The organism is Pantoea sp. X-Soil-TKNS-1279 (assembly GCF_059730565.1).
The window spans coordinates 460,027-517,469 of record NZ_AP035948.1 but is presented as its reverse complement, the minus strand read 5'-3'; the positions used below and the strand labels follow the sequence as shown (position 1 = coordinate 517,469).

At 56.3% G+C, this 57,443-nt stretch carries 53 protein-coding genes (2 of these 53 only partly in view); 28 read left to right on the top strand and 25 right to left on the bottom strand.

What is annotated here, in order from left to right:
• The 3 genes from bglF to AC6I8N_RS02295 form a co-directional block, all read left to right on the top strand.
• On the top strand, positions 1–347 hold the end of the coding sequence (gene bglF / locus AC6I8N_RS02305) for a PTS beta-glucoside transporter subunit IIABC (protein ID WP_208724671.1). It extends 1,519 nt beyond the left edge of the window; 347 of the gene's 1,866 nt are visible here — the last part of the coding sequence; the start codon falls outside the window, past its left edge; it ends in the stop codon at positions 345–347.
• 15 nt (positions 348–362) lie between these two features.
• Positions 363–1,757, top strand: coding sequence for a glycoside hydrolase family 1 protein (locus AC6I8N_RS02300; protein WP_021184193.1), 1,395 nt, complete (start codon positions 363–365; stop codon positions 1,755–1,757).
• Positions 1,758–2,000: 243 nt separating this feature from the next.
• A complete protein-coding gene (locus tag AC6I8N_RS02295; RefSeq protein WP_497829959.1) occupies positions 2,001–2,984 on the top strand; it encodes an IS110 family RNA-guided transposase in 984 nt (327 codons plus the stop codon).
• Positions 2,985–3,006: 22 nt separating this feature from the next.
• Here AC6I8N_RS02295 and licT read toward each other — a convergent pair whose 3' ends face one another.
• Complete coding sequence (licT, locus tag AC6I8N_RS02290; RefSeq protein WP_021184192.1) at positions 3,007–3,870, bottom strand: BglG family transcription antiterminator LicT; 864 nt, start codon at positions 3,868–3,870, stop codon at positions 3,007–3,009.
• 409 nt (positions 3,871–4,279) lie between these two features.
• Here licT and AC6I8N_RS02285 point away from each other — a divergent pair, with 409 nt between their 5' ends.
• Entirely contained in the window at positions 4,280–5,791 is a 1,512-nt protein-coding gene (locus tag AC6I8N_RS02285; protein WP_021184191.1) for a sialate:H+ symport family MFS transporter, read from the top strand.
• Positions 5,792–5,802: 11 nt separating this feature from the next.
• Positions 5,803–6,498, top strand: coding sequence for an RraA family protein (locus tag AC6I8N_RS02280; protein WP_021184190.1), 696 nt, complete (start codon positions 5,803–5,805; stop codon positions 6,496–6,498).
• Between the two features lie 32 nt (positions 6,499–6,530).
• Here AC6I8N_RS02280 and AC6I8N_RS02275 read toward each other — a convergent pair whose 3' ends face one another.
• On the bottom strand, positions 6,531–7,427 hold the full coding sequence (locus AC6I8N_RS02275) for a DMT family transporter (RefSeq protein ID WP_497829958.1): 897 nt from the start codon (positions 7,425–7,427) through the stop codon (positions 6,531–6,533).
• A 247-nt stretch (positions 7,428–7,674) separates the two neighbouring features.
• Between AC6I8N_RS02275 and AC6I8N_RS02270 the strand changes: the two genes are divergently transcribed.
• From AC6I8N_RS02270 to AC6I8N_RS02255, 4 genes are read left to right on the top strand one after another with little or no spacing between them, the layout of a single operon-like run.
• Positions 7,675–8,514, top strand: a complete 840-nt coding sequence (locus tag AC6I8N_RS02270; protein WP_021184188.1) for a transporter substrate-binding domain-containing protein — start codon at positions 7,675–7,677, stop codon at positions 8,512–8,514.
• An 11-nt stretch (positions 8,515–8,525) separates the two neighbouring features.
• Positions 8,526–9,227, top strand: a complete 702-nt coding sequence (pxpB, locus tag AC6I8N_RS02265) for a 5-oxoprolinase subunit PxpB (protein WP_497830657.1) — start codon at positions 8,526–8,528, stop codon at positions 9,225–9,227.
• On the top strand, positions 9,224–10,210 hold the full coding sequence (locus AC6I8N_RS02260; RefSeq protein WP_497829957.1) for a 5-oxoprolinase subunit C family protein: 987 nt from the start codon (positions 9,224–9,226) through the stop codon (positions 10,208–10,210). Before pxpB ends, AC6I8N_RS02260 begins: the two co-directional genes overlap by 4 nt.
• A 21-nt stretch (positions 10,211–10,231) precedes the next feature.
• Complete coding sequence (locus tag AC6I8N_RS02255) at positions 10,232–10,999, top strand: 5-oxoprolinase subunit PxpA (RefSeq protein WP_021184185.1); 768 nt, start codon at positions 10,232–10,234, stop codon at positions 10,997–10,999.
• A 164-nt stretch (positions 11,000–11,163) separates the two neighbouring features.
• On the opposite strand, the gene AC6I8N_RS02250 is transcribed toward AC6I8N_RS02255, so the two are convergent.
• Complete coding sequence (locus AC6I8N_RS02250) at positions 11,164–12,366, bottom strand: pyridoxal phosphate-dependent aminotransferase (RefSeq protein ID WP_208724667.1); 1,203 nt, start codon at positions 12,364–12,366, stop codon at positions 11,164–11,166.
• 493 nt (positions 12,367–12,859) lie between these two features.
• Between AC6I8N_RS02250 and nac the strand changes: the two genes are divergently transcribed.
• From nac to AC6I8N_RS02220, 6 genes are all read left to right on the top strand, one after another.
• Positions 12,860–13,783 carry a nitrogen assimilation transcriptional regulator NAC gene (nac, locus tag AC6I8N_RS02245; protein ID WP_013507594.1) on the top strand — a complete coding sequence of 308 codons (924 nt, stop codon included), beginning with the start codon at positions 12,860–12,862 and terminating at the stop codon, positions 13,781–13,783.
• Positions 13,784–13,892: 109 nt separating this feature from the next.
• Positions 13,893–14,309 carry an acetyl-CoA carboxylase biotin carboxyl carrier protein gene (locus AC6I8N_RS02240; protein ID WP_497829956.1) on the top strand — a complete coding sequence of 139 codons (417 nt, stop codon included), beginning with the start codon at positions 13,893–13,895 and terminating at the stop codon, positions 14,307–14,309.
• A gap of 130 nt (positions 14,310–14,439) precedes the next feature.
• On the top strand, positions 14,440–15,192 hold the full coding sequence (locus AC6I8N_RS02235; protein WP_013507592.1) for an SDR family oxidoreductase: 753 nt from the start codon (positions 14,440–14,442) through the stop codon (positions 15,190–15,192).
• 12 nt (positions 15,193–15,204) lie between these two features.
• Positions 15,205–15,900: an amino acid ABC transporter permease gene (locus tag AC6I8N_RS02230; protein WP_021184181.1), complete on the top strand. Its 696-nt coding sequence runs from the start codon at positions 15,205–15,207 to the stop codon at positions 15,898–15,900.
• A gap of 5 nt (positions 15,901–15,905) precedes the next feature.
• Positions 15,906–16,661 (top strand): amino acid ABC transporter permease, encoded by a 756-nt coding sequence (locus AC6I8N_RS02225; protein ID WP_497829955.1) that lies wholly within the window; start codon positions 15,906–15,908, stop codon positions 16,659–16,661.
• Between the two features lie 9 nt (positions 16,662–16,670).
• A complete protein-coding gene (locus AC6I8N_RS02220; protein WP_021184179.1) occupies positions 16,671–17,408 on the top strand; it encodes an amino acid ABC transporter ATP-binding protein in 738 nt (245 codons plus the stop codon).
• 35 nt (positions 17,409–17,443) lie between these two features.
• Here AC6I8N_RS02220 and AC6I8N_RS02215 read toward each other — a convergent pair whose 3' ends face one another.
• The 3 genes from AC6I8N_RS02215 to AC6I8N_RS02205 all read right to left on the bottom strand — a co-directional run bounded on the left by AC6I8N_RS02215 (position 17,444) and on the right by AC6I8N_RS02205 (position 20,756).
• A complete protein-coding gene (locus tag AC6I8N_RS02215) occupies positions 17,444–18,613 on the bottom strand; it encodes a Gfo/Idh/MocA family protein (protein WP_497829954.1) in 1,170 nt (389 codons plus the stop codon).
• A 10-nt stretch (positions 18,614–18,623) separates the two neighbouring features.
• Entirely contained in the window at positions 18,624–19,547 is a 924-nt protein-coding gene (locus AC6I8N_RS02210; protein WP_497829953.1) for a TIM barrel protein, read from the bottom strand.
• Positions 19,548–19,727: 180 nt separating this feature from the next.
• On the bottom strand, positions 19,728–20,756 hold the full coding sequence (locus tag AC6I8N_RS02205) for a LacI family DNA-binding transcriptional regulator (RefSeq protein ID WP_208724663.1): 1,029 nt from the start codon (positions 20,754–20,756) through the stop codon (positions 19,728–19,730).
• A gap of 277 nt (positions 20,757–21,033) precedes the next feature.
• Here AC6I8N_RS02205 and AC6I8N_RS02200 point away from each other — a divergent pair, with 277 nt between their 5' ends.
• The 3 genes from AC6I8N_RS02200 (at position 21,034) to AC6I8N_RS02190 (ending at position 23,399) form a co-directional block, all read left to right on the top strand.
• Positions 21,034–21,912 (top strand): sugar phosphate isomerase/epimerase family protein, encoded by an 879-nt coding sequence (locus AC6I8N_RS02200; RefSeq protein ID WP_497829952.1) that lies wholly within the window; start codon positions 21,034–21,036, stop codon positions 21,910–21,912.
• Between the two features lie 312 nt (positions 21,913–22,224).
• Positions 22,225–23,103, top strand: coding sequence for a glutathione-dependent disulfide-bond oxidoreductase (gene yghU / locus AC6I8N_RS02195; protein WP_497830656.1), 879 nt, complete (start codon positions 22,225–22,227; stop codon positions 23,101–23,103).
• Between the two features lie 2 nt (positions 23,104–23,105).
• Positions 23,106–23,399 carry a DUF1330 domain-containing protein gene (locus AC6I8N_RS02190; RefSeq protein ID WP_208724661.1) on the top strand — a complete coding sequence of 98 codons (294 nt, stop codon included), beginning with the start codon at positions 23,106–23,108 and terminating at the stop codon, positions 23,397–23,399.
• A 57-nt stretch (positions 23,400–23,456) separates the two neighbouring features.
• Here AC6I8N_RS02190 and AC6I8N_RS02185 read toward each other — a convergent pair whose 3' ends face one another.
• From AC6I8N_RS02185 to AC6I8N_RS02170, 4 genes are all read right to left on the bottom strand, one after another.
• On the bottom strand, positions 23,457–24,545 hold the full coding sequence (locus AC6I8N_RS02185; RefSeq protein ID WP_021184172.1) for a YncE family protein: 1,089 nt from the start codon (positions 24,543–24,545) through the stop codon (positions 23,457–23,459).
• A gap of 150 nt (positions 24,546–24,695) precedes the next feature.
• Entirely contained in the window at positions 24,696–25,613 is a 918-nt protein-coding gene (locus AC6I8N_RS02180) for a substrate-binding domain-containing protein (RefSeq protein WP_497829951.1), read from the bottom strand.
• 78 nt (positions 25,614–25,691) lie between these two features.
• The gene (locus AC6I8N_RS02175; RefSeq protein WP_497829950.1) at positions 25,692–26,471 is read right to left on the bottom strand and encodes a TIM barrel protein; all 780 of its coding nucleotides are present in this window, start codon (positions 26,469–26,471) and stop codon (positions 25,692–25,694) included.
• Positions 26,471–27,490, bottom strand: coding sequence for a Gfo/Idh/MocA family oxidoreductase (locus tag AC6I8N_RS02170; RefSeq protein ID WP_497829949.1), 1,020 nt, complete (start codon positions 27,488–27,490; stop codon positions 26,471–26,473). Before AC6I8N_RS02170 ends, AC6I8N_RS02175 begins: the two co-directional genes overlap by 1 nt.
• Positions 27,491–27,687: 197 nt before the next feature.
• Between AC6I8N_RS02170 and AC6I8N_RS02165 the strand changes: the two genes are divergently transcribed.
• On the top strand, positions 27,688–29,646 hold the full coding sequence (locus AC6I8N_RS02165; protein WP_497829948.1) for a sigma-54-dependent Fis family transcriptional regulator: 1,959 nt from the start codon (positions 27,688–27,690) through the stop codon (positions 29,644–29,646).
• A 31-nt stretch (positions 29,647–29,677) separates the two neighbouring features.
• Here AC6I8N_RS02165 and AC6I8N_RS02160 read toward each other — a convergent pair whose 3' ends face one another.
• From AC6I8N_RS02160 to AC6I8N_RS02145, 4 genes are all read right to left on the bottom strand, one after another.
• Positions 29,678–30,358, bottom strand: coding sequence for an SDR family NAD(P)-dependent oxidoreductase (locus AC6I8N_RS02160; RefSeq protein WP_497829947.1), 681 nt, complete (start codon positions 30,356–30,358; stop codon positions 29,678–29,680).
• Complete coding sequence (locus AC6I8N_RS02155) at positions 30,355–31,539, bottom strand: sialidase family protein (RefSeq protein ID WP_497829946.1); 1,185 nt, start codon at positions 31,537–31,539, stop codon at positions 30,355–30,357. Before AC6I8N_RS02155 ends, AC6I8N_RS02160 begins: the two co-directional genes overlap by 4 nt.
• A gap of 1 nt (position 31,540) precedes the next feature.
• Positions 31,541–32,962: a sodium:solute symporter family protein gene (locus AC6I8N_RS02150; RefSeq protein ID WP_036626386.1), complete on the bottom strand. Its 1,422-nt coding sequence runs from the start codon at positions 32,960–32,962 to the stop codon at positions 31,541–31,543.
• Positions 32,963–33,267: 305 nt separating this feature from the next.
• Positions 33,268–34,173: a LysR family transcriptional regulator gene (locus tag AC6I8N_RS02145; RefSeq protein WP_497829945.1), complete on the bottom strand. Its 906-nt coding sequence runs from the start codon at positions 34,171–34,173 to the stop codon at positions 33,268–33,270.
• Between the two features lie 85 nt (positions 34,174–34,258).
• On the opposite strand from AC6I8N_RS02145, the gene AC6I8N_RS02140 reads away from it, so the two are divergent.
• Positions 34,259–35,329 (top strand): tartrate dehydrogenase, encoded by a 1,071-nt coding sequence (locus tag AC6I8N_RS02140; protein WP_021184163.1) that lies wholly within the window; start codon positions 34,259–34,261, stop codon positions 35,327–35,329.
• A 100-nt stretch (positions 35,330–35,429) separates the two neighbouring features.
• Here AC6I8N_RS02140 and AC6I8N_RS02135 read toward each other — a convergent pair whose 3' ends face one another.
• The 4 genes from AC6I8N_RS02135 to AC6I8N_RS02120 form a co-directional block, all read right to left on the bottom strand.
• A complete protein-coding gene (locus tag AC6I8N_RS02135) occupies positions 35,430–36,755 on the bottom strand; it encodes a glycoside hydrolase family 28 protein (protein WP_497829944.1) in 1,326 nt (441 codons plus the stop codon).
• A 78-nt stretch (positions 36,756–36,833) separates the two neighbouring features.
• A complete protein-coding gene (locus tag AC6I8N_RS02130) occupies positions 36,834–37,649 on the bottom strand; it encodes a carbohydrate ABC transporter permease (protein WP_021184161.1) in 816 nt (271 codons plus the stop codon).
• Complete coding sequence (locus AC6I8N_RS02125; RefSeq protein ID WP_013507566.1) at positions 37,649–38,521, bottom strand: carbohydrate ABC transporter permease; 873 nt, start codon at positions 38,519–38,521, stop codon at positions 37,649–37,651. Before AC6I8N_RS02125 ends, AC6I8N_RS02130 begins: the two co-directional genes overlap by 1 nt.
• Positions 38,522–38,578: 57 nt before the next feature.
• Entirely contained in the window at positions 38,579–39,919 is a 1,341-nt protein-coding gene (locus tag AC6I8N_RS02120) for an ABC transporter substrate-binding protein (RefSeq protein WP_021184160.1), read from the bottom strand.
• 528 nt (positions 39,920–40,447) lie between these two features.
• On the opposite strand from AC6I8N_RS02120, the gene AC6I8N_RS02115 reads away from it, so the two are divergent.
• The gene (locus AC6I8N_RS02115; protein WP_497829943.1) at positions 40,448–41,047 is read left to right on the top strand and encodes a GNAT family N-acetyltransferase; all 600 of its coding nucleotides are present in this window, start codon (positions 40,448–40,450) and stop codon (positions 41,045–41,047) included.
• Between the two features lie 12 nt (positions 41,048–41,059).
• The gene (locus AC6I8N_RS02110) at positions 41,060–42,151 is read left to right on the top strand and encodes an ABC transporter ATP-binding protein (RefSeq protein WP_497829942.1); all 1,092 of its coding nucleotides are present in this window, start codon (positions 41,060–41,062) and stop codon (positions 42,149–42,151) included.
• A 219-nt stretch (positions 42,152–42,370) separates the two neighbouring features.
• Here AC6I8N_RS02110 and AC6I8N_RS02105 read toward each other — a convergent pair whose 3' ends face one another.
• Positions 42,371–43,492 (bottom strand): ROK family transcriptional regulator, encoded by a 1,122-nt coding sequence (locus AC6I8N_RS02105; protein ID WP_021184155.1) that lies wholly within the window; start codon positions 43,490–43,492, stop codon positions 42,371–42,373.
• A gap of 28 nt (positions 43,493–43,520) precedes the next feature.
• The gene (locus AC6I8N_RS02100) at positions 43,521–44,387 is read right to left on the bottom strand and encodes a glucosamine kinase nucleotide-binding domain-containing protein (RefSeq protein ID WP_497830655.1); all 867 of its coding nucleotides are present in this window, start codon (positions 44,385–44,387) and stop codon (positions 43,521–43,523) included.
• 281 nt (positions 44,388–44,668) lie between these two features.
• Between AC6I8N_RS02100 and AC6I8N_RS02095 the strand changes: the two genes are divergently transcribed.
• Entirely contained in the window at positions 44,669–45,829 is a 1,161-nt protein-coding gene (locus tag AC6I8N_RS02095; RefSeq protein WP_415173109.1) for a Gfo/Idh/MocA family protein, read from the top strand.
• A 69-nt stretch (positions 45,830–45,898) separates the two neighbouring features.
• On the opposite strand, the gene AC6I8N_RS02090 is transcribed toward AC6I8N_RS02095, so the two are convergent.
• The gene (locus AC6I8N_RS02090; protein ID WP_208724650.1) at positions 45,899–47,170 is read right to left on the bottom strand and encodes an MFS transporter; all 1,272 of its coding nucleotides are present in this window, start codon (positions 47,168–47,170) and stop codon (positions 45,899–45,901) included.
• A 417-nt stretch (positions 47,171–47,587) separates the two neighbouring features.
• Here AC6I8N_RS02090 and AC6I8N_RS02085 point away from each other — a divergent pair, with 417 nt between their 5' ends.
• Together AC6I8N_RS02085 and AC6I8N_RS02080 are read left to right on the top strand one after the other, a co-directional pair.
• On the top strand, positions 47,588–48,187 hold the full coding sequence (locus AC6I8N_RS02085; protein ID WP_497829941.1) for a hypothetical protein: 600 nt from the start codon (positions 47,588–47,590) through the stop codon (positions 48,185–48,187).
• A 284-nt stretch (positions 48,188–48,471) separates the two neighbouring features.
• A complete protein-coding gene (locus AC6I8N_RS02080) occupies positions 48,472–50,862 on the top strand; it encodes a glucose/quinate/shikimate family membrane-bound PQQ-dependent dehydrogenase (protein WP_497829940.1) in 2,391 nt (796 codons plus the stop codon).
• 81 nt (positions 50,863–50,943) lie between these two features.
• Here the strand turns inward: AC6I8N_RS02080 and AC6I8N_RS02075 are convergent, their stop codons facing one another.
• From AC6I8N_RS02075 to AC6I8N_RS02065, 3 genes are all read right to left on the bottom strand, one after another.
• Complete coding sequence (locus tag AC6I8N_RS02075; protein ID WP_208724648.1) at positions 50,944–52,152, bottom strand: MFS transporter; 1,209 nt, start codon at positions 52,150–52,152, stop codon at positions 50,944–50,946.
• 111 nt (positions 52,153–52,263) lie between these two features.
• Positions 52,264–53,160 (bottom strand): LysR family transcriptional regulator, encoded by an 897-nt coding sequence (locus AC6I8N_RS02070; protein ID WP_497829939.1) that lies wholly within the window; start codon positions 53,158–53,160, stop codon positions 52,264–52,266.
• Positions 53,161–53,266: 106 nt separating this feature from the next.
• Complete coding sequence (locus tag AC6I8N_RS02065) at positions 53,267–53,635, bottom strand: helix-turn-helix domain-containing protein (protein ID WP_013507554.1); 369 nt, start codon at positions 53,633–53,635, stop codon at positions 53,267–53,269.
• 163 nt (positions 53,636–53,798) lie between these two features.
• On the opposite strand from AC6I8N_RS02065, the gene AC6I8N_RS02060 reads away from it, so the two are divergent.
• The 3 genes from AC6I8N_RS02060 to AC6I8N_RS02050 all read left to right on the top strand — a co-directional run bounded on the left by AC6I8N_RS02060 (position 53,799) and on the right by AC6I8N_RS02050 (position 57,067).
• Positions 53,799–54,458: a response regulator gene (locus tag AC6I8N_RS02060; RefSeq protein WP_021184146.1), complete on the top strand. Its 660-nt coding sequence runs from the start codon at positions 53,799–53,801 to the stop codon at positions 54,456–54,458.
• On the top strand, positions 54,455–55,810 hold the full coding sequence (locus tag AC6I8N_RS02055) for a sensor histidine kinase (RefSeq protein WP_497829938.1): 1,356 nt from the start codon (positions 54,455–54,457) through the stop codon (positions 55,808–55,810). Before AC6I8N_RS02060 ends, AC6I8N_RS02055 begins: the two co-directional genes overlap by 4 nt.
• 390 nt (positions 55,811–56,200) lie before the next feature.
• On the top strand, positions 56,201–57,067 hold the full coding sequence (locus AC6I8N_RS02050) for a nucleoside-specific channel-forming protein Tsx (RefSeq protein WP_036626344.1): 867 nt from the start codon (positions 56,201–56,203) through the stop codon (positions 57,065–57,067).
• A 67-nt stretch (positions 57,068–57,134) separates the two neighbouring features.
• Here AC6I8N_RS02050 and yjdN read toward each other — a convergent pair whose 3' ends face one another.
• Positions 57,135–57,443, bottom strand: partial view of a VOC family metalloprotein YjdN gene (gene yjdN, locus AC6I8N_RS02045; RefSeq protein WP_021184142.1) — the 3' portion only. It continues 117 nt past the right edge of the window; the window shows 309 of its 426 coding nt (coding positions 118–426); its start codon lies off the right edge, out of view; its stop codon occupies positions 57,135–57,137.

Genomic DNA, 57,443 nt, shown 5'->3' with positions numbered 1-57,443 from the left:
CGGATAATGGCCGCGTGGTGTCGCCGATTGATGGTGTGGTGTCATCATTTTTCCGCACCCACCACGCCATTGGATTGACCGCAGACGACGGTGCGGAAGTCTTGATTCATGTCGGTCTCGACACCGTCAAACTGGACGGCAAATTTTTCACTCCACATGTCGCCGTCGATGATGTGGTGAAAGTGGGCGATCTGTTGCTGGAGTTCGACCTGAGCGCCATTCAGGCGGCCGGATACGATCTCACCACCCCGGTGGTGGTCAGCAACAGCGATGAATTTATTGATGTTTTATCCCTGCAACCGTCAACGGTAACGGCCTGTGCGCCGTTGCTCAGTGCGGTGAAATAATTGAGGAGTTACAAGATGACCTTACGTTTCCCGGATGGATTTTTATGGGGCGGTGCCGTAGCCGCCAACCAGGTAGAAGGCGCGTATCAGACCGGTGGCAAAGGCTTATCCACCTCCGATCTGCAACCGAAAGGCATTTTTGGCGATCGCGTTGAACGCCACGCCGGTGATTTCGGTATCAAAGACACTGCGATTGATTTCTACCACCGCTTCCCGGAAGACATCAAACTGTTCGCCGAAATGGGCTTCACCGTGCTGCGTACTTCAATTGCCTGGACGCGCATCTTTCCACAGGGCGACGAAGCCGAGCCAAACGAAGAAGGGCTGGCCTTTTACGATCGCCTGTTCGACGAGATGGCGAAATACAACATTCAGCCGCTGGTCACGCTGTCGCATTATGAAATGCCGTACGGGCTGATCAAAAAATACGGCGGCTGGGGCAGTCGCACCACTATCGACTGCTTCGAGCGTTACGCACGCGCGGTATTCACCCGTTTCCAGCACAAGGTGAAACTGTGGCTGACGTTCAATGAAATCAATATGTCGCTGCACGCGCCCTTTACCGGCGTCGGTCTGCCGGAAGAGAGTGACCAGCAGGCGATTTATCAGGCCATCCATCATCAACTGGTCGCCAGTGGCCGTGCGGTCAAAGCCTGCCATGAAATCGTTAAAGACGGCAAAATCGGTAACATGCTGCTCGGCGCACTGCTCTACCCGCTCAGCTGCCGCCCGGCGGATGTGATGGAAACCATGCAGCAGAACCGTGAATGGCTGTTCTTCGGTGATGTGCAGGTACGTGGCTACTACCCGGCCTATATGAAACGCTTCTTTGCCGACCGTCAGATCCAGATCAACATTACCGATCAGGACAAACGCGACCTGCAAAACACCATCGATTACATCTCCTTCAGCTACTACATGACCGGTTGCGTCACCACCAATGAAGAAGAGAATCAGAAAGCGCGCGGCAACATTCTGTCGATGGTGCCAAACCCGCATCTCGCCAGTTCCGACTGGGGATGGCAGATTGACCCGGAAGGGCTGCGTATCCTGATGAACCTGCTGTACGACCGCTACCAGAAACCCCTGTTTATCGTGGAGAACGGTCTTGGCGCGAAAGACAAGGTCGAAGCCGATGGCAGCATCAACGACGACTACCGCATTCAGTATCTCAATGACCATCTGGTGCAGGTGCGTGAAGCGATTGAGGACGGCGTGGAAGTGATGGGCTACACCTGTTGGGGACCGATCGATCTGGTCAGCGCTTCAAAAGCAGAGTTCTCCAAACGCTACGGCTTTATCTACGTCGATCGCGATGATAACGGCAACGGTACGCTGGTGCGCTCACGTAAGAAAAGTTTCTTCTGGTATCAGGAAGTGATTGGCAGCCACGGTGCCTCACTGAAGTAACACAAACACGTAGCGGTGCGATTTATCGCGCCGCTTGTATCTTGAAGTTGTAACTGGTTAGCTACCCGTTACACGAAACGGAGGCAGCTTGTCGCGCCGCTTAAGACCCGATCTTGTGCCGTAGCTTAAAGCCCTCCGTTTCTCCTTTCACGCCAGCATCTACTCTGAACGGTAACCAGAAGCTCTGACTTCGTATGTACAAGGCAAGATGGCGTGATGGTTCATGTGAAAGGGAGCTGTCTTATGATTTATCTCGGTATTGATGTCAGTAAAAACAAACTCGACCTCTGCCTGTTGCCCGGCAACGGGAAAAAGAAAACCAAAACCCTCAAAAATCATCCCGACGCTGACCGGGAGATAAATGACTGGTTAATCAGGCAAAAATGCCATCCTGAACAGGTGATGGTGGTGCTCGAAGCGACCGGCATTTATCACGAAAACGTCGCCTTCGGTCTTCATGAAAATACTCCCGTCACGGTCTGCATCAGCAATCCTCAGCGGGTCAGGGAGTTCGCCCGTGGAATGGCTATCCTGACTAAAAACGACTCCGTTGATGCTTACGTCCTGGCCCGTTATGGCGAACTGAAACAGCCTGATGCCTGGGTGCCTCCCTCCCCGGAGGTCCGTAAACTTCGGGAGCTGACGCGTCTGCGGGACTCACTTCAGGCTGATGTCCAGCGGGCGGAGAACCGACTGGAAAAAGCCCATTCAACCCGCACAGCGCCTGAAATCATTGACTCGCTGGAGAGAACCCTGAAAGCCCACAGGGACGAGCTGAAGCGTATTGAAGCGCTCATCTCAGACCACACAGATAATCATCCGGGTCTGAAGGAAGACCGTGAGCTGCTGGAATCGATAAAAGGAATAGGCAGCGTGGTGGGCACGACAATGCTGTCGGTGCTGCGCTCGTGTCCGTTCCGGAGTGCTTCACAGGTCGCTGCGTGGCTGGGTGTGGTACCGGTGGAGAAAACGTCCGGGAGCTCAGTCAGGGGGCGTGCGCGGATGTCAAAAACAGGCCCGGGAGACGTAAGGGCGAAACTGTATATGGCGGCGATCGTAGCGATCAGGTGGAATGCCCCGGCGAAGGCGCTGTACCAGAGGCTAATCGCGAAGGGCAAAGCCAGCAAGGCCGCGCTTGGAGCGGTGATGCGCAAGCTGGTTCATCAGTGCTTCGGGGTGCTGAAAACGCGGATAAAGTGGGATGAAAATTACGCAGCTACCGCTTGACGTCCAAGACGGTAGCTACGGATCAGGCTTCATCGTCCCCGATTTGCAACGCCCGCGTCTCTTTACGCACCCGCTCGATATGGATGGTGAGAAACATCCGCTCCTCATTCGACAAGGCATAGTGGTATTTCTGCTGAATATGCTGATCAACCTTGATGGTGCACTGGTACGCTTCCGGGTACTTGTCGCGCACCACATCATGGAGCGATTCATCCTCGCTGCACACGCCGCGTTTACCCAGCATACGTTGCGCGAAAAATTTCAGATGGTTAACAAAGCGGTTATAGCTCAGGCTTTCAACGCGATAATCGAGTTGCAGGCGATACTTCACAATCTGCAAAATATCCTGCATAAACCGCGTGATATGCGCGACATCTGACATATCGTTATCAAGCTGGGCATTCACCAGATGCATGGCGATAAAACCGGCCTCATCCTCTGGCAGACGTTCACCGAGGCGTTTCTCAATGATCGCCAGTGCCTCCAGCCCCAGCGCGTACTCGTTGGGATAGAGCGTTTTAATCTCCCAGATCAACACATTGCGGATCGGCAAATTTTGCCGATGTCGTTCAATCGCGAAGTTGCAGTGATCGCATAGCGCGATCGACAGACTTTCATGCAATTTCGATCCCAGTTGCTCCCTGGCACGCGCGATGATCAATTCGGTGGTGGTGATCACCTCGATCGGGATCTCCGACAGCAGTTCGCTCAGGCGATTGGTCAGCGTATGGTTTTGCAACGCAAACACTTTTTCGATCAACTGCGCATCCAACGGATCGCCAATGCGCTTGTTGAACGCTAACCCGCGTCCCATCACCACCTGTTCCTGGCCCTGCTCGCCCAGCACGATGGCCACATTATTATTAAGTATTTTCGCAATCTTCATTTGGCACCCTGAAAACGAAAAAACCTGACCTCCCGCGAAGCGAGCTGTCAGGTTTTGCCTGTGTGGAGGAACACAGTAACAATCCGCTCCATCATAAATGCCTGGCATCACACGGCAAGCTGAAATCGGGATAAATGTGACCCGGCTCCGTTTCTTTTCACTGATGATAGCAGAGGTCCATACAATAAATTTATTCCCCCATAATAAAATTCAATAAATTTATTTATCATTGAGTTAAATAAACCCTGATTTTTATTTCGTGATCACTCCACCGTTAGCCGTAACACAACATCCGTAACACGCTATTTATCCGGTAGGCTTCATCAAACAGAAAAATAAACACCCTGAACCGGACGTGCCCGCACGCCCCTTATTTCCCTTACCCTATAAATAACATCAGGAGTCAGCCATGCCTGAAGAAACGACGCTATTACCCTGGTATAAACGGCTGAATCGCCAGCAATGGAAGGCATTCTGGGCCGCATGGATGGGTTATATGCTGGACGGTTTTGACTTCGTCATTATTACCTTAGTCCTGACCGAAATAATGGCGGAATTTAATGTCACCACGGCGGAAGCGGCGGCGTTAATTTCTGCCGCATTTATTTTGCGTTGGTTTGGTGGATTGGCACTCGGTGCTATGGGCGATAAATATGGCCGTAAAAGTGCGATGATCACCAGCATTATATTATTTGCCGGTGGCACGTTCGCCTGCGGTATCGCACCCAATTATACCTGGATGTTTATTGCACGCGTGTTGGTCGGAATCGGCATGGCCGGTGAATATGGCACCAGTTCTGCCTATGCCATCGAAACCTGGCCGAAAGATATGCGCAATAAAGCCAGCGCCTTCCTCAATTCCGGCTTTTCTGCCGGGGCTATTTTGTCGGTGCTGGCGTATAGCTGGGTGGTTCCGCTGTGGGGTTGGCGCTCGCTGTTTTACCTCGGCATTATCCCGGTGTTTTATGCCCTGTGGCTGCGCCGCGCCATTCCGGAAGCCGAAGAGTGGGCGGCGGCCAAAGCCAAAGCTGCCAAACCCGCGGAAACCATGATCGACACGCTGTTTCGTGGGCCAAACCGCTTACGTAACACCCTCAACCTGCTGCTGGGATTGGCCGCCGCCGTGTCGCTTTACTTCTGCTTCGACCACCAGACCTCCGGGGTGGTGACCGGCGTGCTGGCGGTGATCATCGCGGCAATCTTTATCCGTTTTCTGGTGCAGAGCGGCGGCGAGCGCTGGCCCACCAGCCTGATGCTCACCGTCACTATCGTCTGCGTGTTTCTTTACGGCTGGCCGATCCACGCGCTGCTGCCCACTTACCTGAAAACTGAGTTGCACTACTCGCCAGAAGTGGTCGCGCTGGTGTTCTCCTTTAGCCGCTTCGGCATGGGCCTTGGCTGCTGCGTGGCGGGGATCGCCGCCGATCGCATCGGTACGCGCAAAACCTATGTACTGAGTCTGCTGATCGCCCAGATGATCATCATCCCGGTATTTATGCTCAACGGCTCCAGCGTCTGGTTACTGTGCCTGCTGATCTTCCTGCAACAACTGTTCAGCCAGGGCGTCGGCGGCCTGCTGGCGAAGATGATCAGTGGCTACTTCGATACCGAGCAGCGCGCAGCCAACCTCAGCTTTATCTACAACATCGGCTCACTCGGCGGTGCACTCGCGCCGGTGCTGGGCGCGCTCATCGCGCAGCATGCCTCACTGGGTAGCGCGCTTGGCGGCCTGTCGTTTGGCCTGACCTTCGTCGTGATGTTGTTGATTGGCTTTGATATGCCGTCGCGCGTGCAGCGCTGGTTAAAACCGCAGGCGCTGCGTCACTACGACACCGTCGATGGCACCCCACTTGCTGGCGCGTTCACCCGTGAAGAACGTGCCGCCCAACATCTTACCCCGCTTAACTCAGGCAAACCCTGAAAGGAGAGAACATGACCGCAGGAAACCGCATTTATTTACGTCGCCCGGCTGATGCTGAACCGCTGCTGGAAACCTTCCGCACCCTGCCAGCTGCCGTGGTCGCAGATTGTATGAGCCGCTTGCCCGCCCTGTCAGCGGAGATCAGCCTGAAAACGGCCCCACAACAACCGATTATGTGTGGTCTGGCAGTGACGGTAAAAGCCCGTTCAGGCGACAACCTGATGCTACACAAAGCGCTGGATATCGCCGGGCGCAACGATGTGATTATTCTGTCGAACGAAGGCGATCGCAGCCAGTCGCTGATGGGTGAAGTCATGGCGACCTATGCAAAGCAGCGCGGCATGGAAGGGATTGTGCTGGATGGGCCGGTGCGCGACATCGACGGATTATCACGCATGGATTTCCCGATCTACGCAGCCGGAGTCACGCCGGGTGGCCCCTTTAAAGACGGACCGGGTGAGATCAACGTGCCGATCGCCTGCGGCAAAATCCATGTCTCTCCTGGCGATATCATCCTCGGTGATGCCGATGGCGTGATTGTGATCCCGCGCCAGGATGCAGCACGTATCCTGGAAGATGCGCTGGCGTATTTACAGGTGGATGAACGTAACTTCGAGCTGGCGAAAACCGGCTCACTGGAGCGCGGTTGGCTGGATGAGACGCTGCGCAGTAAGAAGGTGGAGATTATTGACGATATTTATCGTTAACAGGCATCGCGCCGCAAGGATGCGGCGCGTTTTTACACCAGCGCCAACTTCCGCTGCCGTTGCTCACGCCACACGGCAAAAATCCCGGCCAGCGCCACAATCGATGCGCCAAACAGCGTGGTGGGACCTGGCAGGCTATTAAGGAACAGGTAACCTACCACCATCGACCATACCAGGGTGGTGTAATCAAACGGGGCCAGCAGCGAAGCATCCGCGTAACGCAGGCTGAGCGTGACCAGAATTTGTGCCAGACCGCCAAACAGCCCGCAACCAACCAGCAGCAGCAGTTGCATGCCACTGGGTATGGTCCAGCCAAACACGATAGTGGCAAGGCCGATCACCGTGGTCATCAGTGAAAAATAGAACACAATCGCGCCGGGTTTTTCGATGCCATTCAGAAAACGAATTTGCACATTGGAGGTGGCGGTGCAAACCGCAGCCACCAGCGCGCACAGCACACCGATACCCGCGCTGGCATGAGCGGCACTGGCAGAGAACAGCGTCAGTTTGGACGACAGCATGATCAAAATGCCGGACAGGCCGACCATCACCGCCAGCCAGCGCGATGCCCTGACCCGCTCTTTCAGCAGCACCGCCGCCATGATCACGGTAAACAGCGGCGCGGCGTAGCTCAGTGCAGTGGCATCCGCCAGCGAGATATACACCAGCGCCAGATAGTTAAAGTACATGCCACCGGTGCCGGAAAAGCCCCGAATCAGATGACCGAACAGATTGCGGGTTTTCAGGTTTTCCAGCACGTTCCCCTGAATTTTCAACCATATCAGCAGTGGAAACAGCGCGACAAAACTGCGGAAAAAAATCACTTCCCCGGTGGGTATGGTGCCGTTCAACCCTTTGACACACGCCAACATCAGCGTTGAACACAACGCCGCCATTATCTTCAGAACTACGCCTAATCTGGCATTCATTGCTTTGACCCTATTCTCTCTCTACCACTCGCAACCGGCTTGATTGCCGAGAGGACAACGCGCATACCTTATGGAGAGACAGAGGGCCGCGATAACACTATTTTGCTCTGCCTGAATAGCAATAACTTATCGTCCACCGTCATAGCATTTCGCTATCGCGCGACAGGGTTTCCCTCTTATTCGCCGCAAAACAAAGCCGATATAGTCCAGGAAACGCGAATATTGACGGATTACCGAGGGGAATCACATGACCATGAAAAGACGTACCACCATCGGGCTGGCGCTGCTGCCGCTGCTGGCTATCTCTTCCGCCCATGCTGACCTGATGGCAAACATTAAGTCGAGCGGCGAACTTAAATGCGCAGTCTATTCCGACGTGCCACCCTTCTCCTCGCCGGATCCGCAAACTCGCCAGTTGGCTGGCATGGACGTTGACCTGTGCAACGCGCTGGCAAAACAGATGGGGGTCAAAGTCACCCTGGTGCCGACTTCCGTGGAAGCGCGTATCGCAGTGATCGCTACTGGTCGCGCCGACGTCCTGATCGCTAACCTTGCCTACACCAAAACCCGTGGCAACCAGATCCAGTTCAGCGACCCGTACTATGTCGCCAAAGAGATGCTGCTGGTGAAAGCGCCGCTGGCCGACAAGCCGCTGAGTTACTTTAAAGGTAAGCGCATCAGCGCCACCAAAGGCACCACCTCAGAACAATCCATCCACCTGAAAGGCGCACGAGCAGTGACCTTCCAGGACACCGCCTCGGCTTTCCTCGCGGTGGAACAGAACAAAGCATTGGGCTTTGTTACCAACACCATGACCGGTATCAAGATGATCACCCAGGCGAAAAAAGACGGTATCGATCTGGCGATGATCAAAGAACCGATGGCGCTGGAACCGATTGGTGTCGGCATGAAACGTGACGAGCCAGCGTTGTTAGCCAGCGTCAACAGCGGCCTGAAAGCGATGGACGATGACGGCACCATCGACAAAATCTGGGACACCTGGATTGGGCCAAAGACTGAATACAAAATGGTGCGTGAGGAGCGCGTTCAGCCGCTCTCCAGTCTGAAATTTGAACCGCTGGAATAACCATGCCCGTGATGTCGCCATCTGATATCAAGCCCGCCAGCGCACCCGCGCTGGCTTGCTCCTCTACCATTACCCTCTCCACCATTGGCGCACGCGCCTGGCTGGTGGAAGCACCGGGCGGTTTTGATTTGCCCTCACAACGTCGCGTCTGGTCGCTGGCACGATTGCTCGCCAGTGGCGAAGACGTTGAATCACTGATCCCTGGAGTCACTAATCTGCTGGTGCTGTTTCGCCAGATTCCCCCCGACGAGACTGCGGTGCGCGTCCGACTGCATGCCGCCTGGGAACAGGCGCAGGCCATCCATCCGCAGGGCAAACTGATTGAGATTCCGGTGGATTACGGTGGCGAACACGCGATCGATCTCGATGCGGTTTGCCGACATACCGGTTTCAGCGCGCGCGAAGTGGTACGTCGTCATCATCAAAGCGAATACACAGTATTCGCCCTCGGCAGCGCGCCGGGCTTTGGGTATCTGCATGGACTGGACCCGCAGCTGGCAACGCCACGCAAAAAAGTACCGTCGCTCAGCATGCTGAAAGGCACCGTCACCATTGGCGGCGCGCAGGCAGGCGTCTCGGCGCTGACCGGCCCGAATGGCTGGAACGCGATTGGCTATGCCGAACTGGAGGTGTTTGATCCCCTGGCGGACTCACCGGCGTTGATGGCCCCTGGCGATCGCATTCGCTTTCTGCCGCAGAGGATTGAACTGTGATTGAGATTGAACAAAGCGGTGCGCTCAATACGGTGCAGGACTTAGGCCGTTTCAACTATCGCCATATGGGCGTGTCGGTGAGCGGCGTGATGGACCCACTGGCGTTGCGGGCAGGCAACCTGCTGCTCGGTAACGAGGAAAATGCCGCCGCGATTGAAGTGCAACTGTTTCCATTTCGCGTGCGCTTTTTGCAGGATACCAGCATCGCCGTGACCGGCGCTGACTGTCGCGCCACGCTGGATGGCAGTCCTCTGCCGCCCTGGTGGGGTTGCGGCGTTCGCGCCGGTCAGGTGCTGGAGCTACGCTACCCGCGCAGCGGCGCCCGTGGTTATCTGTGCATTGCCGGTGGTATCGATGTACCCGTGGTGCTGGATTCGCGCAGTACCGCGCTGCGCGGTGCCTTCGGCGGTCATCATGGCCGGGCATTGCAGCGTGGCGACCAGCTACCCCTTGGCCCGACAACCGGCCCGACATTACCGCAGGCGGGTATCGGTATCGAACCTCCGGAAAGCGCGCTGGGTACCTGGTTCCCGCGTAATAACGCCGGTGAGATCCAGCTACGCGCCATTCCCTCCGGCGAGTACGCATTGTTTGCTGAAGACGCCGTGCGTTTCTGGCAGCAATCCTGGCAAGTTTCCAACCAAAGCAACCGCACCGGTTACCGGCTGGCAGGGGATCCGATCTTCCCGTCACACACAGTGGAGATGCGATCCTATGGCCTGATCCCCGGAATCGTACAGGTGCCCCCGGCCGGTGAGCCGATCATCCAGTTAAGCGATGCCAATACCGCCGGTGGTTATCCCAAGATCGCCGGGGTGATCGAGCAGGATCTGTGGCGACTCGGTCAGGTACTGCCCGGCCAGTCCATTCAGTTGGTAAAAAGTGATGCGCGTGAAGCCATCGCCATCGAACAAGAAGTGACGCGCTGGCTCACCCGGCTGCGTCTGAGCTGCCTGCCGCTGCGCAAGGCCGTGGGCGTTTAACCCTGGCAAGGAACCAAAACGATGAAGATTGATGTCAATTCCGATATGGGAGAAGGCTTCGGCGTTTATCAACTGTGTGATGACGCCGCACTGATGCAGGTGGTGTCATCCGCCAATATTGCCTGCGGTTTTCATGCCGGTGATCCCACGATCATGACCAACATGGTCCGTCTGGCGAAGCAGCATGGCGTGGGGATCGGTGCACATCCGGGCCTGCCGGATCGCCAGGGGTTTGGCCGCCGTGAACTGCCTTTTTCCGCTGACGAAATTTGCCAGCAGGTGGCGTATCAGCTGGGTGCATTGATGGCGATTGCGCGTGCCGAAGGCACTCAGGTTGCCCATTTCAGCTTCCACGCAGCAATGGGCAATATCGTTAACCGTGACGCCGCGCTGGCGCAGCAAGTGATGGAGCTGGTGGCGCGTATTGATAGCTCGCTGATTATCTTCGCCCAGCCGGATACCATTATTGAACGCGCTGCACAGGCCGCCGGTCTGAAAACCCTGACGCTGTTCCTCGCCGACCGCGCTTACGATGCCCAGGGGCGTCTGGTGCCGCGTGGTATCGCCGGCTCGGTGATTAAAGAAGAAAGCGCGCTGCGCGCCCGTGTGCGCCAGTTTCTGCAACGCGGCACCGTCACCACTCTTGAAGGTGAAGAGATCGCGGTACGCGCCCGCTCAATTCTGGTCCACAGCGATACGCCCGGTTCACTGGCGCTCGCCACCATCGTGCGCAGCGAGATCGAAGCCAGTGGTCATCAGGTGGCTCCGGCGACTGAAGTGCTGGCCTGATACCCTCACCCCGGCCCTCTCCCGCAAGCGGGAGAGGGAGAAGGGAGAAGGGAGAGAGTGCTATATGTCCCCCCTCCCGCAAGCGGGAGAGAGATGCAAGATTTGCTCGGTCGGTCCCCTCTCCCGCTTGCGGGAGAGGGTTAGGGTGAGGGTTAAGGCAATCCTTACCGGCAACCGGCACAAAACGCCGCAATACGATCACAGCCAGTCTGCAAACGTTCCATGCTGGTGGCGTAGGACAGACGGATAAACGGACTCATGCCGTAAGCCGCCCCCTGCACCGTCACCACATGTTGCTCCTCAATCAATGCCAGTACGAAATCGGCATCGTTGTTGATCTGACGGCCACCCGCGCTGACTTTACCGATATAACCCGCGATATTAACGAACAGATAAAACGCGCCTTGTGGCTTATGGCAACGCAGACCATCAATTGAGGTCAGGCGTTCCAGCACGTAATCGCGACGTTCGCGGTAGATACGTGCACGTTCCTGCAACAGATCCTGTGGGCCTTCCAGCACCGCGACTGCGGCAGCCTGAGTCAGGGTGGTCACGCCACCACTGTTCTGGGTATTAACGTTGCTCATCGCCTTGATCAACGGAGCCGGGCCGCCGCAAAAGCCGAGACGCCAGCCGGTCATTGAGTACGCTTTTGACACGCCATTCACCGTCAGCACCCGGTCATACAGACGCGGTTCAACCTGCGCCAGGGTATAAAAACGCACGTCGTCATAAATCAGATGTTCGTAGATATCATCCGTCATGATCCACACCTGCGGGTGACGCAACAGCACTTCTCCCAACGCCTGCAACTCTGCTTTGCTCGCCACTGAACCGGTCGGGTTACTGGGGTAGTTGAGCAGCAGCCATTTGGTTTTATCGGTGATCGCCGCTTCCAGCTGCGCCGGAAGCGGTTTAAAACCATTCTCCTGGGCGCACGGCAGCGGCACCGGGATACCACCGGCGAATTTCACGATATCGGCATAGCTGATCCATGACGGCGTCGGGATCACCACTTCGTCGCCCGGATTGATGGTCGCCAGAATGGCGTTGAAGATGATCTGCTTGGCACCGCCAGCCGTAAGGATCTGGCTGACGTCATAATCCAGCTGGTTATCACGTTTAAATTTCAGCTGGATCGCTTTACGCAGGGCTGGCGTGCCATCGGTGGGTGGATAACGGGTATCCCCCGCGCGCGCCGCCGCATAAGCCGCCTCAATGGCGTGGTCCGGCGTTGGAAAATCGGGTTCTCCGGTGGAGAGTGCCACCACATCAATGCCCTGCGCCGCGAGATCGCGTGCTTTTTGGGTCATGGCGACGGAGGCGGAAACAGTCACATTCTTTAGTCGATCGGCTATCTCGGGCATGGGGAACACTTCCCTCTCTCAGTGTCAGCAGAAACGGCGCGGCACGCCAAAACGCGCGCGGCCAGCAAAGTTCTCTGAGCATAGGTTTTCGCCCACAACCACCGCTAATAGTGCTTTGTTGTGGTGATATAACACAAAACGATGACAGGACCGGCTGCACACTTTTGCAGCAAAGTCAGCGCATTGCCCGGAAATGCGCGGCGGGTCACGCAGCGCGCGCGCCAGATATGTTAAAAAACTGTTACTTTCAAGCCGCTGCGCGCGCCATCGTGGCGCATTGCTCCCGTCAGCCATTGGTAACGCTAATGGGAAAATGCACCAAAATTGTGCGAAACATCCTGTCTGAACATTTGTTGAGCAGGCAGTAAGTCAACTCAGCAAAAGCCTTAGGAGGCATGTGCGCCGTACCCTCCTGCCTGAGTTCAATCACTAAACCTTATTCTGGCATCAACTTTGCTTGATGCTGATATGCGTTCCGTTGGAGGGAGTGACCATGAATCTTCGCCGTCTTAAATACTTCGTCAAGATTGTCGATGTCGGCAGTCTGACGCAGGCCGCCGATATTTTGCATATCGCCCAGCCCGCCCTGAGCCAGCAGCTGGCAACGCTGGAAGGGGAAGTGAACCAACAATTGCTGATCCGCACCAAGCGCGGCGTCACCCCTACCGAAGCGGGTAAAACGCTCTATTCTCACGCCCAGTCCATTTTGCGCCAGTGCGAACAGGCGCAAAGTGCGATTGATCGTGTCGGGGCGTCGCTCAGCGGCAGCGTCTCAGTCGGCCTTGCGCCCGGCACGGCAGCGCAAAATCTCGCCCTGCCGCTGATGATGGAAGTGCAGCAGCAGCATCCCGGTATCGTGCTTTATTTCAACGAGAACTTCGGCACCACGCTGAGCGAGCTGATCATGAACGGTCGCATGGACATGGCGGTGATCTATGACCATCGCAATATCCACGGCCTGCGCTTTATGCCACTGATGAAGGAAGATCTGTGCTTCGTCTGTCCGTTCAGCCTGGCGAAACCGATGAAAGAGATCCGTCTGGCAGAAGTGGCGCAGTACGATCTGTTCCTGCCGCGCATCTATAACATCATGCGTAAGGTGCTGGACGATGCCTTTGTGCAGAATAACCTGCAATATCGTGTTAAGTGCGAGATCGAATCACAAACCACGCTTAACGCCGCACTGACTGCCGGTCTGGGTGCCACCATCATGCCCGAATCCGCTGCGCGGGCGATGTTGAAAACCTCAGACTCGTGGATGGCGAAGATTGTCGAGCCAGATGTACAAGCCTCGTTGTCGTTCTGCATGTCCGATCATCTGCCGCTGTCGCAACCGGCAGAAGCCGTTAAATCGATTCTGTTGTCGCTGATGTCACGGCGCAACGTGGAAAACCATCCCCTGACGCTGGTGGGATAAGCCTCGCTTATTACCGCAAAGCGAAACCCTCTTACTGCCCGTCTGACGAACGCGCTAGATTGACTGCGTTAGCTGCCCGCTCCGGCGGGCTTTCTTTGACGGGAACCCTATGGAAAAAACTGCAATACCGCTGCCGACGCTGCGTGCCGTCGCGCGCAAAATGCACACCGCCGGGCTGAGCCACCTCACATTGGGCGGCAAGGCGTGGTCGGTAAAAATGACCTTTGCCGCTGTGCCCCCCTCTGCGCCTCAACCGGTTCCCGCACCGCCGATCGCGCTGCGCCCGGTCGGCGCACCCATGCCCGGTACGCTGCGGTTACGCCATCCGCTAAGTCAGCAGGATTTTGTCCAGCCCGGACAGGTCGTCAAACCCGATGATGTGCTCGCACTGGTGCAGGTTGGCCCGCTCTATTTACCGGTCATCAGCCCGGTAAACGGCACGGTACAAAACGTGGTAATCAACGACGGCTCACCGGTAGAATACGAAGAAGAAATACTGATAATTCATAGTCATAACCAGGAATAAGCGCGGTTATAAGGGTCACTTATTGCCTCAAAATTTTTATGTCTTATCCCCATTGAACATAACTGCATAAAGTCAGAAAAAGATCAGAAACGCGCCGCTGCCCCAGGCCCGGCGATGACAGGAGAGGCAAATGCCATTTTCAGATTACAAAACCGCACTGGTCACTGGCGCATCCGCCGGGATGGGTGAAGCCATTGTTGAACGTCTGTGCCAGGAAGGCATTACCGTTCATGCCGTGGCACGCCGCAAAGAACAACTGGCGGCGCTGGCCGAACGTACCGGCTGTATCCCACACGCGGTGGATGTCAGCGATCTCAGCGCACTGACCGCCCTGTGCCAGGACCTGCAAATCGACATTCTGGTGAACAACGCCGGGCTGTCGCATCCGGGTTCCATCCTCGACGCTGACGAAAACGTGATTGAAACCCAGGTGGATGTCAACCTGCGCGCCGTGCTGCACCTGTGCCGGCTGCTGGTGCCGGGCATGGTGGCACGCGACCGTGGTCATGTGTTCAACATCACCTCCATCGCCGCAATTTACAACTTTGGCGGCAACTCGGTGTACCACGCCACCAAAGCCGGGGTCCACGCCCTGTCGCGTCAGCTGCGCGTCGACTGCTATGGCAAACGTGTGCGTATCACCGAGATCTGTCCGGGCCGCGTCGCCACCGATATTTTCGGCAACGTCTCTGGCGATCACGAAGAAGCGCGCCGTCGCTTTATCGATGGCTTTGAACTGCCGCAGGCGAAAGATATCGCCGACTGCGTAGCCTTTGCCCTCTCTGCGCCGGTGGCGGTGAATATCGGCAATATCGAAATCACCCCGACGTTGCAGGTACCGGGCGGCCTTTCCACCATGCGACCGGGCGACCGCGCCGAGTAATGAGGTAACACTATGGCACTCGATTTCAGCAGTGTGATAACCGGCCACTTCGGCCAGATGATCGTTGACGGAACGGTGGTCACTCTTGAACTGGCGTTGGGTGCCTGGCTGCTGGCGATGATCCTCGCCATGCTGCTGGTGGTGATCCGCCTGACCGATCAACGCATCGCGGTCGGACTGGTGAAGGCCTATGTTTCTTATCACCGTAATGTCCCGACGCTGATTCAGTTAATGATGTGGTATTTCGCCATTCCGACGCTGCTGCCGGAAGCGCTGCAAATGTGGATTAACAACCTCAACGCCGAATTTCTGTTTTCACTGGTGGCGCTGGGGCTGTGTCAGGCGGCGTACTTCTCGGAAGATATTCGCAGCGGTCTGCGTGCTATCCCGGATGGACAGAACGAAGCGGCGCGTGCGCTGGGGATGGGTTATGTGCGCGCCATGTGGTCGGTGATCCTGCCACAGGGGATTCGTAACGCGCTACCGGCGCTGATTAACCATACGGTGCTGCTGTTCAAAAACACCAGCCTGGCGATGGTGATTGGTGTGGCGGAACTGACCTATGTCACCCGCGATATTGAGAACCAGACCTTCCGCACCTTCGAGTCCTATTTTGTGGCAACCGTTGGCTATCTGTTCTTCTCCCTGATGCTGATGGGCCTTGGCGCGCTACTGGCCCGCCGCTTTCAACGCGTCTATGCGAGGTAATGGCGATGTTTGAGATGTTCACCATTTTGCATGACAACGGCATGCTGCTGTTAATGGGCCAGTACCCGAACGGGCCACTGGGCGGGGTGCTCTGTACCCTGGTGATCTCGCTGCTGGCGGTATTGCTGGCCTTCCCAGTGGGCGTGTTGCTGGGGTTGGCGCGTCTGTCGCCGTGGCGCTGGCTGAGCTGGCCCACCACCTGCTGGGTCTATCTGCTGCGCGGCATCCCGCTGATGATGGTGGTGTTCTGGACCTACTTCTGCGTACCGCTGTTGATTGGTCACAACATCAGCGGCTTCTCCACCATGCTGTGTACGCTGGTGATTTATGAGAGCGCCTATATCGCCGAGATCGTGCGTGGCGGCATTCAGGCGTTACCGCACGGGCAGTACGAAGCAGCGCGTGCATTAGGCATGGGCCACATCAAGACCCTACGTCTGGTGATCCTGCCGCAGGCGTTGTTTAACACCCTGCCAAGTCTGGTAAGCCAACTGGTTTCGATCATCAAGGACAGCACCCTCGGCTACGTGATTAACGTGCCAGAGCTGACATTTGCGGCCAACCAGGTCAGCAACCAGTTACTGACCAAACCTTTCCAGGTGTTCGCCATCGTGGCGCTGAGCTACTACATCATCTGCTTCAGCCTGACGTGGCTCGCCAACAAACTCGAAGCGCGCCTTGCGCAGAAACGTCGTCAGTCACCGGTGGAGACGCCCACGGTAGCACCGGCGGTGATGATGACTAAAACCCAATCGCAATAAGGAACCGCTATGAGACCGATGATTCTGTTTAATCAGGTCAACAAATGGTACGGCGCGTATCAGGCGCTGACTGACCTGAGTGCCGAGATCAATCCCGGCGAAGTGGTGGTGGTCTGTGGCCCCTCCGGTTCCGGTAAATCGACACTGATCCGCACCGTTAATCGCCTGGAGCCAATTGAAGGTGGCCAGATTGTGTTTGACGGTATCGATATCCACGGCAGCAGCACGCGTTTGAATCAGCTGCGTACCCGTATCGGTTTTGTGTTCCAGAGCTTCAACCTGTTCCCTCACGTTTCCGTGGCCGAGAACATTATGATGTCACCGATGAAGGTACTGGGCGTGAAGCGATCAGAGGCACGTCAGCAAGCGGGGGAACTGCTGGAACGAGTTGGCCTGTCGCACAAGGCGGATGCTTATCCGGCGCAGCTTTCCGGCGGTCAGCAACAACGCGTGGCGATTGCCCGTGCGCTGGCGATGAAGCCACCGGTGATGCTGTTTGATGAACCGACATCAGCACTCGATCCCGAAATGGTGGGTGAGGTGCTATCGGTGATGCGCGGCCTGGCCCAGGAGGGGATGACGATGATGTGCGTCACCCACGAGATGAACTTTGCCCGTGAAGTGGCGGATACCATCTGGTTTATGGATCAGGGGCAGATTCTGGAAAAGGCCACGCCGGACAAGTTCTTCACCCAGCCGCAGCACCCGCGCGCACAACGCTTCCTGAGCGATTTGCGCTCGCATTAATTAAAGGGCGCGATAAATCGCGCCGCTACGGAAAATCAGCAATCAATCCATATGGCACCGGCGTCGGCCGATTGCACGCACTGCTCCACCCAGCGCACCCCCATCAGCCCGGCATGCACATCGGGATACCAGAAATCGCGCAGAAAGGTTTGGTCATCCCGGTCAGTCGCATCCATCGCCAGCGCAAAACGGCGATAGAGATTGGACCAGGCTTCAAACAGCCCTTCAGGATGCCCCCCGCCAATACGATCTTCCTCTACAGCGCGGCTGTGCAGATACCCCATACCGCGTTCCAGGATCTGCACCGGCTGCCCCTGCACTTCATAACGTAGCTGGTTTGGCTGTTCATCCCACCACTCGAGGCTGGCTTTTTCACCAATCACGCGCACTTTCTGGCCGTGCATCGAACCACAGTTCACTGCCGACGCCCACATGGTGCCTACCGCGCCGTTGTCATACTCCATCATCACAAAGGCGTTATCTTCCAGCGGTGCCCGACTTTTGACGAAACTCTGGCGGCTACACAGCAGGCGTTTAACTTTCAGCTTCGGCACCATAGTTTCGGCGATAAACAACGGATGCGTCGCCAAATCGCCCAGCACATAGCTGGGGCCGACAAAACGGGGATCGACGCGCCATTTGGTGCTGGCATTTTGCAGCTCCACGGCCTCGTTATGAAAGCCGTGAGCAAACTGCATATTAATGATGCGAATCTCCCCCAGCAGCCCTTCGGCGATCATCTCCCGCGCCTGATGAATCAACTGATGTCCTGCGTAACCGTAGGTCACACCGATGATTTTTTTCTTCTCAGCGCAAAGTCTTTCCAGCTCGTCGGCCTCGGCAGCGGTGAAGCACAGCGGCTTTTCACACACCACATGCAGCCCGGCATTGAGCGCCGCCCGGCAGATAGCAAAGTGGGTGTTATTAGGCGTGGCGATGGACACCGCTTCAATGCCGTCGGCGCGTGCTGCTTCAGCAGCAAACATCGTCTCGTAATCGGCATAGCAGCGATCTTCCGCCACCCCCAGCGTTGTGCCAAAGGCCCTGCCCCGCGCGGCGTCGATATCAAACGCCCCAGCCTGTAAGACAAAATTGCCGTCGCGCAGCGCGGCAGAACGGTGAATGTAACCAATCTGGCTGGTGCCACCGCCGCCGACCATACCCCAACGCAGTGAACGATCGAGAGCTTTTGTACCGTTAATCATGATGTTGTCCTCAGAATCCGACTGATTGCAGATAGTGCAGGCTGGCTGTGACGTCGCGCAGGCTGGTGTCAGCATGGCGCGGATCGCGTTCCTGTTCGATGGTGATCCAGCCCTGATAATCGCGTTCCGCAAGGAAGGCGCGCACCGCCGGATAGTCAATTGCCCCTTTGCCAATCGGGCACATCACCCCTTCGGCACAGGCAGCAAAGAAGTCGATGCCGCGAGCGATAACATCGCGCCATACCGCCTCGTTCACGTCTTTGAAGTGCAGATAATCGATGCGATCCCAGTAGCGATTGAGGTAGGGAATCGGGTCCATGCCTGAGTAGTACAGATGGCCAGTATCGAGACACAAACCCGCCACCTCATGCGGGATATCCTGCACCAACTGTTCCAGTTCATCGGCGAATTCAATGCAGCCTCCGGCATGAGGATGGATCACCGCGCGTACGCCATATTCACTCCAGGCGATCTCACTCAGGGTGGTGATGTGCTGCATCATGCGTTGCCAGTCTTCCGGGGACAGGCGTGGCGCTTTATCCGACTGACCGGCATATTTCGCGCGCTGCGGATTACCAAAATCGATGATCACCAGATAGGGAGCCGGCGCGTTCTGCGCATGGGTTTTCTCAGCCGTCGGCACCAGGGAGAGATTGCGGCAGATATTGTGGGTCAGTTCCACCATCGCCGGGAAATTGGCTGCACTGACCAGATCGTCGAAAATTGTGCCCGCTACCAGCGACAGCCCGTAATGTTCCAGTTGCTGGCGTAACTCGCTGGCCTCCACCGGCAGATAGCTCCACGGCCCCAGCTCAATGCTGCGATACCCGGCTTGTGCCGCTTCGCTCAGGACTTTTTGCCACGGCGGCAGGAAAGGATTTTTCGGATCATCGACGCCCCAGCTACAGGGCGCATTGGCGATATGGATAGTCATGATCGTTCCTTGCTGTGATTGATGCAGCAAGTATAAAATAAAAATTTCATCCACAACAAGCATGAAACTTTCATTTTTTGATAGTGATCAAGTTATTAACTATCATTTAAATGATAGTTTATCTATCATTTGGCGCGATAAATCGCGCCGCTACGCCTAAGCAGCGGTTATCGCGCGTTTTTACAAATTCTCCCGTGTGACAATATCGAACGGCAGCGTGACCTGCATAAAATGCTCGCTGCCATCCGCCTGATGCTGTTGCAGGGTTTGCACCAGGGTAGTTGCCAGACCCTCAATACGATGACGCAGCATCACCGTGATGGTGCCATCAATCAATGCCAGATCGCCGTCGCTGACCGGGCCATGACAAATCAGCGCCACGCGACGCTGCGGTTGCTCACGCAGCGCGCGAATGACCCCTTCAATCCCGCCGCACGGTGCAAAAATCAGCGCCAGATCGGCATGTTCATCCAACAAACGACGCGTTGCCAGATAACCCCCGTCAATCGACTCATGGGTTTTGAGTGGTTCCAGCACCTGACGCGCGTTGTCCTGCTCGCGCAGGTAAGAACGGAAACTGATTTCACAACTCTCCTGGCAGGTAAAACGGTGGTCCCCCACCAGCACCCCTACCGGTCCCGGCTGATGCAACAGATGCGTCGCCATCCAGCCTGCGGTGCGTCCGGCCTTCTGGTTATCCAGCCCGAAATAACCGGCATGACCACAGGGGGAGAAGTTGGAAAACAGCGCATATACCCGCACGCCCTGACGCGATACCGTTTCGATCGCCCGGCGAATCAGCGGATGGTCAAGCGCCACCAGCCCGATGACATCCACCTGTTGCGCCAGCGTATGCAGCGAGGCCACCACCGCATCCACATCGTCAATATCGTGCCAGCAAAACTGTGCTTCGCTACCGGCGGGATGTAACGGCTGTGTCTGCTGACGTAACGCGTCAGTGAGCGACTGATAAAACGAATAATTTTTTGCCAGCAGAATAAACCCCATACGCAACGCGACAGCAGGCGTTAAAGCCCGGCTGCTGAGTAACGGCATCAGGTCAGCGCGATAACCCAGACGCCCCGCCGCTTCCAGCACCTTCTTCTCGGTGGCGGCGCGCACCGGCGCACGACGGTTAAGCACGCGATCAACCGTCGCAACGCCGACACCCGCAGCGGCGGCAATCGCATTCATGGTGATTTTACTCATACAAGATATCCGTGATAGAAAATTATCAAAAAATAATACCCGGATGACATCAAAAGTGCGAATAATTCGCGCCAGGAATCGTCATATAATCGTAATTTCTGATAGAGAATCCCTCATAAATTTGACCATCATCGCAAAAACGAAACGAAAATTACAAAGCAACCTACTTTTCGGAATAAATGTTTGATAATTATTCTGCCTGACAACGCTTGTGGTGAGGGGTGGATCTGCTTCAGCAAAGCGTTAAAGCAACCGGCTTAACGCGCAGGAGAAAACAATGAAAATCGCTTTTGACGTGGATGTAATCCGCGACCTGGGGATCACCCGCATGGTGCAGCAGGTGGCGGAATGGGGCTACAAATACATCGAACAGTCGCCCCATCCACAAATTAACCCGTTCTATAAACACCCGAAAGCCAGCCGTGAAATCATCACCGAATATAAGAACGCGCTGCGCTCCACCGGTGTGGAGATCTCCTCGTTTATCGTGGTGTATCGCTGGTCTGGCCCGGACGAAGCCCGCCGTCAGGCGGCGGTGAAGAACTGGAAGCGGATGATCGAGATCGCCGTGGAAATGGGCGTGCCGGTGATCAATACCGAGCTGTCCGGCAATCCCAATGAACCGGAGATTTGCGAAGAGATGTTCTACCGTTCGATGGAGGATCTGCTGCCCATTATCGAACGCGAAGGCATTCGCGTGGAAATCCAGGCCCACCCGTGGGATTTCTGCGAGGAGAGCAACGAAACCGCTGACATCGTGAAATCTTTCCGCAGCGATAACGTGAAATATATCTACAGCGCGCCGCACACCTTTTTCTACGACAAAGGCAAAGGCGATGTGAAAAGCATGCTGCATTATGCCGGTGACGATCTGTCGCATATGTTGATTGCCGACACCATGAACCACACCAAACATTGCCGCTATATCGTCAACCCGCCGGGGGTTGATGCCACCATCCACCAGCATGTCGGCGTGGGTGAAGGTGAAGTCAATTTCGATGCGCTGTTCGAAGCGTTACGCGAGATGGATTTTGCCAAACGTACCTTTAAGGTCGGCGGCGAATCGATTATCTCGGCAGCGTTGTTTGGTTATCCGGAAAAAATGAAGTTCCAGGCGGTGGAAACCCGCGAGCTGATTGAACGCGAGTTGCTGTGAGTTAGGTGCGCTTTGTTACCCTCACCCTAACCCTCTCCCGCAAGCGGGAGAGGGAACCGATCGAGCATATGGCATTTCTCCCTCTCCCTCATGGGAACCGTTCGAGCATATGGCACTTCTCCCTCTCCCTCATGGGAGAGGGCCGGGGTGAGGGTATCAGCACGCACCTAACCCACCTAACCCACCTAACCCACCAACCCCACCTCAACACCGGACTTTGCATATTACCGCCAGCGCGGTTAAATCGCCTGTGACTGCGGCTGCTACACTCAGTGGCAGCAAAAAATGCAACCACAACAAGGCGAAATCACTATGTCGGAACATCAGTATCAGCCCGCAAAAGTCTGGATCTGGGACCCGGAAGCCAAAGGCAACGGCGCGAAAACCAACCGTCCGACTGCCGGGCCGACGCATGAGAAGACCCTGCCGGTCGGCAAACATCCGCTTCAGCTCTATTCGCTGGGCACACCAAACGGCCAGAAAATTACCATCCTGCTGGAAGAACTGTTGGCGCTCGGCGTGAAAGAAGCCGAATACGACGCCTGGTTGATTCGCATCGGCGAGGGCGATCAATTCTCCAGCGGCTTCGTTGAGGTCAACCCTAACTCTAAAATCCCGGCACTGCGCGACCACTCGGTTAACCCGCCGCTGCGGGTGTTTGAGTCCGGCAACATCCTGCTGTATCTGGCGGATAAATTTGGCCACTTCCTGCCGAAAGATGTGGCGGGCCGCACCGAAGCGCTGAACTGGTTGTTCTGGTTGCAGGGTTCAGCCCCCTACCTTGGCGGCGGTTTTGGCCATTTCTATTTCTACGCGCCGGAAAAAATCGAATACGCCATCAACCGCTTTACCCTCGAAGCGAAACGTCAGCTCGACGTGCTGGACCGTCAGCTGGCAGCTCACCGCTATCTGGGCGGCGACGAATACAGCATCGCCGATATCGCCACCTGGCCGTGGTACGGCAACCTGATACTGAACAATCAATACGACGGCGCTGAGTTCCTGGATGTGCAGTCATATAAAAATGTGGTGCGCTGGGCGAAAGAGATTGCGCAGCGTCCGGCGGTCATCCGTGGCCGTAAGGTGAACCGCGCCTTTGGTGCCGCGCCGGAAGATCAGTTGCTGGAACGCCATGATGCCTCCGATTTTGATACCAACACCGAAGACAAACGCCAGGCGCGAGGAGAGTAACCGTGAGCGCATATGTGATTTTTATCCGCGATGAAACCCTGAACGACAGCGAAATGGCCACCTACGCGCAGAAAGCGGGGGAAGCACGCGGTGATCATCCGATTAATCCGCTCGCCTTTTACGGCGCGCTGGAAACGCTGGAAGGTCCACAAGCCGAGGGCGTGGTGGTGCTGGAGTTCCCGGATATTGATGCGGCAAAAGGCTGGTATTACAGCCCGGCCTACCAGGAAGCGAAAGAACATCGTCTGAAAGGAGCGAACTATCGCGTGTTGCTGGTGCAGGGCGTCACAGCGTAGCGGCACGATTTATCGCGCTTATTAATTGAGGGCGGTGTCACCACCGCCCTTTACCTGTCAATTCAACGGGATACGCACCACGCTATCCGGTCCTTTCGCAGAATGATCTTTGTTGAATCCCTGCTTCACCGTCACGAATAACGTCTGACCATCCGGCGACACCAGCAAGCTGTTGGGATGGGTCGGTAGCGTCCAGCTATTTTTCACCGCATAGCTGGTGGCATCGAGTTGCAGCACTTTGCCCGATTCACGCTGGCTGATGTAGATCTCATTGCGTTTGGCATTGAACTTAATACCCAGCGCGTCCCCGTCGATACGCTTGATCACCTTGCCAGTATGCTCATCAAACACCAGCGTGGTTTTCGCTTTGGAGTTGTCAGTGACAAACAGGCGGCCGGTGGCCGGATCTTCCGCCAGATTCAGCAGCAGGTAGGTTTTGTCGTCGCCCGGCGTCCAGCGCTGTTCGATCTTGTGATTACGCGGGTTGATCACCAGGATCTCGCCACTGCCGTTGGCCGCATAGATACGATTGGTCACTGAGGAGTAAAGCAGACCGGTGACCCACTTCCCGGCATTTTTAATGGTGGTTTTCAGCTTAAAGGTTTTGGCATCCACCACCCAGATCAGGCCCGGATCGGCGACTCCGCCGATATACAGCAGGCCATCATGGAGCATGATTTCACGCGCGCCCGTCGGGAAGCCTTTGTCATTGATCAGGCCAAACTTCAGACGCTGCAACACCTTGCCGCTTTGCGCATCAACTTTTGAAATCCCGCCATCCAGCGTATTGGTGACGTACAGCAGGCTGCCGTCCGGCTCCATCGTCATGCCGAAGTTTTTCAGGTCGGTATGGGTTTCGCCGAGGGTTTTCAGCGTGGCCGGATCAAGACGGTAGATCACCCCACCGTTGACGCCTTTAAAACTCTGGGCACTGGCGACATACAGCGAAGCAGTGCTGCCAGGAACATACGCCATCTCATACAGGCCTTCCGCCAGTACGCGCTGCTGCACATTGCTGGCAACTGGTTGTGGGGCGACGACCGGGGCAGCGGCTTTTTTTGCCGGTGCCTGGCAGGCCGTCAGACTGAGCGCCGTCACCACGGCCAGCGCCACGCCCGCGATGCGCGGATTGAACAAGGATTTCATTCTTAGCTCCATCAGGGAGTTATAAAAAGAATGAGAATCATACGTATTAACGATTGGCGAGTAAACGTAACGCTGATTATTCGTCACAGCGCAATAATTGCGCCGCTACAAGCCAGCAAGAACCGTAGCGGCGCGATTTATCGCGCAATATTAATTCGCGGCCACAAACTGCGTGTAATTTTCCGGCGTAATGGTTTTATAAGGCACCCAGTTGTAAACCTGCACTTTTTGCTTATCCAGCAACGCTTTGGTCACCTGCACCGCCCCCGTTGCCTGCCCTTTAGCATCCTGGAAAATCGTCAGCACCATTTTGCCGTTCTTCACGAACTGCTGCCCGTCCGGTGTGCCATCAATACCCGCAACGAGGATCTTTTCATTCTTCGCCTGATTCAGCGCCATAATCGCGCCAATGGCCATCTCATCGTTGTTCGCAGCGATGGAATCAATCGGACGCTGGTTAAGCAGCCAACTCGACACCACATCCACCGCTTCATTGCGTTGCCACTTCGCACTTTGCTTCTCGACCACCTTCATATCTTTGTATTTGGCGATCACCGCTTCTACCGCCCTGGTACGCTCACGCGCTTCCTCGTTCGACAGCGCGCCCATCAGAATCGCCACGTTGCCTTTGTAATTCATCTTTTTCGCCAGCGCCTCCATCTGCATTTCTCCGCCCAGCGCAGAATCTGAACCGACGTAGGCCATATCCGCAGGCAGCTTCACCTCCGGCTTACGGTTAACGAAGATCAGCGGAATACCGGCATTCTTCGCGGCGGTGATCATCGGCAGCACCCCCTGGGTATCCACCGGATTGAGGATAATCGCGTCAACCCCCTGGTTGATAAAATCGTCCACCTGCTGCACCTGGAGCGCCACATCGCCTTTGGCATCCACAAACTGACCCTTGAGCTGATTGGCCTTCAGTTCGGCTTCCATCTGGGTGCGTAAAATGGACACAAAATTGAGGTCGAAGTTAGCCAGGGCCACACCGACGGTGAAGGTCTTTGCGCTAACACTCAGGCTAAACAACAACGAACAGAGAAGGATAAATAAGCTTCTGATTTTCATGATAGTTTCCTGTAGGGTTGAGATTTTATTGTTGTGTTTTAATGCCGGGCAACAGGCAAATACCCAGCAGGGTAACGCTTATAAACTGAAGTGATCGCGGAACTGTGCCAGCGCGGCAGTGCTGTCGCCACTGGCCCATCCCTCCATCGCCACCGTGCCCTGATAGCCGATCTCGTGCAGCGTGCGGGCAATGGCGCGATAGTTGATTTCCCCGGTGCCCGGCTGCTGACGCCCCGGCACATCAGCCACCTGGATCTCACCAATCGCCGGGCCAGCGCGACGGATCAGTTCGATCAGGTTGCCTTCGCCAATCTGCGCGTGATACAGGTCGAGATTCATCTTCAACGCCGGACTGTTCACCGCCTCCACCAGCGCCAGGGTATCGGCGGCCAGGGCAAACGGCGTACCGGGATGGTCAACCGGCAGATTAAGGTTCTCCAGCGTGAACACGCGTCCTGCCCGTTCGCCGAGTTGGGCGACTTTGCGTAGCGTGTCAGCGGCTTTCAGCCACATCGCGCCAGTCACCACCTCTACCGGTTTGACCGGCAGCCCCTGGTCATTCAGCCCGGTGCCGTGCAGGTTCAGTCCCGGACAGTTAAGCCGCGCCGCCACCGCCAGCGAGGCTTCGGCACTTTGTAACAACTCAGCGATGGCATCATCGTCGGTCAGGTTGCCGGTCAGATAGCCGGTCATGGAAGTAAAACGCGCCCCGGTAGCCGCCAGCGCTTCAATATCCTTATTGGCCCAGCCCCAGATTTCGACGCCAAAACCCAACGCATGAATACGTTTAACGCGTTCAATAAACGGCAGATCGAGAAACACCATCTCGGCGCAGACAGACAATTGATAGCTCGCCATTAGCGACCTCCCAGCGTGATCGGTTGGTTGCGTTGCACGGACTCAATACAGGCCAGCGCGATTTCCAGTGCGTTGCGTGCATCTTCACCGGTGGCACGCGGGGTTGCGCCGGTACGAATGCAACGTGCGAATTCCGTCATCTCTGCCACATAGGCTTCACGCAGCAGATCGGAGTCCAGCCGTGAGGTATCAATCGCGATGCCACCCGCGTGATAACGCACGCAGTGGTTGGCATTGATGTGCCCGGCCTGCAACATCCCTTTGCTGCCAAATACTTCGCCCCGCACGTCATAGCCGTATACCGCCTGGAAGTTGGCTTCGGCGGTAGCAATCGCCCCATTGTCGAAACGAATCGTCACCACTGAGGTATCCAGTAACCCTTTATCTTTAAAATCCGGCCGCACCAGCGCATCAGCCAACGCATAGACCTGTACCGGCTTTGCATGCGGATTGAAGTGCAGCAGGGTGTCGAAATCGTGAATCAACGTCTCGAGGAAGATGGTCCACGGCGGGATCGGGGAAGGATCGCGCAACACCGGGTCACGCGTCACCGAACGGCTGAGTTGGGTGACGCCATTCTCTCCGGCTTCCACCGCGGCGATGGCCGCCGCAAACCCTGAGTCAAAACGACGGTTGAATCCCACCTGCAACACCACACCGGCACTTTTCGCTGCGGCAATGGCACGGTCGGCTTCATCCAGCGTCACCGCCATCGGTTTCTCGCAAAACACATGCTTACCCGCCTGCGCCGCTGCAATCACCCATTCGGCATGGGTACGTGCTGGCGCGGCAATCGCCACCGCATCAATCTCCGGGTCCTGCAACAACGCGTGCAGGTCACTAAAGGCTTTCGCCACCCCCAGTTGCTGCGCCAACCGTTCCGCCGCGCCGGGCTGGGGATCGGCGATGGCAGCCAGCGTCGCTCCCGGTACCCGGTACGCCAGGTTTTCCGCGTGGAAGCTACCCATGCGACCGGCACCAATCAAGCCAACGCGTACAGGTTTGGAATCAAGACTCATTGCTAACTCCTTGTTATTTTGGAGGCATCCCGAATGGATGCGGCCTGTACCGGGGTTATTGCAAAGCCAATGCCAGGTGGCAATCGGCGAAATGTGTGAGACAACACACAGATACAGCTCACAAACTGGCAACAAAATTTACATGTCAACTTCACATGTAAATAAAATGGACATTCCATCCATCACCGGAGTGCGTTATGCGATCTCTGAGCGACCGCTTGCCGTTTAAAGATGAAAGCGATCCGATCTTCAGCCTGCCAGGCGGCGCGGAAGTCGGCGAGTGGGATAATTTGTTGTGGCAGGGCTGGCACAGCTTTCAGCGCGGTGAACAACCGGGCTGGATGCGGCGTAGCATTTTGCAGTCGTGGCAACGCTCGCAGCAGCGCGGTACCGATCCGGAGGATTTTACCTATATCGCCCCGCCCGCTGAGGAGTTGGCCGCGATTCTCGAACACAACGCCGAGTTGATCCTGGTTGCGCGCAGCATTATGGAGAACCTGCTGGCCTATAACCCGGATGGGCATATCAACCTGACCGATGCGCAGGGTGTGACGCTGCATTTCTGTGGCGCGGATATGACGCCTGTCGGCAGCATTCTGCGTGAAGAGGTACTGGGCACCAACTGCACGGCTCGCTGCCTGATTGAACAACGGCTGGTGTATGTACTGAGCGGTGAGAACTGGAAATTCGATCTGCGTAAACGCCATCGACAATGCGCTGCCGCTCCGGTGCGTGATGCCAGCGGTCAGTTGATTGGCGTGCTGACGCTGACCGCCACCCCCGATAACTTCAATGCACACACACTCGGTACGGTGCAGGCGGCAGCAGAAGCGGTCGGGCAACAGTTGATGCTGCGCCGTCTGCTGGCCGAGCAGCAGTCGATCCTTGAAACCCTGAATGAAGGGGTGATCGTCTGCGATCGCCACGGTCGGATCAAAACCCTGAACCGTTACGCCCGACAGATCTTTAGCGGGTTGGATCCTGATGCCGGGCCGATCGATGTGTTGTTGCAGCCGCAAGGCGCATCGCTGCTGACCATGCCATTCTGCAACGACCGCGAGCTGCAATTTATGCCCGATGGCGTGCAGTCGATCCCTTGCCTGATTTCGCTGATGCCCGCACCGGATGGGGGACGCGTGTTATCACTGCGCGAGAACCAGCGTATCCGCGCCATTACCCGCCGAGTGATGGGAGTCAGCGCCAGTTACACCTTTGAGATGATTCGCGGCCATGCGCCACGCGTGATGCAGGCGATTCAGAAAGCACGCGCCAGCAGCCGCACCGACAGTACCGTGTTGTTGACCGGTGAGAGCGGTACCGGCAAGGAGTTGTTTGCGCAGGCGATTCACAACGCCAGCCCGCGCCAGCAGGAAGCGTTCATCGCCCTTAACTGCGGTGCGCTACCGCGAGACCTGGTGCAAAGCGAACTGTTTGGTTATGTCGATGGTGCCTTTACCGGTTCACGGCGCGGCGGATCGCCAGGCAAATTTGAGCTGGCCGATGGCGGTACGCTGTTTCTGGACGAGATTGGAGAGATGCCGCTGGAGGCGCAGACCAGCCTGCTGCGCGTATTGCAGGAGAGCGAGGTGATGCGTATCGGGGCTGCCAATCCGCTGAAGGTCAATGTGCGGATTATCGCCGCCACCCACTGCAATTTGCTGGATGCCGTGGAAAAAGGCGCGTTTCGCCGCGATCTCTACTATCGCCTCAACGTGGTGTCACTGGAGATCCCCCCGTTGCGCGAGCGCCAGGAGGACATTCCCGGCCTGGTGAATACCTTTATTCTGGCGCTGTGCGCGCGCCTGAAACGCATCGCGCCCCAGGTGTCGCCGGATGCAATGCGCTGCTTGCAGGCGTGGCATTGGCCGGGCAACGTGCGTGAACTGGAGAATCTGGTCGAACGCATGGTGAATCTGTGTGAGGGACTGGAGATTGGCAGACAAGACCTGCCGGATGAAATGGTACAGCGCCATCAGCCAGCCGTGCAATTGCCTTCATTGCAGGAAAATGAGCGCCAACATGTGTTGCAGGTAGTGGCGGAGCAGCAGGGCAATCTGCGCCAGTCGGCGCAGCTGCTTGGGATTTCGCGCACCGCGTTGTACAACAAGCTAAATCAGTGGCAGGTGGACCTGGCATCGTTACGTCGGCGATTGTAGCGGCGCGATTTATCGCGCCGCTACGTTTCGGTTATGACAGGGACGCCCCGCCACATATCACCAGCTCCTGCCCGGTGATGGCATCTGCGGCGGGCGACAGCACAAATCCGGCCAACGCCGCCACTTCCTCCGGCTTGATATAGCGCCCTATCGGCGGCAGTTTTGGCGGTGAGCTGGCGCGGCCAGGTTGCAGCAGCATTGGCGTCTCGGTAGCACCCGGCGCAATCACATTCACCGTAATCCCCTGAGGCGCCAGCTCGGCGGCCCAGCTCCGTGCCATACCGACCATCGCCGCCTTGGTACTGACGTACTGGCTGCGCCCTGCTGCGCCGCGTGAGGTACGACTGCCAATCAGCAGGATACGATCGCCCCGTTGCATGCCGGGCTGCAACGCATTAGCCATGATTTGTGCCGCCTGCACATGCAGATACCACAGCCTGCTGCTGGCTTCTTCATCCAGCGCGCCCAAGGGCGCAGCCGCCATCATCCCTGCGGCATGCACCAGCGCATTAACGCCGGGCAACATCGCCAGCACCTGCTTCAGTCGCACAGCGTCATACAAATCGACGCTGACCGAGGTAAAAGCCGGATGATCTTTTTTCACCTCGCTGCGGCTTAAGCCGGTCACCTGCCAGCCCTGCTGCAACAGATGGTCGGCAATCGCCGCACCTATCCCGGAACTGACACCGGTCACCAGCGCATGGCGGCTCATGAGACAACCCAGGATTCATCAACGCGCACGTACTTAATCGCCTGACGGAAATACGTGTAAGCAATATGCAGCGCACCGTCCTCGCTCTGTTTAATGCTGGGGTAGGAGAACTCACGGTTTAATTTCTGTTGGGAGTTGTTGGTCATGCAGTAGCCATCGCCCTCATCGAGGTTGCGCTGCCAGGGCCAGCTCCGCCCACCATCCGCCGAGATCGCCAGCGTCATCGGCGCACGCGGCGCACCCCAGAATGCGGTGCGGCCACTGTGCACCACCGGCTCCGCCGCCACTGCGACGTCCCCTTCCTCCTCATCGTCGATTTCGTCATACAACGACAGGCGGCGCTCGCTGGCATCTTTGGCGCTCATGGCGTTAAACACCAGCGCCAGATGGCCGTTGTGCAGCGTGGTGACCTGAATCGAGGAGTTATTATTTGGCAGTTCCGTCGCCTGCGGCGCACTCCAGCTTTCGCCACCGTCATGAGAACGGCTTTGATAGATGTGATCTGCCCAGCGGCTGCGATACAACGCCAGCAGGCTACCATCCTGCAACAGGGTGATATTCATATGCACGCAGCCGAGGCTGTCCGGCACCGCCACATCGCGCCAGCTTTTGCCCTGATCGCTGGAGATTTTCACCGCGCTGACATCATCGTTACCGACCCATTTCACCCCCGGCTGGGTGCGGCAATAGAACACCGGCAGCAGCCAGTTGCCATTCGGCAGCACCACGATCGGCTGGCGGATAAAGGTACCGGGTTGATCAAGCAAGGTATCAATGGCGCTCCAGCTACGGCCAAAATCGCGTGACTGGCGATAGCGCACAATCGCGGTGTCCTGATTGCCGGACTTCTGTGCAGTCCACAACAGCCACAGCACCTGTTGCGGATCGAGGAACAGCACCGGATTTTGTTCCGATCGCGTCGGATCGTCCGACAACTTCTCTGCCTCGCTCCATTGATCGCTGCCTTTCGCCAGCCGTGAACACCAGACCGAGATATCCGCGATCCCTTCCTGCGTGCCGCCAAACCAGACGCACAGCAGGTCGCCATTCGGCAGCGGTAGCAGATTAGCAGCATGGTTCTGTGGACAGACCGAAGGCAGCATCGCGGTGAGCTGCTGCGCGTCCTGCGCGTGCGGATGAAGGTTACCGTTACGTTCGACGGTAAGGGTTAAGTCGGTCATATCAGGCTCCACTGTTTTGCATGGTTCGTTTCGGGGCATTTTTATCTTGCGTCTGGCGCGACGGGATCAGGCGGTCAATCACCATCACAAGCGCCGGGGTCAGCAATGCGACATACATGTTGTTGATACCAAAGGGATCGCCCAACAAATACCACACCGACGTCACCACACAGGCGGCAATCAGCCCGGCATTTGCCCCGCGTGTACTTTTAAAGAATGGCAGGTAGAACGCGATGATAGCGACCACCGAGATCGACAGACGGATGGCACGGGTGAAGAACGACAGCTTCAGCACTTCAGGCACGAACAAGACGAAGATCAGCGGCAGGAAACCAATCACCAGCGACAACCAACGCGTCATACGAAATTCACGCTCCGGGGTCGGATTGCGGTACGGAACATAAAAATCTTTCACCACCAGCGAGGCAATTGCCAGCGCGACGGTACTGACACTGACGAAAATCGATGCCACCAGCGAGGTGGTGACAATGCCTGCCAGCCACGGGCTCATATCCTGTAAAAACACTGGCAGCGCATACAGGCTCTTGATATCAGGATGCAGGAATTTTGCCGCCACGCCGATCAGCGCGATGGCGATGGCAATCGGCATACAAAAGAAGAAGGCAACCCAGGTGGCGCGCTTCGCCGATGCGGCGTTTTTGGTGGAAGCAATCGCCTGAATCACAAACTGGGTACAGAAGATGGAACCGATGGTGCCGATCAGCCAGGCAAAAATGGTGCTGGCCCCGACGTTACCATCCCAGGTCCAGTAGAAATGTGGCATCTGTTTGATCATCGGGCTGACACCACCGGTCATATGCAGCGCCACGCCGAGAATCACCATAATACCGATGTATTTCAGGCCGCTATGCAGCAGCGTCACCCAGGCGATGCCTTTCATGCCGCCAAAGACAAAATAGAAGGTACTGACCACCGCCGTGATAAACGCAGCGGTAGTGAGATTGAGGTTCAGCACCGTGGAAATGGCCGCTGCGCCGCTGACGTAGTTACCCACGTTCACCAGCAGCAGCGCGTAAATCATGATCAGCGAGATGATGTTTTTGGTCGAGTTACCGTAACGTTCGGCAATCGCCCCGGAAATGGTGATTTTCCCGGTGTTATAAATACGTTTGACCAGCAGCATACCAAACAGCGGGAAGCCTATCGCCGCACCGATTACCGACCAGGAGGCAGCAAAACCATCCTCAAAGGCGGCCTGGGCGGTGCCGATGGTGGATTTAGCACCAATATATTCTGACATCAGCATCACCCCGACGATAAACGCCGGCATGGCGCGCGAGCCAGCCATAAAATCACCGGTGTTTTTACTGCGCAAACGCCAGGTCAGCCAGGTGGTAAACAGGATATATGCGATCACAATCCCAACAATAATCACCATCCCTTCTGTAGAGAATTGTTTCATTTCAGCCTCATCGATAACGTAGGGTCGTGGCAGGCGCTGGGCTTCACGCACGCCGTTATAGCGATGGCATTTTTCTCTTTGTGGTGTCTTTGCACCGAACGCCATCCATTGCGCCTTGTGATTTATTTCAGTCAACAAAGAATGAAATCACGCAGCGAAGTGGCAATTTATAGGCGATAAGGGCAATGATTTGTTTGATCGTGCTCACAAACACTCAATATTGATTGGAAATAATCATATCGGTCATTTGCTCTATCCAACTTTCGGGGTTCACTTCATTTATCGCGCCGCTACGGAATGTGCCTTTATAGCGTCTGCTGCAAAAACTCCACAAAGGCGCTAATACGTGCAGGCAGTTGGCGCTGGGGCTGCCAGACGGCAAAGATATCGCCGTCTGGCGCACTCCAGTCGGGCAATACATGCAGCAGCTCGCCGCTGTTAATGCTGTGCTGCGCATCCCACCACGAACGCAGCAGAATGCCATGCCCGTCCTGCGCCAGTTGCATCGCCACTTCACCGTCATTGGTGACCAGGGTTCCGCGCACCTTTTGCGTCAGCTGCTGCCTGCCATCCGTCAGCCGCCACAGGGCAAAATCGCTTTCGTACTGACGCAGCAAAATGCAGTTATGCTGCGCCAGCGCCGCCACGCTGTCGGGCAGGCCACAACGCCCCGCGTAAGCTGGGGCACAGCACAGCACGCGCGGATTGGTCTGTAGCTTGCGTGCCATCAAGCGAGCATCCGGCGGCTCACCGACACGGATATCGATATCGATGTGCGCATCAAGGAAACTTAACGGCTGGCTGCTGAGTTGCAGGCTGAGTGACAATTCCGGGTGCAACGCCGCAAAGCGCGACACCAGCGGCGCAACATGGCGGCGACCGAACCCGAATGACGCATTGATATTCAATGAGCCGCGCAACACCGCCGTCTGGCTGCTGACCGACTCCTCCAGCTCCGCCAGTTGATCCAGCAGTGGGCGCGCGCCCTCCAGGTAGCGTTTTCCTTCCGCCGTCAGTTCCAGCCGTCGGGTGGTACGACGTAGCAACTGCACCCCCAGCCGCTGCTCCAACTGGCTCAGGCGTTTGCTCACCGCCGGTAACGAGAGTCCCAGCTCACGCGCTGCCGCCGTCAGGCTGCCAAGGGTGGCGATACGTACGAAAAACGCCAGGTCGTCGGTGGAGGTGCGCGATTCTCTACTTTTATTCAACATTGGCTTGCTGCTCAGGCTAATTATTTCCCCATGATGCAAAGTTATACTGCGGGCAGAACATCAACAGCAACCTGCGAGAAACCCTATGAGCGGCAAAACATTTAAAATCGCCGTCATCCCTGGCGATGGCATTGGTAAGGAAGTGATGCCAGAAGGCATCCGCGTGATGGACGCGGCAGCAAAAAAATTCAATATTCCGCTGGAGTGGCAATGGTTTGATTTCGCCAGCGCCGAGTACTGGCAGCAGCATGGCAAGATGTTGCCGGATGACTGGTTCGCTACCCTGCAAACCTTTGATGCGATCTACTTCGGTGCCGTTGGCTGGCCGGATGTGGTACCGGATCATGTCTCGCTGTGGGGATCGCTGTTGCAGTTCCGCCGCGAGTTCGATCAATACGTCAACCTGCGTCCGGTGCGTCTGATGCCGGGTGTCAAAGCGCCGCTGGCAAACCGTCAACCGGGCGATATCGATTTCTACGTGGTGCGTGAAAACACGGAAGGCGAATATTCCAGCGTCGGCGGCACCATGTTCCCTGGCACCGAGCGTGAAGTGGTGATTCAGGAGACGGTGATGACCCGTACCGGCGTCGATCGTATTCTGAAATTTGCTTACGAGCTGGCGCAGAAACGACCGAAAAAACACCTGACCTCGGCCACAAAATCCAACGGTATCGCCATCACCATGCCGTACTGGGACAGCCGTGTGGAAGCCATGTCAGCCAGCTACCCGGAGATTAAAGTCGATAAATATCATATTGATATCCTGACAGCTAACTTCGTGCTGCACCCGGACTGGTTCGATGTGGTGGTGGCGAGCAACCTGTTTGGCGATATCCTGTCGGATCTCGGCCCGGCCTGTACCGGCACCATCGGCATTGCGCCTTCAGCCAATATCAACCCGGAAGGGAAATTCCCGAGTCTGTTCGAACCGGTACACGGCTCCGCGCCGGATATCGCGGGCAAAGGCGTCGCCAACCCGATTGGACAGATTTGGTGTGGCGCAATGATGCTGGAACATTTGGGCTATGCCGAAGCCGGTGCAGCGGTGCTGGATGCCATTGAACGCACGCTGGCGGCGGGCACCAGCCTGACGCGCGACCTGGGCGGCAAGGCATCAACCGAGGAGCTGGGCGCAGCGATTGCAGCCGCGCTGTAATCACGCGTTGTCAGCAAAAACCGCGAGATAAATCGCGCCGCTACAACATGGCGCGATGTTAACGTAGCGGCGCGATTTATCGCGCAAAGTGTCCAGCGCCTTACGGCAAAATCTGTACCGTTTCGCTATGCCAGCCGGTCGGCAATGGCTGTGGGCGCACAATGGTGACGTTATGCAATTGCAGGTTCTCCACCCCGCGCGCATACAGGCCCGGCAGACCATGTGGATAAGCCGCAACCCCAAACGCCTGCCCGGTCTGGCTATCCAGCTTGTAGGCATTATCCAGTCCCATCCCCGTTGGTGATTCAGGATTACACGGCGGGCGCACATCGTAATATCCCTGTCCTTCAGCGGCCACCTGACGCAACTGCACGTTGCTCAGCATCACCTCGCGGATCTGCCCTGCCACCTCGCTATGCAGATTGATGGCCCCTTCCATCACGCCACTGACGTTGCTGAATTGCAGTTGTTCGATAACACCCGGCACGATCGCCGGATCGCGGGCGCGTACCGAAACAAACAGCGCATCGGCTTTGCCCCAGTGGCAGGGTGGCGCAAGGTGGCAGGCCAGCGTCAGATTGCTGAATAACAGGCGGCGGAAACTGCCGCCATCACGCGACAGCAGGCCAATCGCCCGATTGGAGTCGAAAATGGTGCAGCCACTGACGGTGACATCTTCCACATCATCAAAGGTTTCCGTGCCGATCTTGAACGCACAACTGTAAGAACGCAGTAGGCAATTGCTGATCATAATCTGCCGCGCTGCACGCCGCAGAGGGGCGGGTTTTTGCGTGGTTTTGATGCAAATGGCGTCATCTGCCGCACTCAGGTAGCAGTTGCTGACAAACACCGCTTCGCAGCTATCAATATCCAGCGCATCGGTATTGGGCATGGTCATGGCGTTATCAATCGTCAGGTGTTCGATATGCACATGGCGGCAGCTCACCAGATGAACCGTCCACATCGGTGCCTGCACAATGGTGAACTCCCGCAGCGTCACCTGTTCACAATCTTCAAACACGATAATCCGTGGGCGCTGAGGACGTGGCTGTCGATAACCCTGCTCATCCTTCTCGGCGGCAAACCAGGCTTCACCATCGCCATCAATCACCCCTTTACCGCTGATGCTGATATTGCGCTGGCCGACCGCATACAACAGCACATGCTGCGACAGCTCGGCCTGACTCTGCGCCAGACAGCGTTGATAATCCTCGACACTTTGGCTTGCCAGCAAGGTGGCCCCCGCCGCCAGATGCAGGTTGAGATGGGAACCCAGCGTGAGGGTGCCGAGGCGATAGCGGCCCGCTGGCACCGTCAGCGTCCCGCCGCCCTGCTGTGCCAGCTGATCCAGCGCACGTTGAAAACAATCAGTATCGAGGGTTTCGCCGTCAGCGACGGGGTGAAAATCAGCCAGTGAAAGGTGCATGCGGTTCTCCTGAGTTGCAGCGTAAGGCCATTGCAGCATGCACATGGCGCGAAAACCTTTCGCTGATGGACAAGGCGCTTATTTCACCGCGCCTTCGGTCACGCCACTGATAAATTTGCGCTGAAAGATGAGGAACACCGCCACCAGCGGCAGGATCACGATCATCGCGCCAGCCATCAATACCGGGATATCGATGGTGTTTTTATTCTGGAAGAACATCATGCCAATCGGCAGGGTACGCAGCTCGTCTTTGTTAACAAGAATCAGTGGGATCAGGAATTCGTTCCACGTCCAGATAAACAGCAGCAGCGCCAGGGTGGACAACGTCGGCCAGATGGCAGGCACCAGAATGCCCCACAAAATTTTGCGCCGTGACGCGCCATCCATGACTGAAGCCTCCACCAACTCGCGCGGTACCTGTTGCAGCGCCGTGGCGATCATCAGAGTGGTGAACGGCAGCGACAGCGCAATCTGCGGCAGGATCAGCGCCAGATAAGTATTGGTCAGCCCCATCCAGCGCAACTCGTGGTACAGCGGAATGATAAAGGCCTCACTTGGCAGCACCATCCCCAGCCCCAGCATCGCCGCCACCACTTTTTTGCCCGGAATCTTCAACCAGGCGAAACCAAACCCGGCCAGAATGCCCAGCAGGATGCTGCTAATCACCACCGGGATCACCACCAAAACCGAGTTCATAAAGTAAACGTTGAAATGGCCCTGCTGCCAGGCGGTGACGTAGTTTTTAAAGTTGAGCGAAGATGGCAGGGTAAACACCCCCTGGAACAGCTCCATCTGGGTTTTGAATGAGGTCATCAGCGCCATCAGAAATGGCAGGATGGTCATCAGCGCGACGATCCAGATAAGCGCACGAGAAACAACTGGCGTGCCACGCATCAGTGACGCTCCCGAATAACAAAGTGAATTAACGCGTTGATCAACAACACAATCATCATACTGAATACCGCCACTGCCGAGGCGTAGCCAAAGTAGTGCAGGTCGAAGCCCTGCTTATACATAAAGATGTTGGTCACCATAGTGGCGGTGCCCGGCCCGCCCTGCGTCATCACATAGACCAGGTCGAAGGCTTTCAGGCTGGCGATCACCGTCAGCAGCAAGGCAATGCGCAGCTCCGGGCGCAGTGACGGCAGCGTGATGCGCATAAATTTCTGCCGCCGCGAGGAGCCATCCAGATCCGCTGCTTCCAGCAATGACGGATCCATCCGTTGCAGGCCAGCCATAAACAGCACCAGACAAAAACCAAAGAAGTACCAGGTGGCGACAAAGCCGACGGCGGGGAGCGCCCAGGTGAAGTCGCCTAACCAGGAGATCGCCAACTGCGGCAATCCGATGGCGCGCAGGAACTGGTCAATCGGACCAAATGCCGGGTTGTACAGCCAACGCCATACCACGCCGAGTACCGCCATCGGCATGATATAAGGCAGAAAGAAGAAGATACGCAGCAGGCTGCGCTCCTTGTTGCTGCGCGTTTCATACAGGAAGCTGCACAGCAGCAGCCCAACACCAATCGGCAGCAGAGTGTAGAACAACATCAACAGCGCGTTGTTGCCCAGCGCCACCCAAAACACCGGGTCGCTGAACATACGCATATAGTTGCTGATGCCGGTAAAGATCGGCATCGAGGTGCCGTCCCACTCGGTAAAACTGATGCCCAGCGACGCCAGCAGCGGCAGCAACAGAAAGACCGCGTACACCAGCACCGCGGGCAGGAGATAGAGCGCATTGCGCCAGGCAGATTTGTTCAGCATAACCGTACTCGCTTGCGGGCCTGTCTGCGGTCCGGCATCGCTGCCGGACCGGATTTATCAGTGCTTAAGGGTTTTCAGGTAACGTTGATAGTTGTTGTCGAAGTTGGTGACCATCTGGTCAGCGGTTTGACGTCCCGCCAGCAGCAGCTGCACGTTCTGGTTCAGCTCGGCGTTCATGGTCGGTGTCGCCCAGTCAACGTAGTGACCAAGGCCATCGTGTTCATTAAGCGTCACCCACACCTGATACGTTTCCGCCAGCAGCGGGTTATCCGACGGGATCTGCGCATTTTTGCTGGCACTGGCAGGCAGGAAGCCAACTTTCAGCCAGCGGTTAGCCATCTCATCCGACACGATGTAGTCGATAAATTTCGCCGCGGCATCCTGCTGCTCTTTGCTTTTCGCCGTGCTGGTGATGGAGAACGCCAGGTCAGTGCCCCCGACCATTAACGCATGCTGCACGCCCTCGCCCATCGGCATTGCCGCGAAGTGAATATCTTTGTTGTCTTTGAACTGACCGAGATACCAGGTGCCGCTCACCAGGAAGGCCGCCTGACCGTTCTGGAACAGCGTGGCAGCATCGTCATGACCAATCCCCTGGAAACCTGGGAAGAAATACCCTTTGTCATTCCAGCTTTTCATCATGTTGGCGGCTTTGACTAACTTGTCATCTTTGAAAGTGCCGCCGACATCGTAAATCAGGTCATCCAGTTTTTTGCGATCGCTGCTTTCGATCTGCGCTTCCCAAAGGGTACTGAGCAGTTGCTGCCCCATATTACCGTCCAGCAAACCCAGCATCATCGGCGCGGTGCCCTGCGCTTTCAGTTTTTCCATTGCCTGTTCCAGCTCCGGCAGGGTTTTTGGCACCGCAATGCCGGCTTTATCCAGCAACGCTTTGTTGTAGTACAGACCGACCATTTCACCGAGGCTGGCAACGCCGTACAACTTGCCGCTACCGAAATCCTGGGTATCAGACCAACGGTTGCGTTTCAGAATTGAATCCGGGAAGCGCGTGGTCCAGCCGTAGGTTTTGGCGTAATCATCCAGCGGCCAGAGTAATTTGTCTTTGACCAGCGATCCCATATCGCCGCCGCCCTGATTGACCTGCGCAATCTGTGGGCCATCACCGGCGGTCAGCGCCAGTTTGAGCGGGATGCGGGTATCTTCAAAGGAGTGCACGGAACGCTGGATGACAATGCCCGGATTTTTTTGCTGGAACGCTTTAATCGCCTGATCCACCGCTTCGGTCTGCTGTGGATAGTTATAAATGTCCCATTCGTTAAGGGTCACGCTGGCGGCCTGCGCCATCGATGCGCCGAGCAGTACCCCAGCGGAAACCAGACGAGACAGGGTGCGCAGAGAGCGATGGAAGTACTGCGAACGTACGGTTGACTCACACATAATGCTCGGTTTCTCCAACAGATGACTGGCATCCCTTCATCTCGACACCCGCAGATCCCGCAGGTTGATTCAGCAGAAATATCGCGCTTATCCATACTTACTTTATGAACAAAAGAAAGTCAAACCTGTGCGGCGCGGAATTTTTGCTCTGTGATGCAGTGCAAAAAGTGAGAAGAAAGGCCCGTCGATCAGCAGAGAATGCTGCTTAATTCAGCAAAAATTGGCGGTAATCAGCCTGTCGGCAATGATGATCAGCATAAATCACTCATGATTTTGCCAGCCATTAAGCCACTGATAGAGCATATGAAAATCGTATAGTTATGACGAAGAAACGAAGGGAAATGGGTACAAGGCCCGCGCAGCAAGGACCAGCCAGCGCATTTTAGCGCGACTGTCATCGCATCAGTCATGCGCTGCGGTTATGCTTCTGTACCGCTTTGCGGGATGACGCAATTATTACACCTTGAAAACTAAGTCAGCTTTCATTACCGTAAAAACTGTTCATCTCCTGACCACAGAGGCTCCACCATGACGGCTGAAGGTGTTATTCGTCACGCCACCGAGGCGGATTTTCCCGCGCTCTCGCGTATTTGCTTAGAAACCGCCAATGCGGGAAAGGATGCGACGGCGCTTTATTCCGATCCCGCCCTGCCTGGCCTGCGCTTTGTGATCCCTTACGCGCGCTTCGTCCCTGAGTTTGCCCTGGTGCTGGAGCAGCACGGCGTGGTGGTGGGCTACGCCGTAGCGGTGCCGGATACCCGCACGTTTGAGGCCATCCTCAATCAACAGTGGTGGCCGATGTTGCAGACGCAATATCGCGCCACTCCCGCCAGCGCACCACTCGACAGCAAAGTGCTGGATGCCATCCGCCAGCCGGATGCCGCCGCCGAGCAACTGGTAAGCCAGTGGCCTGCGCATCTGCATATCAATCTGTTGCCTGTGGCACAGCAAGGCGGCTGGGGACGTAAGCTGATCGAGCAATTGTTGACGCTGCTGCGTCAGGCCGGCGTTTCCGGCGTACATCTTGGCGTCAGCCTGCAAAACGAGCAGGTGTGCGGTTTTTATCAGCGCCTTGGCTTTACGCCTATCGTGCGCAGCAACGCCATCTATATGGGCCAGTTACTTTAAGCGAGACACAGCATGACCAGCCTGCATCTGCAAAGCGTTAAGAAATCCTATGAGAACGTGAACGTGATTCACGGTATCGATCTCACCATCAACAGCGGCGAGTTTGTGGTGTTTGTTGGCCCTTCCGGCTGCGGTAAATCGACGCTGTTACGCATGATTGCCGGGCTGGAGGAGATCAGCGACGGCAAGTTGCTGATTGAGGGAGCGGATATGACGCACCAGCCCGCCACCGAGCGTGGCATTGCGATGGTGTTTCAGTCCTACGCGCTCTACCCGAATATGACGGTGCGCGGCAACCTCGCTTATCCGCTGGAGGTGATGAAACGCCCGAAAGCGGAGATTGAACAGGCGATACGCCAGACCGCCGAGCGTCTGCATTTAACGGAATTGCTGGATCGGCTGCCGCGTGCTCTGTCCGGCGGGCAGCGTCAACGCGTGGCGATAGGCCGCGCCATTATTCGCCATCCGCGCATTTTCCTGTTTGATGAACCGCTGTCGAACCTCGATGCCGAATTGCGTTTGCAGATGCGTATTGAGATCGCCCGCCTGCACGCTTCACTCGGCAATACCATGATTTACGTTACCCATGACCAGTTAGAAGCGATGACGCTGGCTGACCGTATCGTGGTGCTGCGTAAGGGGCAGATTGAGCAGGTTGGCGCCCCCCTGGAGTTGTACCGCGACCCGGATAACCTGTTTGTCGCCGGGTTTATCGGCTCACCGAAAATGAACTTCTTACCGGCCGAAGTGGCGGCGTTGGCCCCCGGTCAGGTGCAACTACGCGTGCCAGCGCTGGGGATTCAGGCGTTAACCCTGAAGCTGGCGGCGACCTGCCACGAAGGGCAGAAAGTGACGCTGGGGGTGCGGCCTGAGCATTTTCAGCTCGCCCCGGATGCCAACGCGCCGCTGAGTTTTAGTGCACCGCTGTCGTTCAGCGAGATGCTGGGACATACCAATTATCTTTATCTGGATGTCGGGCAGGAGCGTCTGCTGGTGATTGAGGAGCGCCATGCGACTCATCATGAGATTGGCGAACTGATGCGTTATCAATTGGATGCGGGGAGTTGTTTGTTGTTTGATGAGCAGGGGATGCGGTTGCGGTGAGGAGGTTTCGGCTGCCGGGCCAGCAGCGGTCTGGCACCGGGAAGGTTCCGCCCGCCCCACCGCCTGAAAGTCAGGTGCTCTCTTCATTGCGCGATAAATCGCGCAATGAAGAGGCTGCCGCAGGGCCCGGCAGTGCAGAGGACGCCGCACCGGCGAACTGAAACTGCATCAGCCTGTGGCGAACGAAATCCGCTCAGGGTAAAGTCAGTTATCGCAGATTTAAGACGCGATCTCTTCATCCGCCTGCGCGGCCAGCAAATCCAGCAACTTATTCACCGCAAAACCCGCCGCGCCCTGCGCCCACATCCGATTAGACTCGGTCAGGAACTGCAACGGCGTCATATGCGGCGTCAATTTCAGGCGATAGTTCTGGAAGCTTTGGGTGATATGGTCCAGCAGGATACGCGACGCCATCTGCGGCTCCATCGCCAGATAAACCACATCCGGGTCGTAGGCAATTGACAGGTTCGCCAGTGACATCCCCAACTGATGCCCGGCTTCCGCCAGCGCACTCAGCACCTCCGGTGTCGGACGCATATCGAGGTCACGCAACGCCTGCGGCACCTCATCTTTCAACGTGGCAGCCACCCGTTGCAGGATCGCCTGCGATGAGGCGACATCCTCCAACAGGCGTTCGGAGCCGTCGCCCAGCAGGGCATTGCCAATCTCCCCCGCTTTGCCGTGGCGGCCCCGATATAGCTGGCGATCGAGCAGAATCCCTGCGCCAATGCCTTTGCCAAAGGTGGCGATAATCGCCGACTGAGCATGGCCGAGCTGACCAAAAACCAGCGCCGCCATCGCCAGCGCATTGGCGTCGTTTTCGATAAATACCGGCAGCGAAAAACGCTCTTCCAGCAGGCGAGCAATCGGCACGTTGTCCCAGTCCAGCACGCGGGAGCGCACGCAGTAGCCGTTGCTGGCATCCACCAATCCGGAAAGCGCCAGGCCAATCGCCCCCACTTTCTTGCCCTCGACGCCACGCAAGAACTTCGCCAGCGCATCGCCCAGTTGCTTGGGCGTCATCGCACCGGAAGGCATCTGCTGCTCGCCAATAATGTTGCCACCAAGGTCGGTCAGCACGATCAAATTGCGTTCGGCGTTGAGCTGGATACCCACCACGCTGGCGTGGTCAGGATTAAGACCGAGCAGGGTTTTTGGACGCCCCATCGAAACGCGTCGCAACCCCAGCTCCTGCACAATACCCCGCGTCAGCAGGCGATTGGTGGCCTGCGAAACCGTTGACATACTCAAGCCGCTGCGCACTTTCAGATCGGACTGGCTGATCGGCGCATTTTCGACAATCAGCCGCAGAATTCGGGCGGTTACGTTCGGAGCGATCATGGTTCTCTTTATCAGCAGAATGAAAAGGTTATGCGGGTTGGCTCAGGCTAAACTGCGTGGCGAGCCGGATCGCGCCACTCAGCGCATCCCCCTGCGGCGGCACCAGCAACGCGGCGATCTCCGCCGGGAGCCAGGGCTGAATCGGGGCGGCTAAGCCCCCCATCAGCGCCAGATTACCGTGACTACGCGCCAGCAGCGGCTGCACCATCTGCGCGATATCCGCTGCGGTTTGCTGAATCAACGCCATGCCATGCACATCTCCCGCCTGCGCGGCAGCGAAAACGTCCGGCACCACCCGGCCCCAGTCAGCCGGTGTGGCATGACGTGACCAGATTAGCATCTGTTCCGGGCTGTCGTGATAATGCGCCATGATGCGTTGCGTCAGCGCAGAAGGTGGCACAATGCCTTCGTGTGCCAACAGCGCCAGCCTGAGTGTGCGCTGGCCCAGCACCGCGCCCGATCCGGCATCGGACAGGGCAAAACCCCAGCCGCCGAGCAGCGTAAATTGCGTGCCATCCCAGGCTGCCCCCTGGCTACCGGTGCCGGTGATAAACACCGCACCCGGCGCGCCATGATGCGCACCGGCACAGGCGATTTCGACATCGGTGAAGACATAGCGTGCCTGACAAACCGGCTGCCAGCTCTGCAGCCGGGCTTTCACCGAGGTAACATTGGCACCCGCCAGCCCCGCCACCAGCACCGTTTGCGCCCGCGCCGTCGCCGGTAAGGCCGCCTGGGTGAAGAGATCGTCAATCACCCGATCAATCGCATCAATGGCCGCCTCAAACTGCGACCAGACGTTAGCAGGCCCACCGCGCGCTTCCGCCAGCAGCTGTCCCTGAGCGTCGGTGAGACGTCCACGACAGTGCGTACCACCACCATCAATACCCAGCATCAGTGACTGCACGCGCTTCCTCCTGCTTTGCTCCGCACGGAATGACTCTTTATAGATGTGCGAAAGATAGGGTAAAAAAACTTAAATCGCAATAACAAATAAATATGGAAGCCACGACACCAAATAAAAATGATTAAAATCATACAAATAATAAAAACACACATTTCTTTCACCAGGATATCCATTGACATTAGTTTTTCTGCCGTAATAAGTTAGCGGTCATATTATCAGCAGCCTGATGGGTCGGGCGGCTAACAGGCAACGGGCTTCAGGGGTACAACATGAAAGTGGGCATTATTGGTCTTGGCTTTCGTCTTTCCCATGTGGTGAAAGAGTTCAGCAAAGCCGATACAGAGTTCTCCGTCGTGGGTTATGTCGATCCGGCTCCGGCGGGTTTACCTAATCTTCACACCTTCGGCATCGATCCCGGCAAAGCATTCGACAGCATCGACGCCCTGCTGAGTCATGGCGGCTTTGATCTGCTGCTGGTCGGTTCACCGAACTTTATGCATCTTGAGCATATCCGTCAGGGACTCGCCGCGGGTTATACCGTCTTCACTGAGAAGCCGGTGGTGATCAATGAAGAACAGACTATGGCGATGGCGCAGCTGGTGCAGCAATACGGGCATGAACGCATTCTGGTCGGCCTGGTGCTGCGCTACTCGCCGCTGTACCACGATCTGCTGGCAGCGCGTGATGACAACCGTCTCGGAGAAATCACCTCCATCGAAGCCACCGAACATATCAAGCCGTATCACGGTGCCTTCTTCCAGCGTGACTGGCGTCGTCTGGAAAAATACGCCGGTCCCTACATTCTGGAAAAATGCTGCCACGATATCGATCTGTATCAGGGATTGATGGGTGAACGTCCAGTGCGCGTCGCCAGCTTTGGTGGCCGTAAATCCTTTACCCCGCAACACGCGCCGCAAGGTGCCGTGACGGCAGATTCCGAGCTGTATCACGTCAAGCCGAGCGGCTGGTCAAGCACCGATGCGGTGTTCGACAGCGACGCCGATATCGTTGACTACCAGACAGCGCTGATTGAATACGCCGGTGGCGCTACCCTCGCCTTCCACGCCAACCTTAACGTGCCGGATGAGTTCCGTCGTTTCTGCGTCATGGGTACCGATGGCATGGCTGAGGGCGACTTTGTACGTAACTACTTCCGTGTACACAACGCCCGTACTGGCGAACGTGAAGTGGATACCGTCTACAGCGGCAACGCTTACGATGGCCACTATGGCGCTGATGCCCTGATGGCCGAAGAAATCGTGAAACACATTAAACAGGGAACGCCGCTGAAGGTCACGGTGGTGGACGCGCTGGAAGCGGGACTCACCGCGATAAAAATCGACGAAGCGCGAAAATCGAAAACCGTGGTGGATATGACAGAAAGCTGGAAAAAATTTGATGCCAGCCTGGGGAAAACAGCGGCCGTCTGACGGCCACTGCTCGCGATCCCAGCCCCCTGATCGCGAGCTTTGTCATGGCAGTTCGGACTGGCAATACCCTTAACCGGCCTGTTGGCCGGTTTTTGTTGCCTGCGGCACCACCGGATCGTTCTCCAGCCGCTGGCGTTTTCGCAGATGCGGGAAAAGGGTCATCCAGAGCGCCACCACCACCAGCGTACCAATACCGCCGAGCGCCGCAGCTGGCACTGCACCCAGCCACGCCGCCAGCATCCCGGACTCAAATTCACCCAGCTGGTTGGAGGTATTAATAAAGATGGCGTTCACCGCGTTGACGCGCCCCCGCATATCGTCCGGGGTATCCAACTGAACCAACGCGCCGCGAATCACCATGCTGACCATATCAAACGCCCCAAGCGCGGCCAGCGCCAGCAGCGACAGCCACAACTGGCTGGAAAGCGCGAAGATAAGCGTCGCCACCCCAAAACCGGCCACCGCGCCAAACATGATCATCCCGACGTGCTTTTCCAGTTTGTGACGACTGAGCCATACACCGACCACCAGCGCCCCGACTGACGGCGCGCCACGTAACATCCCCAACCCCCAGGGACCGGTGTGCAGAATGTCTTTGGCGAAAATAGGCAGCAGCGCGGTCGCCCCGCCCAGCAGCACCGCAAACAGATCGAGTGAAATCACCCCCAGCACATCTTTGCGTTCACGGATGAAATGCACACCGGCAAACAGGTTGGTGAGGTTCATCGGCAGGCGCGTTTGCGGCGGGCGTTCATAGCGGATACGGCTGACCAGCAGCAGTGAGAACAAATAAAACAACGCCGAAACACCGTACACCACATCCGGTCCGGCTACGTACAGCAACCCACCGAGCGTAGGCCCAATGATCACCGCGGCCTGTCCACCGACCGCGTTAGCCGCCGTTGCGCGAGCCAGAATCTGTGGCGGCACCAGCGCGGGCAGCATCGAGGATAACGCTGGCCACTCCAGCGCCTTGGCAACGGCAATCAGAAATACCAGGCTCCAGATAGCGGTTTTATCTGCCCAGTTGAATAACGTCAGCGCCACTAACGCCAGCAGCGCTCCCCACTCGACCAGTTGTCCCAGCAGCACAATTCGCCGCCGGTCGAACTGATCGGCCAGATGTCCGGCTGGTAACGCCAACAGCACCGATGGCAGAAACTGCATCAGGCCAATCATCCCCAACGCCATCGCGCTGTTGGTCAGCGAGTAGATTTGCCAGCTGACGGCAACGGAAAACATCTGAAAACCAAATGAGGAACAGGTGCGCGCCAGCCAGAAAGCAACAAACGACCTGTGCCGCAGCAGCGAGCCATCCGCTGCTGATGTCAGTGAACCCATATTTATCCCATCCTGAATTGCAGTTCCGGCCAGTGTCGTTGCACAAGCCTTATGAAAAAACCTCGCTGAGGTTTTCCTTATCTTTTTCAGGCGACAGAGTGCGGGATTTTGGCGGCACAGGCAACGGCAAGGCGTGCTCTTTAAAAACAGTTGGTTATATAAAAAAATCTAAGCATAGAGCTCTGAATATTAGCAGGCTTATTTTTTTATTGAGGAAATAGCGTAAATCACCAGAGAGGGGCAATAAGGCGTTAATTAATGTATTAATAATACCTAATATCTCTTTAGCAGAGACAGATAAAAAAGGTGATCTTCACAAAGGAAACGTTTTATATTAGAAAACTGTTCACAGCAGCAGTCGCACCATTTTTATTATAAATAAACCCTTCCAGTTAATTAATATATTTATAGAGATAAATGGAAAACAGTTCATACAACCCTTATGTTACTGAGCGTATCCGCCGCTTCGATGGCAGGATAACCGGTGCTTGCTATTCATCACCCCTTATAAATTCTGGGCAGAATAGTCATGCATCACTTAACGATCGCAACATAGTTTCCTTACATAACCAATTTTTTGATGAAACAACGTTAATAATTACCCCATTACAGGGAAATAGGCTTACGGATTTATTACAGACACCAGAAAATTATTCCTGCCTGCGATCAGACAATGTCCGACTGGCCATTAACTATGAGGCGTTGCAGCAGAATGGTCCCGCCTTAAAGTCCCTGGCACAGGATTTTAGTTTCTGGCTCTATGATGTAGCGACACCGGGAACCCAGTGGCGAAATATTGAGGCATTTCCCTTCAGCGGCATTGTGCTGACCCATGTTTTTTTCAACGAAAATTATCTCAAGTTCAGCTTTCCCTTTCTCCTCTCTGCCTTCCGGGAAAGAGAAGCTGAGGTGATATTACGCACCCCGACTTTAACACTGACGGATGAGTGCTATGCTCGATTACATATCAGTGGCTGGCAGGAACAACGCACCAGCAGCGATTTATTTGAAGTGTAAACGGTTACACAAAATAGCGCGCTCAGCAAAAAAAGCCCGATTAATTCGGGCATGTTACCGGTAATACCCTTATAAAATGTTGTGTCATTCCCCATTCTGAAGTCCAAAGCGCTGAAAAAGATCAAACCTGTTAACGTTTTTAAGATAAAATTTAACGCAAAGGGATCATCAGGCGTCACGGAAGCGTTCCGGAGTGGACATTTACATCACCTCGTACCTTATATCGGGATTCGGCGCAACGCGTTGTTTCCTTTAGTCTTATGGCGAAAAAAGAGGTCAACATTATGGGGAAAAATTCCTCATCTTTTGGCGTAATTCGTTTCCTGACAGTGCTGTTCGCACTGCTGACAGGGGCGTTTATGCTGATTGGCGGCGCGTGGTTAGCCGCCATTGGAGGTTCCTGGTACTACGTAATTGGCGGTGTGGTTATGTTAATCACCGCTATTCTGCTGTGGCGTCGTAGCGGTTCAGCATTGGTGTTGTACGCCTTGCTGCTGCTGGCTACGTTGGTGTGGGGCGTATGGGAAGTCGGTTTCGACTTCTGGGCGCTGGCACCGCGTACTGACGTGCTGGTGATTTTTGGCGTCTGGCTGGTGTTGCCGTTTGTGTATCGCAAACTCAACAACGCCGGAAAAGGTGCGCTGGGTATTATGGGCATCGCCCTGGTTGCCAGTGCGCTGGTGCTGGCGTGGGCAGTATTCCACGATCCGCAAGAGCTGAATGGCACTCTGCCAGCCACCGAAGCCAATGCCCCGCAGGCACAACCGCTGAGCAACATCGCCGATGGCGACTGGCCTGCTTACGCGCGTGACCAGCAAGGCACCCGCTTCTCACCGCTGAAGCAGATCAACGCAGATAACGTGAAAAATCTGCAAGTTGCCTGGCAGTTCCAGACGGGTGACCTGAAGACGCCAAACGATCCGGGTGAAATCACTGATGAAGTGACCCCGATTAAAATTCGCGACACCCTGTATCTCTGCTCACCGCACCAAATCCTGTTTGCACTGGATGCGAAAACCGGTAAGCAGAAGTGGAAATTTGATCCGGGCTTGAAGCCGAACCCGACCTTCCAGCACGTAACCTGTCGTGGCGTTTCTTACCACGAAATTCCGGCCGCTGCTGATGCGTCTGGCACCCAGCCTGCGCTGTGCTCACGCCGCATTTACCTGCCGGTAAACGATGGTCGTCTGTTCGCGCTGGATGCGGAAACCGGTGAGCGTTGTGCTGCTTTCGGCAACAACGGCGAGCTGGATCTGCAACACAAACAGCCGGTGCTGACCCCAGGCCAGTATGAGCCGACTTCACCACCGATCATCACCGATACCACCATTGTGATTGCCGGTGCGGTGACGGATAACTACTCAACCCGTGAGCCGTCTGGTGCCATCCGTGGCTTTGACGTCAATACCGGTAAACTGCTGTGGGTGTTCGATCCGGGCGCGAAAGATCCGAACGCGATTCCTGATGATGAACATACCTTCACCATGAACTCGCCGAACTCCTGGGCGCCGGCGGTGTACGATCCGAAACTGGATATCGTTTATCTGCCGATGGGCGTGTCTACCCCGGATATCTGGGGCGGTAACCGCACACCAGAACAGGAGCGCTATGCGAGCAGCGTACTGGCGCTGAACGCCACCACCGGTAAGCTGGTGTGGTCGTATCAGACCGTGCATCACGATCTGTGGGATATGGACCTGCCGTCACAGCCGACGCTGGCCGATATCACTGACAAAGATGGCAACACCGTACCGGTGATTTATGCTCCGGCGAAAACCGGTAACATCTTTGTGCTGGATCGTCGTACCGGTAAGCCAGTCGTTCCGGCACCGGAAACCCCGGTTCCGCAGGGCGCAGCGAAAGGTGACCACGTTTCTCCGACTCAGCCTTATTCAGAACTGACCTTCCGTCCGAAGCAGAATCTGACTGATAAGGATATGTGGGGCGCGACCATGTACGACCAGCTGGTGTGCCGCGTGATCTTCAAGCGTCTGCGCTATGACGGTCCGTTCACCCCGCCGTCTGAGCAGGGTACGCTGGTGTTCCCGGGTAACCTCGGAATGTTCGAATGGGGCGGCATTGCGGTCGATCCGCATCGCCAGATCGCTATCGCTAACCCGATGGCCCTGCCGTTCGTCTCCAAACTGATTCCGCGCGGTCCGGGCAACCCGATCGAGCCGCCGAAAGGCGCGGAAGGGGGTTCTGGCACCGAAACCGGTATCCAGCCTCAGTACGGCGTGCCGTATGGCGTGGAACTGAACGCGTTCCTGTCACCGTTTGGTCTGCCTTGTAAACAACCGGCGTGGGGCTATGTCTCTGCCGTTGACCTGAAAACCAACGAAACCGTGTGGAAAAAACGCATTGGTACGGTTCGCGATAGCGCGCCGGTTCCGCTGCCGTTCAAGATGGGTATGCCGATGCTCGGCGGCCCGATCACCACAGCCGGTAACGTATTCTTCATCGGTGCGACCGCAGATAACTACCTGCGTGCCTTCAGCACCAACACCGGTGAAATGCTGTGGCAGGCACGTCTGCCAGCAGGCGGCCAGGCAACGCCGATGACCTACGAAATAGATGGCAAGCAGTATGTTGTCATCGCTGCCGGTGGTCACGGTTCGTTTGGCACCAAGCTGGGCGATTATGTGATTGCCTACGCACTGCCGGACAATAAATAGCGTAAATAAAACAGGCGGACTCAGTCCGCCTGTTTTATGCATTCAAAACCGTAACGGCGCGATTTATCGCGCCGTTACGAATCAATGCTTCCGCAGCACCCGCGCATTCAACACCGCACACAACGCCATAATCACGCAGGTTGCCAGAAACACTGGCCGCATGCCGAAAGCCCCGCCGACAAAGCCGCCAAACAACGGGCCGCTCACCTGACCGACATACTGCGCCGACGTTGAGTATCCCAGCATTTTCCCCACCTGGGTTTGCGGCACATTGTGGCGAATCAACGCCGTGACGCACGGCATCAGCCCACCCAAGGCCATCCCCATCAGAAAACGCAGCACCACCAGTTGCCAGGCTGCGGTAATAAACGCCTGAGGAATCAGCAGCAACGCGCATGCAATCAAACCATAAATCAGTACCCGGCCATGACCGATACGGTCGGCCAGCCGTCCGAGACGTGGTGCAGAAAGAATGCTGCCGAGTGCAGCGGCTGCCATCACCAGGCCGGCGGTGACGGTAATCGCGTGGTCGCCGCTGACAAACTGCCCGACATACAGCGTGATAATCGGTTCAATCGACATATTGGCGAAAATCAATAACATGCCGGATAACCACATCAAACGTACCACCGGCAGGTTCACCGCTTTCTCATCGGCGCTGCTGCTCTGTACCGCCTTTTTCGCCTGACGCGGCGCTTCTTTCAGCAAAAAAGTGGTGGCGAGAAAAGCGAGAAAAATCACCGCACCGGTCAGCCAAAAGGTATGACGAATGCCGATCAACGGCGGCAGCACGCCGCCCAGTAACGGCCCCACCACATTACCCGCCATAATACCGGACGACAGCATACCCAGCGCCCAGCCGGTCTGCTCTTTCGGCGTTTGTGCCGCCACCAGAATGGTGGAGCCGGATGCGTAGCCGCCGAGCAAACCAGCCAGCAGACGCAACGCCACCAGTTGCCAGGGCGCGGTTGCCATCCCAATCAATGACATGGCAATCGCCATCCCCAGGCTGGCGCGGATCAGCATCAGTTTGCGACCATAGCGATCCGCCAGCTTGCCCCACAGCGGCGCAGTCAGCGCAGCGCTGAGGAAGGTAGCGCCATAGGCCGCCCCCGACCAGCGTGCAATCGCTGCCGGTTCCTGCACCCCGAGTTGCTGTACATACAACGGCAAAAACGGCAGCAGAAGCGTCATCGCCACGATGGTGCTGAAGGAACCGAGTACGCAGACGAACAAATTTCGCCGCCAGTGTTGCTGTTCAGGCGCTAACGCCGTTGGAGGTTGCTGCATGATGATATCCCTGTTTTAAGCTGACATTCAGGCTAACAGCGGCATCGTGTCGATAACAGAGCGACCGGGATATTTGCCACGCAGCGCGCTATTGTTGCCAAAATGCAACAATCAGTTCTCACCCAATGCGGTGATCAGCGCATCGCACAATAACGTCACTGGCGAGGAGGGTTCTGGCTGCGTTTTCAGCAGCAGATAACTGTGCAGGCGATCCATTTGCCACTCCGGCAGCACCTGCACGATATCCCCCTGCACCAACGCTTCACGCGTCATATAAGCCGGTAGATAGGCAATACCGGTGCCTGCCAGCGCCGCATTCAGCAATGCCATGCTGTTATTGGCACGGAAGCGACTACGAACATCCAACGCCAGCCGCTGCTTATCACGGCGAAACGGTAGCGCAGCGGTGTGGGCTGGGCCGTGGAACAACAACAAATCGTGGCGCGTGAGCTTTTCGGGATGATCGATAACCGGATGCGCGGCCAGATAATCAGGCGCGGCGTACAAGCCCCAGTCAATGGTGCTCAATTCGCGATAATCAGGGGTTTCTGGTGCACGCGCGCGAATGACGATCGCCACATCCGCGAGGTTCGAAAGGTCTTCACTGACACGATCGGTCAGTTCAAGATCAACATTGATATGGATATGGCGACGAATAAAGCGGTTTAACGTCGGCACCACGCACTGGCAGCCAAAGGTCACCGGTGCCTGCAAACGCACGTTGCCGGTCGGCAGTTGATGCACCTGTTGGACAAAGGCATCAGCGCGATGCATCTCATCCATCAGGCGGATGCAAAAGGGATAATAGGCCTGGCCAAGTTCCGTCAATGCCACTTTACGCGTGGTACGCTGCAATAATTTGATGCCGAGGCGTACTTCCAGCCGGGCAATTTCACGGCTGACATAGGATTTTGATACACCGAGGGTGCGGGCTGCTTCGCTAAAACTTTGCCGTTCAACCACGCGCGCAAACAGCATCATGGCGGTGAGATTGTCGCTGTTGTCCATTGTCCATAACCGGCAGAGTAAGGGAGAACAGCAGCTTAAAAGGATTGGTGCGGAATAGCACCTGATTTCCCGCGCCCACATGGCAATGGGAAATCAGGTTGGCGACTCAACTGGCCACCGCCAGCGGAAATAACAGACGATCTGGTTCGACACGGCGCTGACGACGCAGCTGACCCGGTGTGACGCGGAAGTAGTTTTTAAAGGTGCGGGTGTAAGCCTGCTGCGTGTCGAAGCCGTAGCTCATCGCCACTTGCAGGATCGCCTCATCACTGTTCAGTAACGTCAACGCCGATTCGGTCAACCGACGCTGGCGAATGTACTCAGCCAGTGAAAATCCGGTGTGCTGACGAAACAGACGTTGCAGATGCCAGCGGGAATACCCGGAACGGCGTGCGACTTCATCCAGATGCAAATCGTGTCCTAAGTTGTCTTCTATCCAGTCCAGCAAACTGCGGATAAATTGACTCTGATTCATGGCTCCTCCTGATACGACGTGATGTCCAGTGAAGCCACTTTAGCGCGTTAAATTTATCCCTTAATTAGCGGAAAATTAGCGCAGAATTAGCAAGGGGAAAACGGGTGTAATTCTGCGCTAATTTTCCAGCGCTACACTTTGTTCATACATTTGGGAGGGCATCATGCGTGTGCTGCTGGTTGAAGATGATGAAATGATTGGCGCGAACTTGCAGCAGGCGCTGGAGGCCGCTGGCTGGTCGGTGGACTGGGTACGGGATGGCGTGTTTGCCACCAATGCCTGGACTGAAGGCGGCTACAGCTGCGTGTTACTCGACCTGGGCTTACCGCGGGAAGATGGCATCCATGTCCTACGCCGCGCCCGTACCCGTGGCGATATGACGCCGGTGCTGGTGCTGACCGCGCGTGATACCGTGGCCCAGCGTGTTCAGGGACTCGACAGCGGTGCCGATGATTACCTGCTAAAACCCTTTGATTTACAAGAGGTCCTGGCGCGAATGCGAGCGATTACCCGACGTCGTCACGGTGCGGCGGATTCCCTGTTAGGCAGCGGCGACGTGCAGCTCGATATGATGACGCGTGAAGTACTGTATAAAGGGCAGCGTGAGCAACTTACCGCGCGTGAATACGCCCTGCTTTATGCGCTGCTGGAGCGTCCGGGCGCCATTCTTTCACGCGAACAACTGGAAAACCGCATCTACGGCTGGGGCGAAGAAGTCACCAGCAATGCGGTTGATGTCTTAATTCATGGCATGCGCCGCAAGCTGGATAACGAAGTGATTCGCAACGTGCGCGGCCTGGGGTGGCGAGTCCCTGCAATATGAAACCCTTCACGTTTATGCGTTCCCTGCGTAATAAATTGCTGACCACCCTGTTGCTGATACATCTGGCGATGATCGGTGGTGTCACCTCCTATTTTTACAGCTGCTACGGCGACATGATCGGCACTATGAAGGACGATCAGCTGGCAAAAATCGCCGATGCCTGGGCCAGCAGCAAACGCATTCCTGCCCTGATGCCGCTGATGCTCAACGCCGATAAACTCAAAAGCGCCTATGTGGTGCAATTGTGGGATGACAATCAGCAGCTGCGCGCCAGTTCCTGGCCGGAGTTGAATGCGCCATTGCAGAGTAAAAAAGGCTGGAGTGACGTTAAGATCGGAGATTGTGAAGACTGCGACTGGCGTGTCTTCAATCGCCCCGGTGAACCCGGCAGTGAAATCGCTGCCATTCAGGTGCTCTACAACATCGGCTATATGAAAAGCGTAATGGTGAAGCGCGCACTGTCAGCCATTATCCCGTTGATTTTAATGATGCCGCTCTCGCTGCTGGTGATCTGGCTGGTGGTGCGCGCCATCACGCGCGACTTACGCGTGGCCTCGCGCCAGATTGCCGCCCAGGAGATGTTGCATCCCGACAGCGTCCCCCCGGATGGCTTACCGGACGAGATCCTGCCGCTGGTTGCCGCCTATAACTCGCTGCTGGATAAACTGCGTGCTGCCTGGTCGTCACAGCGCCAGTTCCTCGAAGATGCCGCCCACGAACTGCGTACGCCGGTAACCGCCGTGACGTTGCAGCTGGAGAACCTACGCCAGCATATTCAACCGGGCGAGGCCAGCCGTCAGTTTGATCAACTGGAAGCGGGCGTGACCCGTACCCGCCATCTGGTGACACAGCTGCTGAACATCTCGCGCCAGGAAGATCAGTCGGTGGTCGCCACGGTAGAAAATATTGAGCTGGAAGACCTGCTGAAGGAGAGTATCGAGCAGCTGATGGTGGTGGCCGATAAGCGTGGAATTGATATCGGTTTTAACGGCACTGCCCACTACCGCATCCAGGCCAGTCGTTCCGATTTACGCAGCCTGTTTGACAACCTGATCGGTAATGCCATGCTGCACACCCCCGAAGGCAGCCTGGTGGATGTGCTGCTGCATCGCGTCGGCAATCACACCGTGGTGGATATTGTTGATAACGGGCCGGGTATGCCGGAAGGCTTTATCGAACGCGCGTTTGACCGCTTCACTCGCTCGCCTGATGTGCAGGCCCAGGGTAGCGGCCTTGGGCTGTCGATTGTTCGCAGCGTGGCGCAAAAACACCGTATGCAGGTGGCACTGTCGAACTGCCTCAATCCGCAGGGTCAGATTTGCGGTTTGCAGGTGCGAGTTACCCTCCCTTAATAGCTGTCCCTCATCCGTAACGGCGCGATTTATCGCGCTGTTTTTTTGTGCTGTGCCCCTCCACGCAAAACATGCGCGATAAATCGCGCCGCTACATCCGATTCCCCCATAAGCATTTTGCAACGCGTCGCGACAACGTAAACGGTTGCGGGGTTCCGTTCGGCCCATGACACTTATGTGACATAACTCACATTTTTGGTGAATGGAATTGCAACACTTTTTGACAAACGTGATCAAAATCTATTTTCTATCGGACTGATACAGGCACCCTACGCGAGCTTTAAAAACCGGCAGCTCAGACCGGCTTAAAACAATTCACCGCCCACCCCTGGGATCGACTGACACCGATCGCGCATTTTTGCGACGATCACGAGCATGTGGTTAACGATAATGAAATATAAAGCATTGATAGCAGGGGCCTTACTGGCCAGCAGCTGGACCGGCGCGACCCAAGCAGCAGACAGCAACCCGCAATACCTTTCCGACTGGTGGCATCAGAGCGTCAACGTGGTGGGCAGTTATCACACCCGTTTCGGACCACAGTTTAACAACGACGTGTATCTGGAATACGAAGCCTTTGCCAAAAAGGACTGGTTTGATTTCTACGGCTACGCCGACCTGACCAACTTCTTCGGTCTGGGCAACAGCAACGCTAACGGTATTTTCGACCACGGTTCGCCGCTGTTCATGGAAATTGAGCCGCGTTTCTCCATCGATAAGCTGACCGGCACCAGCCTGGCGTTTGGTCCGTTTAAAGAGTGGTACTTCGCCAACAACTACATCTACGACATGGGCCGCAACGCGTCGCAGCGCCAGAACACCTGGTATATGGGTCTGGGCACCGATATCGACACCCATTCCGATGTGGGCCTGTCGCTGAACGTGTACGCGAAATACCAGTGGCAGAACTACGGTGCCGCCAACGAAAACAGCTGGGATGGCTATCGCTTCAAGGTGAAATACTTTGTTCCGATTACCGACCTGTGGGGCGGTAAGCTGAGCTATATCGGCTTCACCAACTTCGACTGGGGTTCCGATCTGCGTGACGAAACCGGTCCATCACGTACCAGCAACTCGATTGCATCCAGCCACATTCTGTCGCTGAACTACGACCACTGGCATGTTTCTACCGTGGCGCGTTATTTCCACAACGGTGGACAGTGGGCTGATGGCCAGGAGCTGAACTTCGGCAATGGTCCGTTTGAAGTGAAATCAACCGGCTGGGGTTACTACCTGGTTGTGGGTTATAACTTCTAACTTAGCTAACGCCACCTTCATCCGTAGCGGCGCGATTAATCGCGCCGCTACGGGGTAAAATCGGTGACTAAATTCTTGGTTTATAAGCATTCACCATCCACGGCACACCGAACTTATCGGTGAACATGCCAAAACCATTCGCCCAGAACGTCGGCTCCCAGCTTTTTGTCACCTGCCCGCCGGCAGACAACGCATCAAACCATCGCTTGCCCTGCACTTCATCCGGCGTGGAGAGACTCACTGCAAAGCCGTTGTAATGCGCCTCACGATTCCCGTCACTCAACATAATTTCACCCTGCCCGATGCGCAGGTGCGCGTGCATGATATGTTCCGGCGGAAAGGTCATCCCGGAAGGACAACCTTCTGTGGATTCCGT

Bases quoted from the DNA above. Each gene is read 5' to 3' on its own strand.
- AC6I8N_RS02300 (WP_021184193.1), top strand. From the start codon at position 363: ATGACCTTACGTTTCCCGGATGGATTTTTATGGGGCGGTGCCGTAGCC.
- AC6I8N_RS02295 (WP_497829959.1), top strand. From the start codon at position 2,001: ATGATTTATCTCGGTATTGATGTCAGTAAAAACAAACTCGACCTCTGC.
- licT (WP_021184192.1), bottom strand. From the start codon at position 3,870: ATGAAGATTGCGAAAATACTTAATAATAATGTGGCCATCGTGCTGGGC.
- AC6I8N_RS02285 (WP_021184191.1), top strand. From the start codon at position 4,280: ATGCCTGAAGAAACGACGCTATTACCCTGGTATAAACGGCTGAATCGC.
- AC6I8N_RS02280 (WP_021184190.1), top strand. From the start codon at position 5,803: ATGACCGCAGGAAACCGCATTTATTTACGTCGCCCGGCTGATGCTGAA.
- AC6I8N_RS02275 (WP_497829958.1), bottom strand. From the start codon at position 7,427: ATGAATGCCAGATTAGGCGTAGTTCTGAAGATAATGGCGGCGTTGTGT.
- AC6I8N_RS02270 (WP_021184188.1), top strand. From the start codon at position 7,675: ATGACCATGAAAAGACGTACCACCATCGGGCTGGCGCTGCTGCCGCTG.
- pxpB (WP_497830657.1), top strand. From the start codon at position 8,526: ATGTCGCCATCTGATATCAAGCCCGCCAGCGCACCCGCGCTGGCTTGC.
- AC6I8N_RS02255 (WP_021184185.1), top strand. From the start codon at position 10,232: ATGAAGATTGATGTCAATTCCGATATGGGAGAAGGCTTCGGCGTTTAT.
- AC6I8N_RS02250 (WP_208724667.1), bottom strand. From the start codon at position 12,366: ATGCCCGAGATAGCCGATCGACTAAAGAATGTGACTGTTTCCGCCTCC.
- nac (WP_013507594.1), top strand. From the start codon at position 12,860: ATGAATCTTCGCCGTCTTAAATACTTCGTCAAGATTGTCGATGTCGGC.
- AC6I8N_RS02240 (WP_497829956.1), top strand. From the start codon at position 13,893: ATGGAAAAAACTGCAATACCGCTGCCGACGCTGCGTGCCGTCGCGCGC.
- AC6I8N_RS02235 (WP_013507592.1), top strand. From the start codon at position 14,440: ATGCCATTTTCAGATTACAAAACCGCACTGGTCACTGGCGCATCCGCC.
- AC6I8N_RS02230 (WP_021184181.1), top strand. From the start codon at position 15,205: ATGGCACTCGATTTCAGCAGTGTGATAACCGGCCACTTCGGCCAGATG.
- AC6I8N_RS02225 (WP_497829955.1), top strand. From the start codon at position 15,906: ATGTTTGAGATGTTCACCATTTTGCATGACAACGGCATGCTGCTGTTA.
- AC6I8N_RS02220 (WP_021184179.1), top strand. From the start codon at position 16,671: ATGAGACCGATGATTCTGTTTAATCAGGTCAACAAATGGTACGGCGCG.
- AC6I8N_RS02215 (WP_497829954.1), bottom strand. From the start codon at position 18,613: ATGATTAACGGTACAAAAGCTCTCGATCGTTCACTGCGTTGGGGTATG.
- AC6I8N_RS02210 (WP_497829953.1), bottom strand. From the start codon at position 19,547: ATGACTATCCATATCGCCAATGCGCCCTGTAGCTGGGGCGTCGATGAT.
- AC6I8N_RS02205 (WP_208724663.1), bottom strand. From the start codon at position 20,756: ATGAGTAAAATCACCATGAATGCGATTGCCGCCGCTGCGGGTGTCGGC.
- AC6I8N_RS02200 (WP_497829952.1), top strand. From the start codon at position 21,034: ATGAAAATCGCTTTTGACGTGGATGTAATCCGCGACCTGGGGATCACC.
- yghU (WP_497830656.1), top strand. From the start codon at position 22,225: ATGTCGGAACATCAGTATCAGCCCGCAAAAGTCTGGATCTGGGACCCG.
- AC6I8N_RS02185 (WP_021184172.1), bottom strand. From the start codon at position 24,545: ATGAAATCCTTGTTCAATCCGCGCATCGCGGGCGTGGCGCTGGCCGTG.
- AC6I8N_RS02180 (WP_497829951.1), bottom strand. From the start codon at position 25,613: ATGAAAATCAGAAGCTTATTTATCCTTCTCTGTTCGTTGTTGTTTAGC.
- AC6I8N_RS02175 (WP_497829950.1), bottom strand. From the start codon at position 26,471: ATGGCGAGCTATCAATTGTCTGTCTGCGCCGAGATGGTGTTTCTCGAT.
- AC6I8N_RS02170 (WP_497829949.1), bottom strand. From the start codon at position 27,490: ATGAGTCTTGATTCCAAACCTGTACGCGTTGGCTTGATTGGTGCCGGT.
- AC6I8N_RS02165 (WP_497829948.1), top strand. From the start codon at position 27,688: ATGCGATCTCTGAGCGACCGCTTGCCGTTTAAAGATGAAAGCGATCCG.
- AC6I8N_RS02160 (WP_497829947.1), bottom strand. From the start codon at position 30,358: ATGAGCCGCCATGCGCTGGTGACCGGTGTCAGTTCCGGGATAGGTGCG.
- AC6I8N_RS02155 (WP_497829946.1), bottom strand. From the start codon at position 31,539: ATGACCGACTTAACCCTTACCGTCGAACGTAACGGTAACCTTCATCCG.
- AC6I8N_RS02150 (WP_036626386.1), bottom strand. From the start codon at position 32,962: ATGAAACAATTCTCTACAGAAGGGATGGTGATTATTGTTGGGATTGTG.
- AC6I8N_RS02145 (WP_497829945.1), bottom strand. From the start codon at position 34,173: ATGTTGAATAAAAGTAGAGAATCGCGCACCTCCACCGACGACCTGGCG.
- AC6I8N_RS02140 (WP_021184163.1), top strand. From the start codon at position 34,259: ATGAGCGGCAAAACATTTAAAATCGCCGTCATCCCTGGCGATGGCATT.
- AC6I8N_RS02135 (WP_497829944.1), bottom strand. From the start codon at position 36,755: ATGCACCTTTCACTGGCTGATTTTCACCCCGTCGCTGACGGCGAAACC.
- AC6I8N_RS02130 (WP_021184161.1), bottom strand. From the start codon at position 37,649: ATGCGTGGCACGCCAGTTGTTTCTCGTGCGCTTATCTGGATCGTCGCG.
- AC6I8N_RS02125 (WP_013507566.1), bottom strand. From the start codon at position 38,521: ATGCTGAACAAATCTGCCTGGCGCAATGCGCTCTATCTCCTGCCCGCG.
- AC6I8N_RS02120 (WP_021184160.1), bottom strand. From the start codon at position 39,919: ATGTGTGAGTCAACCGTACGTTCGCAGTACTTCCATCGCTCTCTGCGC.
- AC6I8N_RS02115 (WP_497829943.1), top strand. From the start codon at position 40,448: ATGACGGCTGAAGGTGTTATTCGTCACGCCACCGAGGCGGATTTTCCC.
- AC6I8N_RS02110 (WP_497829942.1), top strand. From the start codon at position 41,060: ATGACCAGCCTGCATCTGCAAAGCGTTAAGAAATCCTATGAGAACGTG.
- AC6I8N_RS02105 (WP_021184155.1), bottom strand. From the start codon at position 43,492: ATGATCGCTCCGAACGTAACCGCCCGAATTCTGCGGCTGATTGTCGAA.
- AC6I8N_RS02100 (WP_497830655.1), bottom strand. From the start codon at position 44,387: ATGCTGGGTATTGATGGTGGTGGTACGCACTGTCGTGGACGTCTCACC.
- AC6I8N_RS02095 (WP_415173109.1), top strand. From the start codon at position 44,669: ATGAAAGTGGGCATTATTGGTCTTGGCTTTCGTCTTTCCCATGTGGTG.
- AC6I8N_RS02090 (WP_208724650.1), bottom strand. From the start codon at position 47,170: ATGGGTTCACTGACATCAGCAGCGGATGGCTCGCTGCTGCGGCACAGG.
- AC6I8N_RS02085 (WP_497829941.1), top strand. From the start codon at position 47,588: ATGGAAAACAGTTCATACAACCCTTATGTTACTGAGCGTATCCGCCGC.
- AC6I8N_RS02080 (WP_497829940.1), top strand. From the start codon at position 48,472: ATGGGGAAAAATTCCTCATCTTTTGGCGTAATTCGTTTCCTGACAGTG.
- AC6I8N_RS02075 (WP_208724648.1), bottom strand. From the start codon at position 52,152: ATGCAGCAACCTCCAACGGCGTTAGCGCCTGAACAGCAACACTGGCGG.
- AC6I8N_RS02070 (WP_497829939.1), bottom strand. From the start codon at position 53,160: ATGGACAACAGCGACAATCTCACCGCCATGATGCTGTTTGCGCGCGTG.
- AC6I8N_RS02065 (WP_013507554.1), bottom strand. From the start codon at position 53,635: ATGAATCAGAGTCAATTTATCCGCAGTTTGCTGGACTGGATAGAAGAC.
- AC6I8N_RS02060 (WP_021184146.1), top strand. From the start codon at position 53,799: ATGCGTGTGCTGCTGGTTGAAGATGATGAAATGATTGGCGCGAACTTG.
- AC6I8N_RS02055 (WP_497829938.1), top strand. From the start codon at position 54,455: ATGAAACCCTTCACGTTTATGCGTTCCCTGCGTAATAAATTGCTGACC.
- AC6I8N_RS02050 (WP_036626344.1), top strand. From the start codon at position 56,201: ATGAAATATAAAGCATTGATAGCAGGGGCCTTACTGGCCAGCAGCTGG.